The following is a 45,284-nucleotide window of genomic DNA, read 5'->3' on the forward strand; positions in this document are numbered from 1 at the left end:
TCCACTGGAAGAAAACTTCTGGGAAATAGGTGCCGGTCCTTCTGGTCCAGACACAGAGATTTTCTTTGACCGTGGGGAAGCTTTTGATCCTGAAAATATCGGTATCCGTCTGCTTGAAGAAGATTTGGAAAATGACCGTTACATCGAAATCTGGAATATCGTATTGTCACAATTTAATGCAGATCCTGAAATTCCACGTTCTGAGTACAAAGAATTACCAAGCAAAAACATTGATACGGGTGCAGGTTTAGAACGTCTGGCAGCTATTTTCCAAGGAGCAAAAACAAACTTTGAAACAGATCTCTTCATGCCCATCATTAATGAAGTAGAAGCCTTATCAGGTAAAACCTACGATCCAGATGGCGATAACATGAGCTTCAAGGTAATTGCCGACCACATTCGTGCCCTTTCATTTGCTATTGGTGATGGTGCGCTTCCGGGAAATGAAGGACGCGGTTACGTTCTTCGTCGCCTTCTTCGTCGTGCAGTTATGCATGGTCGCCGTTTGGGGATTACTGATGCTTTCCTTTACAAACTTGTACCAACTGTAGCTCGTATCATGGAAAGCTATTATCCAGAAGTTCTTGAAAAACGTGACTTTATTGAAAAAATTGTCAAACGTGAAGAGGAGACTTTTGCTCGTACCATTGATGCTGGTAGTGGTCATTTGGAAGAACTCTTAACGGAGCTTAAAGCAGCTGGCAAAGACACACTTGAAGGTAAAGCTATCTTCAAACTTTATGATACATATGGATTCCCAGTCGAATTGACCGAAGAACTAGCTGAAGACGCTGGCTACAAAATTGACCACGAAGGCTTCAAAGCAGCCATGAAAGAGCAACAAGACCGCGCGCGTGCGGCTGTTGTCAAAGGTGGTTCAATGGGTATGCAAAATGAAACCCTCGCTGGTATTGTAGAACCGTCGGAGTTTGTTTACTACGTCAATAACTTAGAATCAAATCTTTCTGTTATCGTTGTAGATAATGAACGTTCTGAAGTTGTCTCTGAAGGTCAAGCGCTTCTTGTTTTCGATAAAACACCATTCTATGCAGAAATGGGTGGACAAGTAGCAGACCATGGTGTTATCAAAAATGACAAGGGTGATATTGTTGCGAAAGTGACTGATGTTCAAAAAGCTCCTAATGGTCAGGCGCTTCACACGGTTGATGTTCTAGCAAGCCTTTCAACTGGTACAAGTTACTCACTTGAAATCGATACAGATCGTCGTTTCTCAGTAGAAAAAAACCACACAGCAACCCACTTGCTACATGCAGCCCTACACAATATCATTGGCGAACACGCCACTCAGGCAGGTTCTTTGAACGAAGAGAGCTTTCTACGCTTTGACTTCACACACTTTGAAGCTGTAACACCAGAAGAGCTTCGTCAACTGGAGACACAAGTCAACGAACAAATCTGGAATGCTATTGCAGTTAAAACTGTTGAAACAGATGTGGATACTGCCAAAGAAATGGGTGCTATGGCTCTCTTTGGTGAAAAATACGGCAAAGTTGTCCGTGTTGTTACCATTGGTGATTATTCTGTCGAACTTTGTGGTGGTACGCACGTATCAAATACTTCTGAAATTGGACTCTTCAAGATTGTCAAAGAAGAAGGTATCGGATCAGGAACTCGTCGTATCTTAGCTGTTACTGGTAAAGAAGCCTTCCAAGCCTTCCGCGATCAAGAAGACGCTCTAAAAACAATTGCAACAACTCTTAAAGTTCCCCAATTGAAGGAAGTTCCAAATAAGGTAAATAGCCTTAACGAACAAGTTCGTGACCTTCAAAAAGAAAATGCTGAACTCAAAGAAAAAGCAGCAGCAGCACAAGCAGGAGATGTCTTTAAAGATGTCAAGGAAGCTAGTGGCTTGCGCTACATTGCTACACAGGTTGAAGTGGCAGACGCAGGTGCCCTTCGTACCTTTGCTGATAACTGGAAACAAAAAGACTACTCCGATGTTCTTGTTCTTGCAGCAAAGATTGGTGAGAAGGTCAATGTTCTAGTGGCAAGCAAATCTAAAAAAGTTCACGCAGGAAACACCATTAAAGCCCTCGCACCAATCGTAGCCGGTCGTGGTGGTGGTAAACCAGACATGGCTATGGCTGGAGGTTCAGATGCTTCTAAAATTGCTGACTTGTTAGCAGCAGTGCCAGAGCAGTTTTAATAAGACAATGCAACCAAGTTCAAAAAAGAACTTGGTTTTTGTCTCAATTCAAAACAGTCCGTAACTTCTTTAAATAGATGCCTTTTATTTAACTTTTTTATAGTATTTTAGGAAAAAATTATTGTGTTAATAATTTAGGTAAAAACCATGTGCTGATACTTGGTTTTTTGCATATTTCGACGATTTCGATGATTTTTATGATAAAATAGATAAGTTGAGTTTTCTTTTGAAAATCATAAATTTTTATTTATAAAGGGGAAAATAGTGACTATTTTTCGTCAAAAAAATACCAGTCTTGATAAGACTGAGATGAAGCGCCATCTCAAAGTTATTGACCTTGTCTTTCTAGGGCTCGGATCAATGGTAGGAACTGGCATCTTCACTATTACAGGGATTGGAGCAGCACAATATGCTGGACCAGCTCTGATTGTTTCAATTACGCTATCAGCCATTGCTGTAGGGATTTTTGCTCTCTTTTACGCTGAGTTTGCCTCACGCATTCCTGCAAACGGCGGTGCCTATTCTTATATTTATGCCACACTAGGCGAGTTTCCAGCCTGGATAGCCGGCTGGATGATTATTCTAGAGTTTCTCTTTGCGGTCTCTAGTGTAGCTTCTGGATGGAGTTCTTATCTGAAAGGTTTGCTTGCTAATTATGGCATCCAGTTGCCTGCTGCTATTAATGGTACCTTCAATCCTGCCAAAGGTCAGTATATCGACCTCTTACCAGTTTTAGTGATGTTCTTTGTAACAGCCATTGTCCTTATGGATTCTAAGAAAGCAATGCGTTTCAACAGTGCTTTGGTGGTTCTCAAGTTTTCAGCCTTAGCCTTATTTATTCTTTTAGGACTTTTCTTCCTTAAACCTGAAAATTGGACACCTTTTTCACCGTTCGGTTGGGGAAATCCTGTTGGAGGACAGTCAGGGATACTGGCAGGTGCTTCCATCATGTTCTTTGCCTTTCTTGGTTTTGAATCCATTTCCACAGCAGTCGATGAAGTTCATGATCCACAGAAAAAAGTGCCAAAAGGGATCACCCTATCCTTGATTATCGTGACAGCTATTTATATGGTCGTTACCTTGATTCTAACCGGTATGGTTCATTACACTCAACTCAATGTGTCCGATGCCGTTGCTTATGCCCTTCGTTCTGTAGGCTTGAGCTGGGCTGGTAATTATGTGTCAGTTGTTGCTATTTTGACTTTGATAACAGTGTGTATCTCTATGACTTTTGCCTTGTCACGAACCATTTATAGTATCAGTCGAGATGGCTTACTCCCCAAAGCATTGAGTCAAGTTACTAAGAAATCACGCATTCCAAGAAATGCGACGTTAGTGACTGGTCTAGGGGCGATGGTATTTGCTGGTATGGTGCCACTAGCAAGCTTAGCAGAGTTTGTTAACATCACAACACTTGCTTATCTAATGCTTTTAGCCATTGCTATTATTGTTTTACGTAGGCAGCAAGGTCTACCAAAAGATGGCGAGTTCAAAGTGCCATTTGTGCCAGTGTTGCCTATTTTTGCAATTGTGATTTGCTTAGTGTTTATGAGCCAATATCAAGCAGTGACATGGATTGCTTTCTTGGTATCCTTGGTTCTTGGAACCTTAATTTATTTCGGCTATGGTTACAAACATTCAACCATTAATGATGAGAAATAGTAGGTATTTCCATGCTTAAAAAAATCATAGTCATTTCAATTATTTTTATGTCAATTGCAACAATTGCTCATCTGATCATGTCTGCTATGGCTTTTAATAATGGTGCTAGTCTTAGTCAAAATATCTTAAATGGGATTCTATCAATCGTCTTTCTCAGTATTATCAAAACCTTATTTGAACTCAGAAAAACAAAATAACCAAGCAGAGTATACGCTCTACTTGGTTTTTTCATGTCTAAAATGCAAACTCAACAGTTACGAATTCAAAAGAATCTCGTAAATCTTCAAGGAGAAATGGTTTGAGATTAACCGAGTGTGAAATGAGGTCTAAATCAGTCGGATCAAGAATATGTACACGGATACTTATATGAGTACCTTGTTTGTAAATAAAAATATCCAAATCATGGTAGTGCTTATTGAAATGAGTTTGGAAAATATCATGGATGAGTGTTACGATTTGTTTGTTTCGTGTTGGTGATTGTGTGAATTCCTTAAAAGAATCCGTTAAAACAGCTAGGGGCTCTTTGTAGGAAAAAATAACAAGGATTAAGGTGATAAAAAAATCCGCTGTATAGTGGAGGAAGCCAAGGCTACTTTCTATCGGAATGATTTTGAGGAGTAAAATGGAAATACCAACGCCCGCAGAAATAAGCCCATCGATAAAATTTCCTTTGCTTTCAGCCGCAATAATTGTGGATAAATTATTGATTTGATGATTTTTCTGACGATTATAAAAACCTAAACTAAAACACAGGATAACCATCGTAATGGTGTAGGGAAGAACCAGATTTGTCTCAATGAGACTCCCTTTTCCTTGGCTAAAATAGGCGTACGCAGCAGCACTGGTTTCTAAGAGTGTGATGATTAGCAACATAAGCGTAGCGATGGATTTTAAAATACCGTATAGTGGCTCTAAGAAATACATACCATTTGGAAAAGTAGCTGTTTTACGATGACTATTGATAGAGATGAAGACGGCTGCCAAAGTTGATATGAATGCAATTAAGGAGAAAACACCATCTAAAAGAAGGGCGTTTAAATCAGTTACAATATAGATAATCAGCCCAGCAAGCCCAATGATAAAATTTCCAATTGTTGAGACAATGAGTGACTGCCTCTCAACTTGTTTTTGAGTCATACCTGCTCCTTAAAAAAGAATTTCTTAGTTTTTAGTCTTTTGAGTCAACTTTGCTCTATCGTCACTTTCGATTTGCCCTACTCATACTCAATGAAAATCAAAAGCAGACTAGGCGACACGCATGCAGATAGAACTGAAGGTCATCAAATCAAGTTAACAAGGTCAGCTTTTGATTTTCAAAGAGTATCAAGTACTGTCCGCGTCTCAACTCCTTGTCTAAAAGTTAAGTCATTTGACTATAGTATAACAATTTTAAGAGGCTACTTCAAATGTAAATGAAATAGTCAGATAGTTTTTAAAGCAAAAAAACCAAGCAAAGAAGCCTGGTTTTTGGTTGAAATTCAGAAAATCGTTTTAAAGTCCCATGTTATAATCGTCATCTTGCATAGCTTCAACACTACCAAGGAGATAGCCATTACCAACCTGACTGAAGAAGTCATGGTTGGAGGTCCCTGTTGAAATACCATTCATAACAATCGGGTTAACATCATTTGCAGTATCTGGGAAAAGCGGATCTTGCCCCAGATTCATGAGAGCTTTGTTAGCGTTGTAACGAAGGAAAGTCATCACTTCCTCAGTCCAGCCGACATTGTCATAAAGCGTTTTGGTGTATAATTCCTCATTCTCATAGAGACTATAGAGTAAATCATACATCCATTCGCGGAATTCTTCTTGTTTTTCTTCTGGTAATTCATTGAAACCTAATTGGAATTTATAACCGATATAAGTTCCGTGAACAGATTCGTCACGGATAATCAATTTGATAATTTCAGCGACGTTAGCTAGCTTATTATTGCCAAGATAATAAAGTGGGGTAAAGAAACCAGAGTAGAATAAGAAGGTTTCTAGGAAGGTAGAAGCGACTTTCTTTTGAAGAGCATCACCGTTTTTATAAATTTCATTGATAATTTCAGCCTTACGTTGGAGGTAAGGATTGGTATTTGTCCACTCAAAAATATCTTCAATCTCTTTTTTAGTGTTTAGAGTTGAAAAGATAGAAGAGTACGATTTAGCATGGACAGATTCCATAAACTGGATATTGTTGAGAACAGCTTCTTCGTGAGGTGTACGAACATCGGCACGAATAGCTTCGACACCTGTTTCAGATTGAAGAGTATCAAGAAGGGTAAGACCACCGAAAACTTTACCGACAAGATCTTTTTCTTCGGCAGAAAGCTTACGCCAATCATCTAAGTCATTTGATAGGGGGATACGAGTATCAAGCCAGAATTGTTCCGTCAATTTTTCCCAAGTGGACTTATCGATAACATCCTCGATTTCATTCCAGTTGATAGCTTCATAATAAGTAAAATGTGACATGGGGACTCCTTAAAAACAGAAATAGTAAAAAACTTACGCTTATAGTTTAACATGAACAAGCAGCCAACTTCAAAATAAGCTGGCTGAATGTTTACTAAAGTTGCGGACAAGAAAGGGTAGTGTATGTAGAGTGAAGAAGCAACTCTAAGCAGTGCTAGGGGCTAGCAGGGCTTTATTTGACTTATCTATCAATTATAGTCTTTGAAAATCAACTTCAAACGTCCTTGACGTGATTTGATGAACTTTAGTGCTATCTGCATTGGTGTTGTTTCGTCTGATTTTGAGTTTCATTGAACATGAATCATTCATTCTTAATAGCTATAATAAATAGTAAGTTGCTAAGAGGCATTAGTTGCTATCAACCACTTTTCAACCTAGTCTTGTCAGTTAGGAGAAACCTAACACCGTGAGCGACTTGAGTTTTTTATAAATTTAAATTAGTGACAAGACGGAAGAGATTCTTCATCACCCAGAAATGTCACTGTTAGTGAGGGAACTGGGTCATTTACGATAGCAGTTGCTGCCTTTAGATAGTAGGACTTTTGTTAAATCACGCAGCTTTCACATTGGTTAGCACCAACTTCATCACCATCGTCTGTGTAGGTACGAACGTAATAGATGGATTTGACACCTTTGTTGAAGGCATAGTTACGTAGGATAGACAAGTCACGTGTGGTTTGTTTAGTGTCGTTGCCTTTCCATTCGTAAAGTCCTGCAGGAATTTCACTACGCATGAAGAGCGTCAATGACAAACCTTGGTCAACGTGTTCTGTTGCAGCAGCGTAAACGTCGATAACTTTACGCATATCCATATCGTAGGCTGATTTGTAGTATGGGATAGTATCTGTTGAAAGTCCTGCAGCTGGGTAATAGATTTTCCCAATTTTTTTCTCTTGGCGTTCTTCAATGCGTTGGGTAATTGGGTGGATTGAAGCAGAAACGTCATTGATATAAGAGATAGAACCGTTTGGTGCAACTGCTAAGCGGTTTTGGTGGTAAAGCCCATCAGCCATAACTGATTGGCGAAGAGCTTCCCAATCTTCAGCTTGCGGAATAAAGTGGTCTTTGAAGAGGTCTTTAACAAGGTCTGATTTTGGTACAAACTGACCAGAAACATACTTGTCAAAATAGCTACCATCAGCATATTTAGAATTTTCAAAACCAACAAAACTTGTTTGACGTTCACGAGCAATCTCATTAGATGCAACTAGTGTCCAGTAATTAAGCAACATAAAGTAAATATCAGTGAACTCGATTGACTCAGGGCTTCCGTATTCAATGTGTTGCTGAGCAAGGAATGAATGAAGTCCCATAGCTCCAAGACCAAACGTATGGGCTTGTTCGTTACCATTTTTAATAGATGGAACAGCTTCGATACTTGATGAGTCCGTAACAAAAGTAAGCGCGCGTGTCATAGCCTTGATAGAACGACCGAAATCAGGTGAAGTCATCATGTTTACAACGTTGGTTGAGCCAAGGTTACATGAGATGTCAGTTCCCATTGAGAGGTAATTTTGTCCATCATCGATAAGACTTGGTTTTTGCACTTGAAGAATCTCTGAACACAAGTTTGACATGATGATTTTTCCATCAATTGGGTTAGAACGATTGGCAGTATCAACATTGACAATGTATGGATAACCTGATTCTTGTTGTAATTTAGAAATCTCAGTTTCTAAATCACGAGCCTTGATTTTTGTTTTACTAATCTTAGGATTGGCAACCAACTCATCGTATTTTTCAGTTATATCAATGTAGTTGAAAGGAATACCATATTCTTTTTCGACGCTGTATGGGCTGAAGAGGTACATGTCTTCATTTTTGCGAGCTAATTCGTAGAATTTATCAGGAACGGTCACACCAAGTGAGAGGGTTTTAACACGGACTTTTTCATCAGCGTTCTCTTTCTTGGTAGAAAGGAAGGAAATGATGTCTGGATGGAAGACACTGAGATAAACCACACCGGCGCCTTGACGTTGTCCCAATTGATTTGAGTATGAGAAACTGTCTTCGAACAATTTCATCACTGGAACAACACCAGAAGCAGCTCCAGCAAAGCCTTTGATAGGTGCGCCTGCTTCACGAAGGTTTGAAAGAGAAATCCCAACACCACCACCGATACGTGATAATTGCAGCGCTGAGTTGATAGAACGACCGATTGAGTTCATATCATCAGTTACTTGAATCAAGAAACAAGATACCAATTCACCACGACGGCTTCGACCAGCATTTAAGAAGGACGGTGTTGCCGGTTGATAACGTTGGTTGATCATCTCTTTAGCCAAATCACGAGCTAATTCCTCATTGCCATCAGCGAAGTAGAGGGCATTAAACATAACGCGGTCTTCCATACTTTCCAAATAGGATTCGCCATCATTTGTTTTGAGCGCATATTGTTGATGGAATTTATAAGCAGCCATAAATGACTTGAATTGGAAATTTTCGTTTTTTAGCTCTTGCGCTAATGATTCGATAAATTCTTGACTGTATTTTTTGATAAAACCTGTTTCGATGTAGTCGTTTTCAATGAGATAATTGATTTTTTCTGTAATTGAAGTGAAAGGCATCATGTTAGGTTTGACATTTTCTTTAAAGAAAGCAGCGAGAGCTTCCTTGTCCTTATGCAAAGGAATTTGTCCATTAACTGGACGGTTAATTTCATTATTTAAACGGAAATAAGTAACGTTTCCTAAATCTTTAAGACTCATTTGATAACATTCCTTTTACTATGTTAGTGTCTACTGCAGTACCACTAAATTCAAATGTGTAAAGTAGTAGTAGGTGATATTTTTGTGATAATTCCCTAGCTTCTCAACAGAAGTTAGGAGCAAAATTCCTATTGCCATTGCCGATAGTGTCCTGACAATGTGCTAGCTTGTCTTCAATGAAATCTTAGATATTATCAAAGTTATCATTGTGTGTTGGGATGATTAAAACAAGTTTGTCGTGATATTGAGGTGTTTGCCCATGCGTTGTTAATGAATAAGATCATCTTGAGCGAGCAAAAATTTTTGATGAATCTGGTCGTCTGACCAGCTAAGAGTGAAAGGCAACTTTCAATTGGTTTAACTTATTTTAAACGATTTCTTTGAGTTTGGCAGGTTGGAAACCAGAGAAGACAATATCGCCAACTTGGATGACTGGAGCCGCTGCAAACCCTAAACTTTTAACGTATTCGATATGTTCAGGTTCTTCGTCAATATTGATTTCTTTGAAAGCAACGCCTTCTTTTTCTAAGAATTTTTTAGTCATTTTGCATTGCATACAATTGTTTTTTGAAAAAATAGTAATGTTACTCATTTGATAATTCTCCTTTTTAAGTACCACAATAGCATACCCAAAATTGGCTTAAATTGCAATAGATTGTTACTGATAAAACACAAAATATAGTTATATGTTTTTGTTATACCCCAATATATTGTGTTTTGTTGAAAACAGGAAGAAAGCAGATGAAGACAGTATTCTTGCCAATATTTCCCTCAAAATGGATAAGGATTTCTTTTTATTGTCTCTTGAAAATGCCATACTATATTTTTAATTTGATAATGTAAGAAGACAGAAAGTAACCTGTAAATTTTTTCAATATAGATTATAAATCTTGAAAAAAAAAAAGCCTTATGTTATAATTAGAAATTGTAAGGGTTATCATGGATGACTCAAAAATTTAAAAGAGAAAAAAGGAGAACCATCATGGCTTCTAAAGATTTTCACATTGTAGCAGAAACAGGTATTCACGCTCGTCCAGCAACTTTGCTTGTTCAAACAGCTAGCAAATTCGCTTCAGACATCACTCTTGACTACAAAGGTAAAGCAGTTAACCTTAAATCAATCATGGGTGTTATGAGTCTTGGAGTTGGTCAAGGTGCTGACGTTACAATCTCTGCGGAAGGTGCAGATGCTGATGACGCTCTTGCTGCGATCGAAGAAACAATGACAAAAGAAGGATTGGCATAATAAAATGACAGAAATGCTTAAAGGAATTGCAGCGTCTGATGGTGTTGCTGTTGCTAAAGCATACTTATTGGTTCAACCGGATTTGTCATTTGAAACTGTTTCAGTTTCAGATACAGATGCAGAAGAAGCTCGTCTGGATGCAGCTCTAGCGGCGTCTCAAGACGAGCTTTCTGTTATTCGTGAAAAAGCCGTAGGTACGCTTGGTGAAGAAGCAGCAGCCGTTTTTGATGCTCATTTAATGGTTCTTGCTGACCCAGAAATGATTGGTCAGATTAAAGAAACAATTCGTGCGAAACAAGTTAATGCAGAAGCTGGCTTGAAAGAAGTTACTGACATGTTCGTAACACTTTTTGAAGGTATGGAAGATAACCCATACATGCAAGAACGTGCGGCGGATATTCGTGACGTTGCAAAACGTGTCTTGGCTCACCTCCTTGGTGTGAAATTACCAAACCCTGCAACTATCAGTGAAGAGTCAATTGTTATCGCTCACGACTTGACACCGTCAGATACTGCTCAGCTTGACAAAAATTTTGTTAAAGCTTTCGTAACTAATATCGGTGGACGTACAAGTCACTCAGCTATCATGGCTCGTACACTTGAAATTGGTGCGGTTTTGGGTACCAATAACGTGACAAGTCTGGTTAAAGATGGTGACATTTTAGCGGTTAATGGTATTACTGGTGATGTTATCATCAATCCTACTCAAGAGCAGATTGCAGAATTTGTAGAAGCTGGTAAAGCCTACGCTGCACAAAAAGCTGAATGGGCACTTCTTAAAAATGCACAGACAGTGACAGCCGACGGTAAACACTTTGAGTTGGCGGCTAATATCGGTACTCCTAAAGATGTTGAAGGTGTTAACGATAATGGTTCAGAGGCTATCGGTCTTTACCGTACAGAGTTCTTGTATATGGATTCTCAAGATTTCCCTACAGAAGATGAGCAATATGAAGCATACAAGGCTGTACTTGAAGGCATGGACGGCAAACCAGTTGTGGTTCGTACTATGGACATTGGTGGTGATAAGGAACTTCCTTATTTCGATCTCCCAAATGAAATGAACCCATTCCTTGGTTTCCGTGCGCTTCGTATCTCAATTTCTGAAACTGGTGATCAAATGTTCCGTACACAGATTCGTGCTCTTCTTCGCGCATCTGTACACGGTCAATTACGTATCATGTTCCCAATGGTTGCTCTACTTAAAGAATTCCGTGCAGCAAAAGCCATTTTCAATGAAGAAAAAGCTAACTTGCTCTCTGAAGGTGTAGCAGTGGCGGATGATATCCAAGTTGGTATCATGATTGAGATTCCAGCTGCAGCAATGCTTGCTGACCAATTTGCTAAAGAAGTTGATTTCTTCTCAATTGGTACAAACGATCTTATCCAATACACAATGGCAGCAGACCGTATGAATGAACAAGTTTCATACCTCTACCAACCATATAACCCATCAATCCTTCGTTTGATTAACAATGTTATCAAAGCAGCTCATGCTGAAGGCAAATGGGCAGGTATGTGTGGTGAGATGGCTGGTGACCAAAAAGCTGTGCCACTCCTTGTCGGAATGGGGCTAGATGAGTTCTCAATGTCAGCAACATCAGTACTTCGTACACGTAGCTTGATGAAGTCTCTTGATTCAGCAAAAATGGAAGAGTATGCAAACCGCGCTCTTACAGAATGTTCAACGGCTGAAGAAGTTCTTGAGCTTCAAAAAGAATATTTATAAAATAAGTAACTAAGAAGAGGGCAACCTCTTTTTAGTTTGTTTGAAGTATCAAATAAAAATACGAAAATTCTGACATTTTTTGTATTAAATAATTGAATTCCCTAGATAAAGTGCTAGAATAGAAAACATACTAAGTGTAAAGGAGGCAAGGAATTGTCTAAACAATATAAAAACCTTGTCAATGGAGAGTGGAAACTTTCTGACAACGAAATTAAGATCTACGCTCCAGCAACTGGAGAAGAATTAGGTTCAGTCCCAGCTATGAGTCAAGAAGAGGTGGACTACGTGTATGAAACAGCAAAAGCTGCGCAGCCAGCTTGGCGTGCACTTTCATACGTAGAACGTGCTGCTTACCTCCACAAAGTAGCTGATATTCTTGACCGTGATGCTGAGAAGATTGGTGAAGTTCTGTCAAAAGAAATTGCTAAAGGTTACAAAGCAGCGGTTAGTGAAGTAACCCGTACTGCTGATATTATTCGTTATGCAGCTGAAGAAGGTGTTCGCATGCAGGGTGAAGTCCTTGAAGGCGGAAGCTTTGACGCAGCAAGCAAGAAAAAAATCGCTATGGTACGTCGCGAACCTCTTGGTTTAGTGCTTGCTATCTCACCCTTTAACTATCCTGTCAATTTGGCTGGATCGAAGATTGCTCCCGCTTTGATTTCAGGGAACGTTGTTGCCCTTAAACCACCTACGCAAGGTTCAATCTCTGGTCTTGTCTTGGCTGAAGTATTCGCTGAAGCTGGTATTCCAGCAGGTGTCTTTAGTACCATTACAGGTCGTGGATCAGTTATTGGTGACTACATTGTAGAACACGAAGCTGTTAACTTTATCAACTTTACAGGCTCAACTCCAGTTGGTGAACGTATCGGTAAAATGGCCGGTATGCGACCAATCATGCTTGAACTTGGTGGTAAAGACTCAGCTATTGTTCTTGAAGATGCTGACCTTGAAGTCGCTGCTAAAAATATCGTAGATGGTGCCTTTGGCTACTCAGGGCAACGTTGTACAGCGGTTAAACGTGTTCTTGTCATGGATAGTGTAGCTGATGAGTTAGTTGAAATGCTCCGTGAAAAGGTTCTTAAATTGACTGTCGGCAATCCTGAAGATAATGCAGACATCACACCGCTTATCGACACTGCTGCAGCTGACTTCGTCGAAGGTCTTGTCAATGATGCCGTTGAAAAAGGGGCAGATGCCAAAACCGATATTCTTCGTGAAGGCAACCTCATTTATCCAATTCTTTTTGATAACGTTACAACTGATATGAAATTAGCTTGGGAAGAACCATTCGGTCCTGTCCTTCCAGTTATTCGTGTATCATCAGTTGAGGAAGCTATCGAAATTTCAAATAAATCTGAATACGGTCTTCAGGCTTCTGTCTTCACTAATGATTTTCCGCTTGCTTTCTCAATCGCAGAACAGCTTGAAGTTGGTACCGTTCATATCAATAACAAAACACAACGTGGTACAGATAACTTCCCATTCTTGGGAGCTAAAAAATCTGGTGCTGGTACACAAGGAGTTAAATACTCTATTGAAGCCATGACCACTGTTAAATCTGTCGTTTTCGACATTAAATAATATCAAAAAGTCGTTCTAATAATTAGAGCGACTTTTTGAATTCTATTAAAAATTTCCTTGTCTTTTCAACTTCCTCTCTTTATAATGGAATAAAGGAGTTTTAAGATGAAGAAAATAGTGCTAGTAATTGGAATTGTTGCTGCCATGCTTTCTTTGGTGTGGTTTATTGGGAAGCCATTATATGTTAAGCAGCGACAGCAGAAAATCATGACCTTTGTTGAGGGTTTTCAAAAGAAAATCAATCGCGATATTCCTATCTCAAATGGTCATGAAGTATGGTCTGATAAAGATTCATGGATATATTTTAACACTGGTGGTGAGGGAAGCTATGTGCAGAAAACGTTAGAAGAATTCTTGCCAGAAAATAACCAAATGGGACAATATGAAAATCATGAAATTGATCGTCTCCATTTACTCTATCCTAAAAAAGTAGAATCAGATCTAGAAAATGTTTCGGAATTACAATTAAAGGAATCGACTTACAAAATAGACGGGTTTGATATTAAAAAAGAAAAAAAGAAAAACTTAAAGTCAATCTATTTTAAAGACGAGGCTTATAAAGATCCGTTTACGCTAGACGACTTGATTAAAGATAAAAAAGCCTTTCGAAAAGTAATCGAGGCTACAACTAATCAACGGTCATGGTCGCAAGATAAAAAAGCTAGTATTTTAAAAGCTTTTGAGGGAGATGATTGGTCAGAAATTCCATTTTCATATGAAGATGAGCAGTTATACTTAACAAAAGAGCTTAGTTTACCAATCAGTGGCTTTTTAGATTCTGTTCAGGGGAAATATCTTAAGGGTAAAGCTTTAGAAAGTTATCAGGCCTATCTAGCCGAAAAACGAAAAAATCTAAAAAAAGTTGCTCTGACTTTTGATGATGGTCCCAATCCAGCGACAACGCCAAAAGTTTTGGATATTTTACAACAATATGATGCGAAGGCCACCTTTTTCACACTTGGTCAAAAGATAGCAGGGCAGGAAGATTTATTGAAAAAAATGGTTGACCAAGGGAACGAAATTGGCAATCACACCTGGTCTCACCCTAATCTGACAACTTTGTCAAGTGAGGGCATTAAACAGGAAATTAATGCTACAAATGAAGCTATTGAGAAAGCTATTAAGCAGAAACCAACTCTAATGCGCCCCCCATATGGTGCTACGAATACGGCTGTTCAGTCTGCCGCAGGGTTGAAAGAAATTATGTGGACAGTGGATACATTAGACTGGCAAAGTCACTCAACACCAGCTATCATGAAAAAAGTACAAGAGCAGTTAACACCTGGGGGGATTATTTTGATGCATGACATCCATCAAACTTCTGTAGATGCTTTGCCGTCAGTTTTAGAATACCTTAAATCGCAAGGTTATGAAGTTGTTACGGTTAGTGAATTGCATGGCTATTGATTATTGGAAATATAGTCAAATGAATTAACTTTCAGAACAAGGAACAGAAAAGACGCAGAACAATACTTGATTTTCATTGAGTATGAGTAGGGCAAGTCGAAAGTGACCATGTATCAAAGGTAATTCAAAAGACTATAATCTAAAAATAGCAGTTAGGCGTAAAACCTAGCTGCTATTTTTTTAATGTTAGAGATTGGTGCTTGAGTTGCAATTCTTGGACGCAAGCCATTTTTTTGAGTTTCTTTAAATCTTCTTTGTGGGTAACAAGTGAGATAACTTGTCCTTTTTTGCCCATGCGTCCAGTACGTCCAGCTCTGTGGGTGTATATTTCACGATCACGAGGAATATCGAAATTAATCACAGTTTCAAGGTTATCAATATCAATACCTCTGGCTACAAGATCAGTAGCAAGCAATAGACTAAGTTCGTGACTTTTGAATTTCTCCAAAATTACCTTTCGCATTTTAACATTGACATCGCTTGCGAGGGACACTGCAGAAGTCCCGTTAAATTGGAGACGCTCTTCAACAGCTCCTAAATCAGATAAATTGTTGAAAAAAGCAAGCCCTCGGAAATCTGGGATATTGCTTAGCCTACGTAGGAGGTCTAAGCGATCGCGTTTCTCAACGCGGATGTAATAATGCTCAATCGAGGTGTTTTCTTGTTTAGATAGGTCAATAACTTTAGTGTTTTCAGCGAGGCTATCGTTGCTTATTTTTTGCGTTGCTGAGAGATAAACCATCTGATGGTCGCGTGGAACGTGATTGCTGATTTTGGTGACAAATTGAATTTGCGAATCACTCAAAAGTTCATCATATTCATCCAGAACAATGGTATTGACGTTCATCATTTTAATTTTTTTAAGTTTAATCAATTCAAAGACACGACCAGGTGTTCCAATGATAATCTCGGGTCCTTTTTTAAGACGTTCAATCTGCCTTTTCTGACTAGATCCTGAAAGGAGCAGTTGCGGTGTTAATCCGATAGGTTCAGCCCACGTTTTAGCAACGTCAAATAACTGACCAGCCAATTCACTATTTGGAGCGAGGATAAGCAATTGTTGTGCTTTCTTAGGGATTAATTTCAACAGAAGAGGCCACATGTAGGCTAAGGTTTTACCAGTACCTGTTGGGCTAATGCCTAGAATATTTTCACCAGCAGATAATGGTGTAAATAATTCATTTTGGATGGGGGTTGTTTCAATAAATCCAAGACTAGCAAGTTTGTCTTGCCACTCGTTAGGAAGTTGTTCAATCATGGAAGGTTCCTTTATTTTTCTGTAGATTTGCTTTATATTATAGCATGTTTTGTGATATAATAGCTAACAATGTTGAGAAAAATGGAGCGAAAAATGCGTAAAAAACCTATTATTATTGGCGTTACTGGTGGGTCTGGTGGTGGAAAAACCAGTGTTTCTCGAGCAATTTTAGCTAATTTTACAGATGAAAAAATTGCCATGATTGAACATGATTCTTACTACAAGGATCAGGCTCATTTAACCTTTGATGAGCGTGTAAAGACCAATTATGACCATCCGCTTGCTTTTGATACCGATTTGATGATTGAGCAGTTGAATGAACTCATCGAAGGCCGCCCTGTGGATATTCCTGTTTACGATTATACTCAACATACTCGTAGCAGCAAGACCTATCGTCAAGAACCGCAAGATGTTTTTATTGTGGAAGGGATTCTTGTTTTAGAAGATAAGCGGTTGAGAGATTTGATGGACATCAAGTTATTCGTGGATACCGATGATGATATTCGCATTATCCGCCGTATCAAGCGTGATATGGAGGAACGTGGCCGTAGTTTGGATAGTATCATCGATCAGTACACTGGTGTTGTTAAGCCAATGTACCATCAATTTATTGAGCCGACCAAACGTTATGCTGATATTGTCATTCCAGAAGGTGTTTCAAACACTGTTGCGCTTGATTTGATTAATACCAAGGTAGCTAGTATTTTAAGTGATGCTCATTAATTGAAAGAGATTACCAATAGTAAGCAATAAAATCGGTGGATTATCTAACAGTAGTTCACTGATTTTTTAGTGGGGAGAAAAGATGCTAATAATAATAATGGTTATCTTGCTGATTTGGAATTTTTTTGTTTTTTTAGCTTATGGCTACGATAAGCGTCAGGCAATCAAGGGAAATTGGCGAGTAACTGAGCGATTTTTACTGACCGTCACATTACTATTTGGCGGTCTGGGTGCTTTACTTGGTGCAAAAGTATTTCATCATAAAACACAAAAATGGTATTTTATATGGACATGGTGGTTGGGGATATTACTGACGCTTAGTCTATTTTGCCTTTATTTTTATACGACAAGTTTGTGATTTCGCCCTGAAACTTATATCTTTAAAGTTAGGGGAGAATATCAAGATAAATTCTAAATATGATATAATAATGACTATGGATAAAAGTACAAAAAAAGATAATTACGAGATTCTTTTAGCCCAAGCTCAAGGGCTATTTGCGAATGAAACCAATGCTTTAGCTAATCTTTCCAATGCTTCAGCAATGATTAGAACGACACTACCTAACACTGTTTTTTCAGGTTTTTACCTTTTTGATGGTCAGGAGTTGATTTTGGGACCTTTTCAAGGAAATGTTTCCTGTGTCCATATCGCACTTGGTAAGGGCGTTTGTGGTGAATCAGCAGAGAAGAATGAAACGCTTATTGTTGAAGATGTCACAAAGCATGCTAATTATATTTCTTGTGATTCTGCAGCTATGAGTGAGATTGTTGTGCCTATGGTGAAAGAAGGCAAATTGGTGGGTGTTCTTGATTTGGATTCTAGTGTCGTTGGCGATTATGATGCGCTTGATCAAGAATACTTGGAAAAATTTGTCGCTATTTTGCTTGAAAAAACACGTTTTAATTTCCAAATGTTTGGAGTAGAGGATTAATGTATCAAGCCCTTTATCGCAAATACCGTAGCCAACGCTTTGATGATATGGTTGGGCAGACGGTCATTTCGACAACTTTAAAAAAAGCTGTTGCTTCGGGTAAAATTAGCCATGCCTATCTGTTTTCTGGTCCACGTGGAACTGGAAAAACCAGTGCAGCCAAAATTTTTGCCAAAGCCATGAACTGCCCCAATCAGGTTGATGGAGAGCCATGTAACCAGTGCGATATTTGTCGTGATATTACCAAGGGTAGTCTCGACGATGTCATCGAAATTGATGCAGCTTCAAATAATGGTGTTGATGAAATCCGTGACATTCGTGACAAATCAACTTACGCATCAAGTCGAGCAACCTACAAGGTTTACATCATTGATGAGGTTCACATGCTATCCACAGGCGCCTTCAATGCCCTGTTAAAAACTTTAGAAGAACCAACAGAAAATGTGGTTTTTATCTTGGCAACAACGGAACTGCACAAAATTCCAGCGACTATCTTATCACGCGTACAGCGCTTTGAATTTAAAGCCATCAAGTTGGCTGATATTTATCAGCATATGGCTTTTGTTTTAGAAAAAGAGTCCGTTCCCTATGATAAAGATGCTTTGACCCTTATTGCTCGTAGAGCTGAGGGAGGAATGCGGGACGCTTTGTCGATTTTAGATCAGGCTCTATCTTTATCGACTGACCAAGGTGTTTCTCGGGAAATCGCTGAAGAAATCACAGGCTCAATCAGTCTAGCCAGTTTGGATGCCTATGTTGAAAGTTTGATGATTAGCGACACAGCTGCAGCATTAAACCATTTGGAAATTATTTTTGACCAAGGCAAAAGCATGAGTCGTTTCGTGACAGATTTGTTGCAATATTTGAGAGATCTTTTGATTGTCCAATCAGGTGGTGAAAATACGCATACGAGTCCTGTTTTTGAAGCTAATTTAGCTTTGGAAGCACAAACTATTTTTGACATGATTGATGCTGTGACAGACGGTTTGCAACAAATCAAGCAGGGAACCCACCCCAAAATTTACGCTGAAATGTTAACCATTCGTTTATCTGAAAAAGTTGCCAAAGGAACTCAAAAAACCAATTTACCAGATGATGTTTGGCAGCAATTTCAGGAAATGAAAAATGAAATTGCACAGCTAAAAGAAGCCTTGGCTGAAAAAGCAAATCAGCCAGTCATGGTTTCTGAGACTAGACCAGTTAAACGCATGACACGCTTCAAAGTGGATCGTGACAAAATCATGACCATTATGCAGGAAACAGTTGAGGATTCTGAAAAATCGCGCCAGTATTTAGAAGCTTTGAAAACATCTTGGAACGAGATTTTAGATTCCATTACACCGCAGAATCGTGCCTTATTACTGGGTTCTGAGCCAGTTTTGGCTAACAGTGAAAATGCCATCTTAGCTTTTGATGCGGCCTTCAACGCAGAACAAGTCATGAAACGCACTGATTTAAATGATATTTTTGGAAATATCATGAGTAAAGCAGCCGGCTTTTCTCCCAATATTATGGCTGTTCCAAAATCAGATTTCAACAGTATCCGAACAGAATTCGCCAAACGAATGAAGTCTGCTAAAGAAACAAATGAGACCGAGGAGCCGCAAACGACTATTCCAGAAGCATTTAGCTTTTTATCAGACAAAATTTCGACAGTAGAAGATTAAGATGCAACATCGTTTTTCAAACTAAGTTCTCAATTAAAATTAGATCTAAAAATCTATACCATTAATAAGATTTAGTTATATATCAACTGTTTAGGTTGAAACAAAAGCTCATTTTGGGCAATTTTCTTCAACCGTTTTAGCTTCCTTAGGGAAAGAAAAACTCTCAGAAATCTCGCTATAGTCTGAATTAACTTTGGTACATGGTCACTTTTGACTTGCTCTACTCAAAAGTACTGCCTGTGTCTTCCGTGTCTTGTCTGACAGTTCATTTATTTGACTATAATACTCTTCGAAAATCAATTTTAGGCCTTGTTGACTTGATGTGATGAACGTCAGCTCGTCAGTTTTATCTGCATCGGCATTGTTTCGTCTAATTGTGATTTTCATTGGGTATAAATCAGTATTTTTCAGATCTCGTTTATTAAAAATAAAATCTTATATTTTAAATTTCTCTAGCATGTAGAGAGTTTGTCTGGAATTTGTTCTGTTTCCTTATCATTTAAGAAGTTAAACAAAAAGAGAAGAACGGTCATGGCGACTGTTCTTCTCTTTTACTGTTATAAAATGAATTTCTGCGTTTACTTTTTCAATACTTGTTGATAAGAAAAGATTTTTGCCCAGATTTTTTCTTTTTGTTATAATACCACTATGCCGTATTCACAATTTTTCGTAGTTTCACTAATCTGCGCACTTGAAACCTATTTTTTTAATCGAGCCATGATGAGTGGGAACTATCTTCTGGCCTTTTTCTGGGGACTGATGCTTTTAAGAAATCTGCGTCGTGTCCAGTTGGTTTCTCGCTTTACAAAACGTTTGATGGAACAGATTACCAAGAAGAAAGACTAACTTCACCACTAGCTAAAGTCAATTCTTGACCATCATTGGTTTCTAAAACCAAGTGCCCTTGGTCAGTAATATCTAAGACTTTAGCTGTAATTGATTGGCCGTCTTTTTCATAAGTCACTTGTTTGTTTAAAACAAGTGATTTTTCTTTATAAACTTTGATGTGGTCGTACTCTGGGATTTCAAAGAATAATTTCCAAATTTCGCAAATCAAATCATTGCGTGTGATACTTGGATTTTCGGTGAAAAGAGAGGTAGCAATGTCTCTTAACTCGTAAGGGAATTCTGAGATGTGAAAATTAAGCCCAACGCCAATAAAGACATCAGTCACCTGACCTGTTTCAACAGAGGTGACAGCTTCTGAAAGGATGCCAGCAATTTTTTTACCATCTAAGAAAATATCATTAACCCATTTGATGTCTGGAGATTTCTTGGTTAATCTTGAAATGGCTTTGACAATACTAGACGCTACAAGGACCGTATAGGGTGGTAATCTATCGTATGATGTATTGGGTTTGAGGTGGAGAGTCATGTAAATACCACCATTCTTATCCGCGTGGAAATGCCGCCCCAGTCTTCCTCTAGCTGCTGTTTGGTTGGGGGCAAGATAAAGGTGAGGTGCTTGTGCGCCATTTAGTGCAGCCGTTTTAGCATCCTGCTGGGTTGATTCACTAGTTGTTAAGTAAGTCACAGGAATGTTCAATTCATTAGAAATAAGATCTGCAAGGAGTAGATCACCGGAAAGAATGCGGTAACCTTTCTTTTTGACAGCTTCAATATGGATACCATTTTCCTCAAGAGTCTTAATAGCTTTCCAAACAGCTGCTCTAGATATAGTTAGTTCCTGAGCCAGTGTTTCCCCTGTGATAAAATCTTCTTCTAATAAGCGTTGGTAAATACTTTCGTAGGTTTTCATAGTTTTAGTATAGTACATGCCAATCTTCTTGTCAGTAGTTTTCTTGAATTTTGATAAAAAGATTAATAATGTCAATATTTATGGTACAATAATAAGCGTTATTAAGTCCCGATAAGGCAGCTTTTGGTGATTATTCTTCTTTTTTATCTATCCTTGGTTTGGCTCGTCCTACTTGGTAGGGTCTACGCCTTTACTGCCTAGCCTAGAAAAAGGCTATCACACCAAAAGAAGTACAGTTTTACTGTATTTCAAAGCTGGTTCTTTGTAACCTAGTAACATGTCGCAGGACATTTCCTGTAGCAAACATTTTTTAAGGGGGACATTTTTATGTCAGAACGTAAACTTTTTACATCCGAATCAGTTTCGGAGGGACATCCGGATAAGATTGCCGATCAGATTTCAGATGCTATTTTAGATGCTCTGTTAGAGCAAGATCCAGATGCTCATGTAGCGGCAGAAACTGTTGTTTATACAGGTTCCGTTCATGTTTTCGGTGAAATCTCAACTTCGGCTTATGTCGATATTAATCGTGTGGTCCGTGATACTATTGCTGAGATTGGTTATACCAATGCAGAATATGGCTTTGCTGCAGAATCAGTGGGTGTTCATCCGTCACTTGTCGAGCAATCAGCTGATATTGCCCAAGGGGTAAATGAAGCTTTGGAAGTTCGTGAAGGAGATAAGGATGATTTGAACCTTATTGGAGCAGGTGATCAAGGGCTCATGTTTGGTTTTGCTATCGATGAAACGCCTGAGCTGATGCCTTTACCGATTTCTTTATCACATCAATTGGTTCGTAAATTAGCTGAATTACGTAAATCTGGAGCAATAGCTTATCTGCGTCCAGATGCCAAATCACAAGTTACTGTCGAGTATGATGAGAATGACCAACCTGTCCGTGTTGATACCGTTGTTATTTCGACACAGCATGGCCCGGAAGCAACGAATGAGCAGATTCGTGAGGATGTTATTAATCAAGTGATTAAAGCTGTTATTCCAGCTCAATACCTCGATAATGATACGAAATTCTTCATCAACCCAACAGGGCGCTTTGTTATCGGTGGTCCACAAGGGGATTCTGGCTTGACTGGTCGTAAAATTATTGTCGATACCTACGGTGGCTATAGCCGTCACGGTGGTGGAGCATTCTCCGGAAAAGATGCCACAAAGGTTGACCGTTCAGCTTCCTACGCAGCCCGCTATATCGCTAAAAATATTGTCGCAGCTGGCTTAGCTAAGAAAGCAGAAGTACAATTGGCCTATGCTATCGGTGTAGCTCAGCCAGTATCTGTTCGTGTTGATACATTTGGAACATCAACTGTTTCAGAAACAGCATTGGAAAAAGCTGTTCGTGAGATTTTTGATCTTCGTCCTGCAGGTATTATTAAGATGTTAGACTTAAAACGTCCAATCTATAAGCAAACTGCAGCTTATGGTCATATGGGACGTACGGATATTGATCTTCCGTGGGAAAAATTGGATAAAGTTGATGCCTTAAAAGACGCAGTCAAGTAAACGACAAACCGAGATTTTTATAGATTGGAGAGAAGGTTCAAAATGCACTTTTTTCCAATCTTTTTCTTTTTACAGTCATTTGAATTAAGTTTGATATATCGTCACTTTGGACTTGCCCTACTCATACTCAATGAAAATCAAAAGCAGACTAGGCGACACAGATAGCAGATAGAGCTAACGTTCATCACATTAAGTCAGCAAGGTCTGGTTTTGATTTTCGAAGAGTATCAAGTACTGTTCTGCGTTTCAACTCCTTGTTCTGAAAGTTAATTCATTTGACTATATCTGAAAATAAAAAAACACTTAAAAACGTTGCAATACCAGCGCTTTTAAGTGTTTAATTATTATCTGTCTTCTTGAAAGGTTTCAACTTCTCAAATGTTCAGAAGTGATGCCTACCCTTTGAAACTGAGAGTTTTAAAAGATAGGTTTTTGCTGTTGTTATCTCCAACTAATGATAATCTATGAATCAAATGACTTCTTATTCAAAAGAGCATTTTTCTAGCTTATTCTTTTGCATCATCATTATGAAGATTAGCGTTTTGGAAGAGAGTGTTGTAGTTTTCTTCATCCTCTTGGTTATCACGGATGACTTTAGAAACAGTAAAAGATGAAGAGACAAGACCGACAGATCCCATGAGATAGTATCCTTTGACCATGAGCGGTTCTTTCAAGGTGTATAGTCCGATTAACATCAAACCGAGAAAGAAAAGAAATGATCCCCAAGCCATCATGGTAAAGGCTGGCGTGTTTCGATAGATTTTTTTCTTAACTTTATTCATTTATAATCTCCCAATTTTGTTTTAATTTCAAAAATTATATCATATCGCAGCCTAATTTTCAAAAAAAAAATCACAAGAAAATAAGGTACTTAAGAATTCTGAATGTAAGGGATAACTGATTATATGAGTATTCAAATACTAAATCAATCGTTTCCGCTGTCTATCAGCCCATTCTTACCGTTTTTTACCAAGCTCATAATAAGACAAATCGCCACGATGCGTAGCAATTTGTCCTTTTGTAATCTTCAACGCAAAATTCAAACCTTATAAATAGTAGTGCAACACCTCTATTCACCTCTATTAGCGAGATCTCACTATGAAAATGATAATACAACTTAATCTTTTTGAGAATCAAGAAGTTGATGATTTAGAAACAGTCTCACAACACCCAAAACAGATGAACTGATAACACAGCCAACATGCCGTTTGAGAAGGGGAAGACACTCATGGCAACGGGAATGATTCTCAAAATCCTTGAATTTGGCAGCTTCCTAAATTTATGATAGAATGGAGGGGTTGAATTCATGTATTAGTTAAGAAAGTATTAGTTTATGCGTAAAATTGTTATTAATGGAGGGAAACCTCTTCAAGGTGAGGTGGCCGTTTCTGGTGCCAAAAATAGTGTTGTCGCTTTAATTCCAGCTGTTATTTTGGCTGATGATGTGGTGATTTTAGATGGAGTACCTGCTATCTCGGACGTTGATAGTTTGGTTGAAATCATGGAAATCATGGGAGCTAGCGTCAAGCGCTATGATGATACTCTTGAAATTGATCCTCGCGGTGTTAAAAATATCCCAATGCCATATGGGAAAATCAATAGTTTGCGAGCCTCTTATTATTTCTATGGCAGCCTTTTAGGTCGCTTTGATGAGGCTACTGTTGGTTTACCAGGTGGGTGTGACCTCGGACCTCGTCCGATTGATTTACATTTAAAAGCCTTTGAAGCGATGGGCGCAAAAATTTCTTATGAAGGTGAGTCAATGCGCTTGGCAACTGCAAATGGTGAGCGTATCCATGGAACCCATATTTATTTTGACACTGTGACTGTTGGAGCGACCATCAACACCATGCTTGCAGCGGTGAAGGCTCAAGGTCGTACAGTGATTGAGAATGCGGCTCGTGAACCTGAAATTATTGATGTTGCTACATTATTGAATAATATGGGAGCGCGAGTTCGTGGGGCAGGTACTGATGTGATAACGATTGACGGTGTGGATCGTTTAAGTGGTACACGTCATCAAGTTATTCCAGACCGTATTGAAGCTGGCACGTATATTGCTCTAGCAGCAGCAGTAGGTGGTGGTATTAAAATTACTAATGTGTTATATGAACACTTGGAGTCTTTCATTGCTAAACTGGAAGAAATGGGAGTTCGTATGACGGTCGAAGAAGATTCTATCTTTGTCGAAAAACAAGGCACTCTAAAAGCTGTTGCTATTAAAACCTCCCCTTACCCTGGATTTGCAACTGATTTACAGCAACCTTTGACGCCATTATTGTTGAAAACACAAGGGCGTGGTACAATTTTTGATACGATTTATGAAAAGCGTGTTAATCACGTTCCAGAATTAGCTCGTATGGGGGCAAAAATCTCTGTTGTTGGAGATCAGGTTGTCTATGATGGGCCAAATCAACTAACAGGTGCAGAAGTAAAAGCAACTGATTTGCGTGCAGGTGCTGCTCTTGTGATAGCTGGTTTGATGGCGCAGGGCCGTACGGAGATTTCAAATATCGAGTTCATCCTACGTGGTTATTCTAATATCATAGAAAAGCTACGCACTCTAGGTGCTGATATAACATTAATTGAAGAATAAGAGAAGGTTGAGGTTATAAATCTCAGCCTTTTGTGATGGTTAATTGGTACAGAACCAACAGCTTCTTTCAGTCGCTTGTTAGGAGAAAAAGGTCTTAGTATTGTGAAAAATGTTTATTTTAGCGCTAAGTTGACCTTCTGATATAGCAACAGTTCAACTGTTGTGCTATAATTTTAATATGTCAGTAGCATTAAAATTAGCACAATTTGCCACTTTTGAAACAGAACGGCTATTTTTTCGTCCTTTTACCTATCAAGATTTAGATGATTTTTCAGAAATTGTTTTAAACCCTCGTGTGACGACTTTTATACATCCAGGGTATCAAACCAGATGGGAAGTTGCGGAATTGCTGGTAGAATCATTTATTAAGAAACCTTTAGGGAAATGGGCTATTGTTAACAGGAAAAGTAGTAAGGTTATTGGTGGTATCCGTTTAGAAAATAGAGATGACTTGCAAAAGCGTGTAGAGGTAAGTTATTTTTTGTCTGAGGAATTTTGGCATCAAGGTTTTATGTCAGAGAGCCTTAGGACACTGCTTGTTCTTTGCTTTAAGGAATTTGAGATTTGTACTATTGATATTATTGTCCATGAGGAAAATATAGCAAGTCAAGCTTTAGCAGAGGCTTGTGGTTTCAAAATAAAAGAGCGTTTCAAAGGAAGTGATCGCTACACTCATAAAATGAGACGGTATACCCGTTTAGAACTGCAAGGTGAGGATTATCATTATGAGTAAACATCAGGAAATTCTAGACTACTTAGAGAATTTAAGAATTGGCAAACGCGTTAGTGTCCGCAGTATTTCCAATCACTTGAATGTTAGTGATGGAACAGCTTATCGCGCTATTAAAGAGGCTGAAAACAGAGGTATTGTTGAGACTAGACCAAGAAGCGGAACTGTACGTGTTGAGAATAAGAAAAAAATCAGTCTTGAGAAAATCACGTTCGCTGAAATTGCTCGTATTAGCGATTCGGAAGTGGTGGCTGGTCGAGAGGGTTTGTCACAAGAATTCAGTAAGTTTTCAATTGGGGCAATGACCCGAGAAAATATCCTAGATTATTTGGTTTCTGGTGGCCTGCTTATCGTAGGTGACCGTGATGACATTCAATTATTGGCTTTAGAGCATGGTAATGCTATCTTGGTGACAGGTGGTTTTCCAATTTCTGAAAAAGTAAAAGCTGTGGCTGATAAGTTGGCTATCCCTGTCATGGTAACCGCTTATGATACCTTTAGCGTCGCAACTTTAATCAACAAGGCTATTTCAAATGTTAGAATAAAGACGGATATTAAAACAGTTGGGCAGATTTATCTAGACAAAGATGAGTATGGCTATTTACGGGATACGGATTTGGTCTCTGCCTATCATCATCTGGTAAAAAAGACGAACCATATGCGCTTTCCTGTCATTGATAGTAAAAATCGTGTGGTTGGTATTGTTAGCATGCGAGATGTTATTGGGAAATATGAGCAGTTGCAGATGCGAAAAGTGATGGCAAAAACACCAGTGACAACGAGTCCCAACATTAGCTTAGCCACTGTTAGTCAAAAGATGGTTTTTGAGGATTTCGACATGCTTCCTGTTGTCGATAAATCAAAAGATTTTCTAGGTGTTGTGACACGCAGGCATATGATGGAAACTTTGAAAAATCTTTCTAAAACTCACATTCACAGTTACAGTGAGCAGTTTGTTTCAAATCTAGAGACCTTAAAAGATGGTCAATTTCAGTTTGTGGTTGAGCCACATATGATTGATAATACGGATAAATTGGCTTATGGTGTTTTAACAGAAGTTTTGAAAGAAGCGACCATGTCCCTTTTAACTAAGCGCCACCAAAAGAATATCATTATTGAACAAATGATGTTATACTTTTTACAGGCTTTGCAAATTGATGACGTCTTGACGATTACACCTAAAATTATTGCAGAAAGTCGCCGCAGCATGACTCTTGATATTGATGTGATGTCAGAAGGACAGTTGGTTGCTAAAGCACTTATTACAACGAAAATGACTTAAAGATGAAATAGTAGGAGAATTAAAAATGATAACTTTAAAATCAGCGCGTGAAATTGAAGCGATGGATCGTGCAGGAGACTTTTTAGCTAGTATCCATATCGGCTTGAGAGATATTATCAAGCCCGGTGTTGATATGTGGGAAGTTGAAGCGTACGTTCGTCGTCGCTGTAAGGAGGAAAATGTACTTCCCTTACAAATTGGGGTTGATGGGCATCTCATGGACTATCCCTACGCCACTTGTTGTGGTCTTAATGATGAAGTTGCTCACGCCTTTCCACGTCATTATATTTTAAAAGATGGCGATCTTCTAAAAGTAGATATGGTTTTGAGTGAGCCTTTAGATAAGTCAATTGTTGATGTTTCAAAATTGGATTTTGATAATGTTGCTGAGATGAAGAAATACACTGAACCATACGCCGGCGGCTTGGCTGATTCTTGCTGGGCTTATGCAGTGGGTGACGTTTCAGATGAAGTTAAAAACTTGATGGATGTCACCAAAGAAGCTATGTATATTGGTATTGAGAAGGCTGTTGTAGGAAATCGTATCGGTGACATTGGAGCAGCTATCCAAGAATACGCTGAAAGTCATGGTTATGGTGTTGTTCGTGACCTAGTTGGCCACGGGGTAGGTCCAACGATGCACGAAGCGCCAAATGTTCCTCATTATGGAACAGCTGGAAAAGGACTTCGTCTCAAAGAGGGAATGGTTTTGACCATTGAACCAATGATTAATACAGGAACTTGGGAAATTGATACTGACATGAAGACTGGCTGGGCGCACAAGACACTTGATGGGGGACTCTCTTGTCAATACGAACATCAGTTCGTCATTACTAAAGATGGTCCCGTTATTTTGACCAGCCAAGGTGAAGAGAGAACTTACTAGAGAGAGTTTCCGTGAAAAAACTAATTTCAAGACTAAAATCCAGTGATTTTGTTAAATACTTTTTAGAACTGTTTCGAACCTCGGAGATGGATTTGTCCAGTATTGCGGTAGCATACTATCTCCTTTTGACCATATTTCCTTTCTTTGTGCTTTTAGCCAACATCTTTCCTTATATCAATATCAATACTGACCAGATATTGGCCTTCTTGCAAGAGAATATACCAGAAGAATTGTATAAAACCACGGCTAATATTGTCATCAATATTTTCAATGAGCCTAATACGGGCTTGGTGTGGATTTCGATTGCAACTGGTTTGTGGACCATGTCACGTAGTATGACTTTCTTGCAAAAATCAATTAACAAGGCTTACGGCGTTCAGGATCATCGCGATATTGTATTAGGTTATCTTTTTGGCTTCTTATCAAGCCTTGTTGTGATTTTATTTTTAGCAATAGCGATTCTTTTATCAACCTTTGGTAAAGCTGTCTTACACCTGCTTTATTCGAATTATTCATTCGATCCTAAATTATTTGATTTGCTGTTGAATTTAACTCAGCCAGTTACGGCGGTAGTATTTCTTATTGCCTTAGGTATTTTGTATTATATTTTACCGAATGTTCATATTCGAAACATAAGGTATATTGTTCCCGGAACGGTTTTTACGGCTATAGTTTTTATGACCATGACCAGTCTCTTTGGACGTTATGTAACCTCAATGATGAATCGTTTGGACAATCTTAGAATGTTTGGTTCTATTACGATTTTAGCAGTCATGCTCTGGTTTACTGTCTTTGCTAAAGTTATTATTTTTGGTGCTATTTTAAATGCTTCCTATCAGAAGAAATACATGGATGAATTTGAAACGCGTGATGGTAATGTCATCAGCCTCATTAAGAATACTTTAAATAACGACGAAAAAGAAAAACAAGTTGATTAACTCAGCTTGTTTTCTTGTTTTTAAAGACGAAAAATTTACTAATGATGTAGTTAACAATAACAATAATCACTTGTGCAATAAGCGATTCAATCAGGTTAACCTTTTCTAAATCGTGAGCAACGAATTGACCAATAATGCTTGGGAATTTTTCCACTAGGGTGAACGCTAATGCTAAATCGATGAGCAGGGTGAAAAGTCTAGCTCCGACAAATGAAACAAGTCGTTTTTGCCAACCATATTTCTCTTGTTTGAAAACGATGCTATCATTAGTAAAAAAGGCGAAAAGAATGGCGATAGCATTAGCCATAACAGCTGAAAGTGTTGCCTGATGACTGATTGAAAATAAAATGGTTCGAGCAATCAAGTAGACCAGTGTTGTTAAAACTCCGAAAATCAGATAGGAAATGACTTCGTTATTGAGTAGTCTTTTGAAAATGTTCACTTTAATTCTCCTTGTTGCCGATAGCAGAAATCATTTCTTGGAAAATTTGGTTATTTTCTTCTAAACTATAGGAATTTGCCCCGCTAGCTAATGGATGACCGCCTCCATCATGTTTTTGAGCAATCGTGTTAATCACGACGCTTTTACTACGCATACGAACGCGGTAAGATTGCCCATCAGCTTGTTGGACAAAGATTGCCCAAGATTGAACGCTATCAATCTTACCGGGGGTGCCAACAATGGCAGAAGATTCTGCTTCAGTAACATCAAAGGCTTTAAGAATTTCCTGGCTCAAGGTCACGCGAGCAGCCCCGTTATCTGAAATTTCCAAGTTATCAAAGATGTAGCCTTGTAGTCTAGCGATTTTAAAGGGAAATGAGTCCATTTGTCGAGCTATGCTCGCAAAGTCTACATCGAATTCTCTAAGTTCAGCTGCAATTCGCATGGTTTTAGCGGTAGTTGCAGGGTAAAGAAAGCGCCCAGTATCACCAACAATACCGGCATAAAGAAGGCGAGCGGCTTCCTCTGTTAATTGTAGGTGAGTTTCAAGAGCGAATTCTGTAATGATTTCACTGGCACTTGAAGCCTTTGTATCAACATGGGAAATATCACCGTAAATATCTTCATTAGGGTGGTGGTCAATTTTAATGAGAAAATCTCCCTGATGGTATCGCTCATCATCTATACGAGGTTGATTGGCTGTATCCGTGACGATAACTAAAGCTCCTGTGTAGTTGTCATCAGTGACAGTATCCATCTCAGCCATCCAAGAGAGGCTGGGTTCATTAAAGCCAGTGGCTAAAACTGTTTTTTCTGGAAAATTGTGACGAAGAATTTCCCTAAGTCCTAATTGTGAACCAAGAGCATCAGGGTCAGGTCTTTGATGACGATGAATGATAATGGTTTGGTAGTTTTTGATGGTTGATAAAATATCTTGAAACATGATTACTTTTCCTTTAATTTTAATAGCATATCAGTGTGGGGGATATCGTCTTCTAGGTAGGAATCTGAGATTTTTTCAAAGCCAAAGCTCTGGTAAAAAGGACATAGGTGTGTTTGAGCTTGGGCAAAAAGGTTCTTATTTGGAAATCTAGAGTGACAGACTTTAATGGCCTCTGCAACCAATGCACGCCCTAGCTTTTGTTTACGATGTCGTTTAGCAACCAAAACACGACCTAATTTAATAATGTTTTGGTCAGGTATTAGTCGGCAGTAGGCTTTAATTTGACCTAAATCATCCATTTGAAAGAGATGAAGAGCTATCTTGTCTTGCTCATCGATTTCAGAATAGGCACACGTTTGTTCTACCACAAAAATGTCTACACGTGTCTTGTAGATTTGAAATAATTCTTGAGTGTTTAATTGCTCAAAACTTTTTAGTTGCCACATCTATCAGAAAAACCTCCCAGATAATACTACTTCCATTATAACACGAAAAAAGAATTGAGCCTAAACCCAATTCTTTCGAAGCATTCCCCTTGTTAATGTATTGGTTCGTATTTTTTATAAATCATTTCATCCTCTTCGAACATCAAAAGCAGACCTTGTTGATTTGATTTGAGGCACTTCATTACTATCTGCACCGGCGTCGCCTAGTCTGCTTTTGATTTTCATCTAGTATCACTTTGCAGAAATTTGATTTTAAATACTCCAATATAGCCTAAATTGTCATCATCAGAACTTTTTGAGACAAATAAACATGTCATAACTTGGTGGCGATTTTTATTTTTGTGGATTGTAAAGACAGGAGTCGTGCTAGACGATATGGCAACAGGGATGATTTGTTAAAATCTTTTTAAGACAATGCTTTGTATTCGGTATTGAGTCCACGCTGAACAGCTGGACGTTCTGCGATTTTCTTGGTCCATTTGACTAGATTTGGATAAGAAGCAATGTCAAGAAAGACGTCAGAACCATCATAAAGTTTGCCATCAGCTAGGCGACCATACCAAGACCAAATAGCAATGTCAGCAATAGTGTAGTCATCGCCTGAGATGTAAGGTTTGTGAGCAAGTTCTTTATCCAAAAGATCAAGCTGACGTTTTGTTTCCATGGTGTAGCGATCGATGGCATATTTGATTTTTTCCGGCGCATAGTGGAAGAAGTGACCAAAACCGCCTCCAAGAAATGGCGCAGCACCGGTTTGCCAGAAGAGCCAGTTGAGGACTTCAGTACGCTCTTGGTGTGATGAAGGGATTAACTTTTGGAATTTTTCCGCCAAATAAAGCAAGATATTAGCAGATTCGAAAATCTTGATTTCTTGTTTTTCGCTTAAATCCAGCATAGCAGGAATCTTAGAGTTTGGATTGATAGCAACAAAATCAGAGCCAAATTGGTCACCTGAAGAAATATCGATTTTGAACATATCGTAATCTACGTCCACACCAAGCGCTTTCAATTCTTCAAACATGATAGCAACCTTGATGCCGTTTGGTGTACCTAGCGAATAAACTTGGAAAGGTTTTTCACCACGAGGTAGGTTTTGCTCAAAACGGCTACCGGCAGTAGGACGGTTAAGCCCTGAGTACTCTTTGGGTTCTTGCCAGACTTCTGGTAAGTGATAATCAGTCATGTCGGACCTCCTTAAACGTGTTGTCTAAAGCCTAGCAAAAATAAAAAGTGATTTCAAGAAATTACCCTTATGATGAAATAGATTTGCGAGTAAATTAGAAAATATGATACAATAACCAAAGATATAATGACACGGAGGAAAATATGGCCTTAGCAAAAGTGGTTTATGCCAGTATGACAGGTAATAATGAAGAACTAGCAGATATTATTACTAATAAGCTAGAAGAGTTGGGACACACGGTTGAGATGGATGAGTGTACCATGGTTGAAGCCAGCGACTTTGAGGACGCTGACATCTGTATCGTTGTGACCTATACCTATGACGATGGTGAATTGCCGGATGAAATCGTTGATTTTTATGAAGAATTAGCTGATCTTGATTTGTCAGGAAAGGTTTATGGTTGTGCAGGTTCTGGAGATACTTTCTATGATGATTTCTGTACCTGCGTGGATGACTTTGACAAGCAATTCGCCCTAACGGGTGCCACAAAGGGTGCTGAATCTGTCAAGGTTGATTTGGCTGCAGACGATGAGGATATTGAAAACTTAGAACGTTTTGCAGAAGAGCTATCTGCGCGTGTAAGTTAAGTAAAAATTCAGAATGATTGTCTCCCTAGAGGAATTCAAACCGCTGAAATGCTGATGATGTCTACGTTTTTGTCGTAGTCTCATTGGCTTTTTTGTTAGTATTTAGAAAGGAAATTCGATGAAACTACAAGGTCATTATTACCGACATTTGCTCAATTTAGAAATCGCTGCGCTACTGATTGGGGTATTGGCTGGTATACTAGATGCACTTTTTGGTGGAATCTTACTATTTGTCTCCAACATAAGGGTGCAATTCCCTTATTTGACCATTCCATTTTTAGGTTTGGCAGGGCTTTTGATTGTCTTTTTATATCAGCGTTTTGGGGATGACAGTATCAAAGGCATGGGTCTGGTCTTTGAAGTTGAACATGGTCAGCGAAAGAAAATTCCTAAGCGGTTGGTACCACTAGTCATTTTGACCACTTGGTTAACCCACCTTTTTGGAGGTTCAGCAGGTCGCGAAGGTGTGGCTGTCCAGCTTGGAGCGACCATCGCAACGACACTAACAGCCCTTCGTTTTTTGAAAGATTATAGTAAAGAACTTCTAGTGATTGGTATGGCGGCAGGATTCGGTGGGCTTTTTCAGACACCAATGGCAGCGACTTTCTTTGCTTTGGAAATCTTAGTTATTGGAAAAATACGATTTCATCTTTTTTTGCCCGTTTTTACAGCAGCTTTCATAGCTAGTCAGACCAGTTATTCACTAGGGTTGGAGAAATTCAATCATCTGATTCAATCAGATGTGTCACTGGATTTTCTAACAGTTGGAAAGTTACTGCTTGCAGGTCTTTTCTTTGCCTTAGTCGGAAAATTATTCGCCATCAGCTTGCTTTTTCTTAAAGGGAAACTGGCTAAGATAGCACCGAATCCATATCTCAAAATTGCTATCGGAGGATTGATATTATCTCTTATTTTCCTTATCTTGGAACACGGGCGCTATTCTGGACTAGGTACTAACCTTATTGAGGCTAGTTTTTTAGGTAATAAGATTTACGTTTATGATTGGATTTTGAAGTTATTCTTAACGGTTGTGACTATTTCATTAGGTTTTCAAGGAGGAGAAGTAACGCCTTTATTTTCAATTGGCGCTAGTTTTGGAGTAGTTTTAGCACTCACTTTAGGATTGCCGATAGAGTTGTTGGCTGCCCTTGGCTACGTTGCTGTATTTGCCAGTGCCACCAATACTATTTTAGGTCCGCTCTTAATCATGGGAGAAGTTTTTGGTTTTGCTAATACGCCTTATGCTTTCATCGTCTTGGTTATTGTTAGCTGTCTACAATTTTTACCGTCTATTTATCCACTGCAGAAACATTCTATAGCAAAAGATTTATAATCGGCACAACAAACGCATGAAGAAAATGTCAATGTACTTTGCTCGTGAAATTTTGTTATAATATCGGTGAAGCGGTTTCAACTATTCCTAAAGTTGAAACAGACCAAATACTTCGCATCCAATATGCTGATCAATTAAAGTCTACTGTTGGTATAATTTCTCAACCAAATGATGATAATAACTTTTTAACATGGTAGATAGACTGTAGCAAAAGATACTGCTCAACATGGTGGTCGTCGGTGGGAGTTGAAAAAAGATGGCCGTCGAATTGGCTCACTAGACAAAGATGGAAATATTATTGCAGATTAAAAGGAGCTAAAGATGAAAAACATTAAGTTATCAGGTTTCGAATTTGAGTATAATCCGATTATGGATTGTGTCTTTGATGAAAAGCAAAATAGATTAGTTTTTGTATCAGAAAATTACGGCGATGTTCACCTAGCTATCGAATTAAAAGGGTCAACCTTAATATTTCATCCAAGATGGAACATTAAAATAGTGATTGACGAAAAACACCCAAATAAATATATTCTAGATGTTAATTCTACAAATTTTTAGAAGCTATTACTACCGTCAAGAAACACAAATTGCTTATTTTGGGAGGAAAGTGTGTCACTTTATATTTTTTAGAGAGGGGGTAACAAGTTGAAGTATCGATTCGGTTTTTCAAACTGTAATGTTTTAAAAATTACTGTTAGTTATGAAAATTTAAATTGAAATTGTGAGTAGACTCACTAGATAGTGGCGCAAGTATAATTACAAAGAAAGAGAAGATAACATTGAAAACAATTAAATTATCATATTTTGAGTTTGAGTATAATCCGATTATGGACTGTGTTTTTGATGAAAAACAAAATAGATTAGTATTTATATCAGAAAATTACGGCGATATTCATCTAGCTATCGAATTAAAAGGGTCAACCCTAATATTTCATCCAAGATGGAACATTAAAATAGTGACTGACGAAAAGGAAAAAAACAAGTATATTCTAGATGTGAATTGTCCAGATGAGACACTCAACTTGGACGAATTGTCTAAGAAAGATTGATACTTTTCTCATTTTTTTGTGTCTAATCAAAAACACCAAGAGACAGATTATGATTGACTATAACATGATATTATCAAGTGACTTATCTCAGAGAGGTTGTGATTTAAAAGCCTTATACCTTAATGTGCTTGCTTGGGATTATAATGATATTTTAGAAGTTATTGCCAGCGTAAAGAAACACAAATTGCTTATTTTGGGAGGAGATGTTTATCATTTTAGAAAGGGTAAAGTTTCTTGGACCTATGATGGCTGGAGTTATCAAGGAGATGATTGGAAAGCATCCGTTCAGAAGAGTTTACACTATATTAACGATTACCATGAGATGAATGGGTCTAGGTACCTATACTCTCTAGTTATCGCTAGCCCTAGGATGACGTCACTTCGTTTTTCCAAGCACGATGAGATAAGTCGCCGAGATAAAAAACGGTATGGTTTTAGTAGGGACTGGAGTAGTGTGAGAGATATTGGACAGACGTTTTTGGGGCAAGAGCTAACTCAAATAGCCTATGAAAGGGTTGAGGAACGCTATTTGGCTGTTTTTAGAGATGTCGCTAAGATGATGTCCCTTTCGGAGTTTCACATATCTTTTTTGGAAGTCATCAGTAGTGAGGTATTGATGACTTATCCTTTTTTGGAAGAGGGTCATACATTAACGTTGGAAGAAGCTCTTTCCTGCATACAGTTAATGCTTAGAGAGAAAATATGGTGTAAACTTATCAATCCCCATTTGGAATTCCATTTTGGCTACGACTACTACGCTTATCTCTATTTTGATGGGGATAAGGAGAGAGTAAAAGCTATTATTAAAAAACATCAGCTTTTTTGGGAAGACCGAGAATCACCTTATCTTTAGAATGGAGTAACAGTGTGAAATATCGAATACGTTTTTCAAAGTATGATATCAAATACCGTAATGAGCTTGGCCATTACCTGAGAGATGATTGGACGTCTATTTGGGATGTCGGTAAAGTTTGTGAAGGTGTTCTGGTGACGCTTGAGGAGTATGAGCGTGTAGAGAGCCAGTACCTAAAGACTTTGGAAGAAGTTGCTAAATTGTTGGATGTTGACTCTTTTCAAATCGCTCAATTAGATAAGTATGATACTGATTGGACCTATTTAGGTTTTCCGGTGGAAGTTGGTGCTACTGTCACCATTGAACAATTTTTAATATTATCTCGTTTGGCTTTACGGGAAGAAATATGGGTGAGTTTTGAACACCCTGATTTATGGGTTAATTTTGCATTGGATTACTACGCTTATTTGGGGTTTAACCGAAGTTCGGATGCTATTCATCGTATTATTGAAGCCAATTCCTTGTTTTGGGAAAAGGATAAATTCGATTTCTATGACGAAGATGATGAGGAATGATTTTAAGCCTTTAGTATAGATATAGCATGTAATATAACAGATGGCAGATGAGAACAATAGCTTCTTTGTTCTTCCATCTGTTTTTTGTTGAACCTGTCTAAAAACTATTTTCACTCCTGTAAAATAAAGGAGTGAGATTATATTTTGATGAAACAGCTTTTGTCCATGAGATGGATCGTGCTCGTAAAGAGTGTTTTTTAGAGAGAATAGCCACCTATGATGAGAAAAACTCTGCGACGATGTGCCAACCCTGATAACCAATTCGAACAATGACAAAAAGGACACGAGGCGAGCTTTTAAGGCGATTCAAACGCATAACAAGTTATTGGTGTAACTGTTATGGACAGTGTTGAATCACTGATTGCTTCTGAAGAAGAGATGGCTGTATCAGTAAACTGCTTAGAAATTTTAAAGATACAAAGCCACCAATATTACGTGGGTTATCGTCGAGATGGATTGGAGTGGTTGAGAGCCAGCATCGAAAAGTGACGTACAGAATGAAATATCAATGGATGTACTGGTCGTTAAAAGGTATATATGCCATGGCTCGCATGATTTTATGAACGCATTGACCAAGTTAGAGGAGTTCTTCTCCGGGGAATGGCGCAAGCGGTATGCCCTATACGAGAGGAATCGGTTTAGTGCGGGTCATGCGAAGTATCGTCGCACGAAGCCCCTTTATTTGTGCCCATAACTCAGGTCAGAAAAATGGGAAATGACGAAGGTTAAGTAAACCTAAGTAGACAAATAGGCGATTGCCACTAAAAATCGTTATTTTTAGGATCTTTATTCGGGTAAAGGACCTAACGTTCTCCTAGGCGACAAGGGCTCCTTGATTTTTCCAAAAAATTCAGATACATACAATTTGCTATGATACTTTACAAATGGTTTAAGAAATGATATGATATCTTTTGTGTGTAATGGACGCACGAAATACGGCTAATCCGCTGAGACAAGCACTTATGATTGGTAAGATAAGGAGAATAAGAAATGAATCCATTAATCCAAAGTTTGACTGAAAGTCAACTTCGTACTGATATTCCTGAATTCCGCGCTGGTGACACTGTTCGCGTACACGCGAAAGTTGTCGAAGGTAACCGTGAACGTGTTCAGATTTTTGAAGGTGTTGTTATTTCACGCAAAGGTCAAGGGATTTCAGAAATGTATACTGTTCGTAAAATCTCTGGTGGTATCGGGGTTGAACGTACTTTCCCAATCCACACACCACGTGTTGAAAAAATCGAAGTGACTCGTCACGGTCGCGTTCGTCGTGCTAAACTTTACTACCTACGCGCATTGCAAGGTAAAGCTGCACGTATTAAAGAAATCCGTCGTTAATCTAAGCTACAAGGGTCTTAAAATGACGGTAGAGAGTAATGGATTGATACTATGTTTTTAGACATAGACAATTTGTTCTTTTCTAAAAGTGATTTAGACCAAGTACTATTCAGGTCATAAGGTAACTGGAAATAGGAGTTCTTTGAAGTATGTTTGCATACAAGGAGAGAATACTTTTTCAATTCTTTTGACCGAATGCCATTAGCACGAATTTCTACTCTTCCTTTTAGGAAGGGTTTTTTTATCTTAGGATTAGAAAGAGTTGACAAATGAAACAAATCGTCCCTTCCGTCAAATCTGAGTTGCGACAAGAAATCGTTGAAATACCTTCAGTTATTAATCAGTGTTCAGGGATTGAGATTTATGGTCGTAACATAAAATCAGTTATTTTTACCACAGATATTGCGATTATTGCCAATAATAATGCAGATGCGGTTTTAGCGGTTTACCCATTCACCCCAAGTACAGCAGTTTTGAAAGGGATTATGCTAGTATCACAAGTCCCTGTTTTTGCAGGTGTTGGTGGTGGATTAACCACTGGTCAACGTTCAGCTAATATGAGTCTGTTTTCAGAAGCAGAAGGGGCTATGTCAGTCGTTGTTAATGGTCCAACAAGCCCAGAAACCATTCGAAAAATTAATAGGGTAGTAGACGTCCCAATTGTTTACACTGTTGTGACTGAAACAGCAGATATTGCTTCACGATTGGCAGCAGGTGTGGATATTTTAAATGTCAGTGGAGGTTTGAAGACCGTCGAAATCGTTCAAAAAATTCGAAAAGCCTATCCAGATATTCCTATCATGGCAACAGGAGGCCCAACTGATCAAACGATTTTAGAAGTGATAGCTGCGGGAGCAAATGCGGTGACTTATACCCCGCCTAGTAACGGTGAAATTTTCAAAAAGAAAATGGAAAAATATCGAGAAGAGGTCAAAAAATAAGGTCACAAAAACTTGCAACAAGATGAGGACTAAGGTAAAATAGACTTACTTGGTCTCCTTAGTTAAATGGATATAACAACTCCCTCCTAAGGAGTCGTTGCTGGTTCGATTCCGGCAGGGGACATGGTCTCTTACTCTAGTAAGTGGAAAGAAAGGAAGTTTTATGTCAAAAAAAGTTACCTTAAAAACAAAAGAGAAACATCAAACATTTAAAATTACAGATGTTATAAAACTAATCGCCTTACTCATTCCAGTTGTTCAATTATTACGTCAAATGAAAAACGGACGAAAGTAATGTAACGGTATAAAACCGACAGATTCCTGTCGGTTTTTTGAGTACGACGGACATGTCGTACATCTGAGGAAAACGTCACTGGTGAACCTATTAACGACTCCAAACCTTGACTATCGTGAGGTAGCGGGGAGCGGAAGGGGAAACAAAACCAGTCCTCGTTTGATGGGGACTGGTTGGCTGTTTAGATTTCTACTTAGAAAGACATGTGTTAACAGTTAATTGAACCGCTGTGTGCCAAACAGCATGAACGTTGGTGTGAGAGGGGGTAAAGATTAGCTCCTACTCGATTATAAATTTTTAGAAGAATTCGCTGCCTTTAGATTAACGGGCTATTGTGATTTTAGGAGGCGAATATTCTTATAATTCTTTAAAGTGAATTCACTCCAAAAACAAGAATTCGTGGTATAATTAAAAGCACTTTAAGCAAGAAGAGGTTTAGTAAAACTTGAAACACGCAATTAATAAACGGATTGATTTTGCCTTAATCATACCTGTTATTTTATTATTAGTAGTTGGCTTTGTTTCTATCTACATCGCAACATTCAATGATTATCCTAACAAAGTCATTCAAGTCATGTTGCAGCAGGGAGCTTGGGTTATTATTGGTCTAACACTTGCTTTTGTTGTCATGCTGTTTAATACGGAGTTCCTATGGAAGATTAGTCCGTATTTATATTTGCTTGGATTAGGGTTGATGGTTTTACCATTGCTTTTTTATAGCCCCTTATTAGTAGAATCAACCGGAGCTAAAAACTGGATTACAATTGGCAACACTACCTTATTTCAACCTTCAGAGTTTATGAAAATAGCTTATATATTGATACTGGCAGAATCAGCCTTGTGGTTTCATGGACGTTATCCAGAACAAACCATTAAAAATGATTTGAAACTACTAGCGGTCTTTTCAGTGCTTACCCTTCCAGTCCTAGTTCTGCTAGGTTTGCAAAAAGATTTGGGAACAGCGATGGTCTTTTTAGCCATTTTTGTTGGGATGAGTTTTTTATCAGGTATTAGCTGGAAAATTGTTTTAAGCGTCTTTCTTATTAGCATGATGTCATTGGTCATCTTTCTCTTAGTCTTTCTGTGGGAACCCGGACGTGAGTTTTTATATCATATGGGCATGGATACCTATCAAATTAACCGAATATCTGCCTGGCTAAAACCATTTGATTTTGCGACAAGTATTGCTTACCAACAAACTCAAGGCATGTTATCTATCGGAAGCGGTGGCGTCTTTGGCAAGGGATTTGGAGTTGTCGAATTATCAGTACCTGTTAGAGAGAGCGATATGATTTTCACTGTTATTGCAGAAGATTTTGGTTTCTTTGGCGCAGCGGTGACATTAGCACTTTATCTCCTACTCATTTATCGTATGATTATTATCACATTAGAATCCAACAATCAATTTTATACCTACATTTCTGCTGGTTTTATCATGATGATTCTCTTTCATATTTTTGAAAATATTGGAGCAGCAATTGGCATCCTGCCACTCACAGGGATTCCCTTACCGTTTATTTCACAGGGAGGAAGTTCCCTTATTTCTAACTTAATCGGCGTTGGTCTTGTCTTATCCATGGCTTATCAAAATCAAATTCACAGAGAAGAAGCAAGAGAAAAACGTTATAGCAGGTTGGTGGATTAATAGTTTCTGACTTCATTTCAAAAGATTTCAGAACCTGTAACCTTAAGTCATAAATACATGAGATACTTTTGAGAGGCTGACAGAATATCAGCTTCTTTTTTCTTGCTAAAAATACAGTAAAATAGCAAGAATTATGATATAATGTAGCTTATGGTCGCTTGTCTATTGTTATTTGTAATAACATGACTAGGATGAGCGAAAACACATCGTAAAACAAGCAATTTTATTTAATCCATAATGACAGAAAAGAGTAGCAAATGACAGAAGAATTAAAAGACTTGCAAAATAAAGCCAGTGAATATGATGCTAGTCAGATCCAAGTTTTAGAAGGATTAGAAGCTGTCCGTATGCGTCCAGGGATGTATATTGGTTCAACTTCAAAAGAAGGACTTCATCACCTTGTTTGGGAAATTGTGGATAATTCTATTGACGAAGCTTTGGCAGGATTTGCTAGTCACATCGAAGTTTTTATTGAACCAGATAACTCTATCACCGTTGTAGATGACGGTCGTGGTATTCCGGTTGATATTCAAGAAAAAACAGGTCGTCCAGCTGTCGAAACAGTCTTTACGGTCCTTCATGCTGGAGGAAAATTTGGCGGTGGTGGCTATAAAGTTTCTGGTGGTCTCCATGGTGTTGGTTCGTCTGTTGTTAATGCTTTGTCTAAACAACTCGATGTTAAAGTTCATAAAAATGGTCAAATTTACTATCAAGAATACCGTCGTGGAGTCGTGGTTGATGATTTAGCTATTATTGGTGAAACCGATTTACAAGGAACGACTGTTCATTTTACACCAGATCCAAAAATTTTCACCGAAACAATTGAGTTCGATTATGCTAAATTAGCGAAGCGTGTCCAAGAGTTAGCCTTTTTGAACAAAGGTTTGCGTATTTCCATCACAGATAAACGTGAAGGCATGGAAACGAGTAAGGAATACCATTATGAAGGCGGTATTGCTAGCTATGTAGAGTATATCAACGAGAACAAAGATACCATTTTTGATACCCCAATCTTTACTGATGGTGAAATGGATGGTATTACTGTTGAAGTGGCTATGCAGTACACAACGACATACCACGAAACAATCATGAGCTTTGCCAACAACATTCATACTCATGAAGGTGGAACTCATGAGCAAGGTTTTCGAACCGCTTTGACGCGTGTTATTAACGATTATGCACGCCATAATAATATTCTTAAAGAAAAAGACGATAACTTAACTGGAGATGATGTTCGAGAAGGGTTGACAGCTGTTATTTCTGTTAAACATCCAAATCCTCAGTTTGAAGGTCAAACCAAGACAAAACTTGGAAATTCTGAAGTTGTTAAAATTACAAATCGTCTCTTTAGTGAAGCCTTCAATCGTTTCTTATTAGAGAATCCCCAAGTTGCTCGTAAGATTGTAGAAAAAGGGATTTTAGCATCTAAAGCTCGTATTGCAGCAAAACGTGCGCGTGAAGTGACTCGTAAGAAATCTGGTTTGGAAATTTCTAACTTACCAGGTAAATTAGCAGACTGTTCTTCAAATGATGCTAGTCAAAACGAACTCTTTATTGTTGAGGGGGACTCTGCTGGAGGGTCTGCTAAATCTGGTCGAAATCGTGAATTCCAAGCCATCTTACCAATTCGTGGTAAAATTCTTAATGTTGAAAAAGCGACTATGGATAAGATTTTAGCCAACGAAGAAATTCGAAGTCTCTTTACAGCTATGGGAACTGGTTTTGGTGCAGAATTTGATGTTTCAAAAGCTCGTTACCAAAAATTGGTAATCATGACTGATGCGGATGTTGATGGAGCACATATTCGTACCTTACTATTAACCTTGATATATCGCTTTATGCGTCCAGTACTGGAAGCAGGATATGTGTATATTGCTCAACCACCAATTTACGGTGTAAAAGTTGGCAGTGATATTAAAGCTTACATCCAACCAGGTGTTAATCAGGAAGAAGAATTGAAAAAGGCACTTGCGCAGTACAGTCAAGGGCGCTCAAAACCTTCTATCCAACGTTATAAAGGTCTTGGTGAGATGGATGACCATCAACTTTGGGAAACAACAATGGACCCTGAAAATCGTCTAATGGCACAAGTTTCAGTTGATGATGCTGCAGAAGCAGACAAAATTTTTGATATGCTAATGGGCGATCGTGTTGAGCCCCGTCGTGAGTTTATCGAAGAAAACGCTGTTTACAGTACGCTTGATATCTAGGTCATAGCCTAGTAAAAAAGAGGTGCAGAGAGCTTTTAAGTATGATATAATCGTTATGCTAAAATGCTTACAAAAGGAAGATTACTAAGGAGAAATACATGTCGAGCGGAATAGTACTAGTGATAGTAGCAGTCGTTGTGTTAGTGATTGTTGCTTATCTTATCGCCGTGTTAATACGAAAAAGGAACGATTCACTAATCGCAAAACTCGTTCAAGAAAAAACAGAAATTGAAAAATTACCAGTTGTTACTGAAATTGAAGAAGTAAAATCACTTCATCTGATTGGTCAAAGTCAGGCAAATTTTAGAGAGTGGCAGCAAAAATGGGATGACATCGCATCAAATTCTTTAAAAGAAATTGAGAAACAATTATTTGATGCCGAAAATCTTAATGATACCTTCCATTTCTTTAAAGCAAAATCAGAAATTGATAAAGTTGAAAGTCAATTAGCGTTAATTCGTGAAGATATTGCAGCTATTCGAGAAGCTCTTGATATTTTAAAAGCACAAGAGGAAAAAAACAGTGCGCGTGTCAAGCATGCACTGGACTTGTACGAAGAGTTACAACATTCCATTAATGAAAACAGTGACAACTACGGTACAACCATGCCTGAGATTGAAAAGCAACTTAAGAATATTGAGAAAGAATTTTCACAATTTGTGACACTTAATTCTTCAGGTGATCCTGTGGAAGCGGCAGCACTTTTAGATAAAGCAGAAGAACATACGATTGCTTTGGGGCAAATTTCTGAAAAAATTCCTGCCATCGTTACTAAACTTGAAGATGATTTTCCTGATCAGTTGGACGATTTAGAAAGTGGTTATGCGAGACTTCTTGAAGAGAATTATCACTTTAAAGAAAAAAATATCGAAATTCGTTTCCAAAATATCCGTGATTCTATTCGCTCAACGTCGAATGGTTTGATTAGCTTAGATCTTGATCAAGCTAACGAAGATAATGAGAATATCCAAGAGCGTATCAATCAACTTTATGATATTTTTGAACGTGAGATTGAAGCTCATGGAAAAGTTGTAAAAAATAGCAAGATTATTCCTGATTATCTAGCTCATGCAAAAGCCAACAATGTGCAGCTTAATAATGAGTTGAATCGTCTGTCTAAAAAATACATCTTAAATGATGGTCAAGGCGTTAATATTCGCCATTTTTCTGAAGAGCTTGATATTATCGAAGAGAAAGTTTTGCCAGATGTTATCAATCTTGAAGAGCAAGAACAACCATTTTCATTGCTTGAAGGACGTTTGGAAGAAGCCTTGAAAACATTGGCACGAATCGAAAATTCTCAATTAGAAGTGGCTGAAGAATTGGAGTCAGTGGAACGTATAGAAGCAACAGCACGTGAAAAGTTAGATTACTATATTAATAAACTTCATATGATTAAACGTTATATGGAAAAACGTCATTTGCCAGGTATTCCTCAAGAATTTTTAAGTGTTTTCTTTACGGCAAGTGCTCAGTTAGAAGCCTTGATGGAAGAGCTGAGTCGTGGTCGTATTCATGTTGAAACCGTTGCACGTATGACTGAGTCTGCAACATCTTCATTGGATATGCTAGAAGATACAACTTATCGTGTCGTTCAAAATGCAGCCTTAACAGAGCAGTTGCTCCAGTATTCAAATCGTTATCGTAGTTTCGAACCAGGTGTTCAAAGTAGTTTTGAACATTCATTGAAACTCTTCGAACAGGATTATGATTACCAAGGCTCATTTGAAGAAATCTCTTATGCCTTAGAGACGGTTGAACCAGGCGTTACAGACCGATTTGTAAATTCTTACGAAAAAACACGTGAAGAAATTTTACTATAACCAAAAAAACGAAGTAATCAATACTTCGTTTCAGATTGAAGACAAAGTCCTTAGAATTTTATTTCTAAGGGCTTTTTGCCAATTTTAGGAGTATAATAAAAGAAAACGCTTGTGAGGGGTTGCTATGTTTCACAAAGAAAAACCAGATTATAACCGTAATCAATATGGCTTTTACACGCTTGACCAGCTCGTCCCAGAAGATCACTTTCTTCGTCAAGTGGATGCCATGATTGACTTTGACTTCATCTATGATTTAGTGGAAGACACCTATAGTTCTGATAATGGTCGTCCCAGTCTTGACCCTGTAATGCTCATCAAANTCCCTCTTATCCAATGTTTCTATGGGATCCGTTCCATGCGCCAAACTATTAAAGAGATTGAAGTCAATACGGCTTATCGCTGGTTTATTGGCTTAACTTTGGATGATAAGGTGCCTCA

The 45,284-nt window shown here is 38.4% G+C and carries 42 protein-coding genes, 1 tRNA gene and 1 pseudogene (1 of these 44 cut by a window edge); 33 read left to right on the forward strand and 11 right to left on the reverse strand.

Features of this window, described 5'->3' with window-relative positions; genetic code table 11:
- The 3 genes from alaS to A3IA_RS0108665 form a co-directional block, all read left to right on the forward strand.
- On the forward strand, nt 1–2,167 hold the 3' portion of the coding sequence (alaS, locus tag A3IA_RS0108655) for an alanine--tRNA ligase (RefSeq protein WP_018380930.1). The gene continues 452 nt to the left of window position 1, outside the view; 2,167 of the gene's 2,619 nt are visible here — the last part of the coding sequence; its start codon lies beyond the left edge, outside the window; it ends in the stop codon at nt 2,165–2,167.
- A 261-nt stretch (nt 2,168–2,428) separates the two neighbouring features.
- Nucleotides 2,429–3,829, forward strand: coding sequence for an APC family permease (locus A3IA_RS0108660; RefSeq protein WP_026217647.1), 1,401 nt, complete (start codon nt 2,429–2,431; stop codon nt 3,827–3,829).
- A gap of 11 nt (nt 3,830–3,840) precedes the next feature.
- Complete coding sequence (locus A3IA_RS0108665) at nt 3,841–4,026, forward strand: hypothetical protein (protein WP_018380932.1); 186 nt, start codon at nt 3,841–3,843, stop codon at nt 4,024–4,026.
- Between the two features lie 37 nt (nt 4,027–4,063).
- On the opposite strand, the gene A3IA_RS0108670 is transcribed toward A3IA_RS0108665, so the two are convergent.
- The 4 genes from A3IA_RS0108670 to nrdH all read right to left on the reverse strand — a co-directional run bounded on the left by A3IA_RS0108670 (nt 4,064) and on the right by nrdH (nt 9,586).
- Complete coding sequence (locus A3IA_RS0108670) at nt 4,064–4,966, reverse strand: cation transporter (protein ID WP_018380933.1); 903 nt, start codon at nt 4,964–4,966, stop codon at nt 4,064–4,066.
- Nucleotides 4,967–5,320: 354 nt separating this feature from the next.
- Nucleotides 5,321–6,286: a class 1b ribonucleoside-diphosphate reductase subunit beta gene (nrdF, locus tag A3IA_RS0108675; protein WP_018380934.1), complete on the reverse strand. Its 966-nt coding sequence runs from the start codon at nt 6,284–6,286 to the stop codon at nt 5,321–5,323.
- A 545-nt stretch (nt 6,287–6,831) separates the two neighbouring features.
- Nucleotides 6,832–8,994: a class 1b ribonucleoside-diphosphate reductase subunit alpha gene (gene nrdE / locus A3IA_RS12030; protein WP_018380935.1), complete on the reverse strand. Its 2,163-nt coding sequence runs from the start codon at nt 8,992–8,994 to the stop codon at nt 6,832–6,834.
- Nucleotides 8,995–9,361: 367 nt separating this feature from the next.
- Nucleotides 9,362–9,586: a glutaredoxin-like protein NrdH gene (nrdH, locus tag A3IA_RS0108690; protein WP_018380936.1), complete on the reverse strand. Its 225-nt coding sequence runs from the start codon at nt 9,584–9,586 to the stop codon at nt 9,362–9,364.
- A gap of 390 nt (nt 9,587–9,976) precedes the next feature.
- Here nrdH and A3IA_RS0108695 point away from each other — a divergent pair, with 390 nt between their 5' ends.
- The 4 genes from A3IA_RS0108695 (at nt 9,977) to A3IA_RS0108710 (ending at nt 14,957) form a co-directional block, all read left to right on the forward strand.
- Nucleotides 9,977–10,240, forward strand: coding sequence for a phosphocarrier protein HPr (locus A3IA_RS0108695; protein WP_003064009.1), 264 nt, complete (start codon nt 9,977–9,979; stop codon nt 10,238–10,240).
- 4 nt (nt 10,241–10,244) lie between these two features.
- A complete protein-coding gene (gene ptsP / locus A3IA_RS0108700; protein WP_018380937.1) occupies nt 10,245–11,969 on the forward strand; it encodes a phosphoenolpyruvate--protein phosphotransferase in 1,725 nt (574 codons plus the stop codon).
- 153 nt (nt 11,970–12,122) lie between these two features.
- Nucleotides 12,123–13,550, forward strand: coding sequence for an NADP-dependent glyceraldehyde-3-phosphate dehydrogenase (locus tag A3IA_RS0108705; protein ID WP_018380938.1), 1,428 nt, complete (start codon nt 12,123–12,125; stop codon nt 13,548–13,550).
- Between the two features lie 105 nt (nt 13,551–13,655).
- A complete protein-coding gene (locus tag A3IA_RS0108710; protein ID WP_018380939.1) occupies nt 13,656–14,957 on the forward strand; it encodes a polysaccharide deacetylase family protein in 1,302 nt (433 codons plus the stop codon).
- Between the two features lie 172 nt (nt 14,958–15,129).
- Here A3IA_RS0108710 and A3IA_RS0108715 read toward each other — a convergent pair whose 3' ends face one another.
- Nucleotides 15,130–16,215, reverse strand: coding sequence for a DEAD/DEAH box helicase (locus A3IA_RS0108715; protein ID WP_018380940.1), 1,086 nt, complete (start codon nt 16,213–16,215; stop codon nt 15,130–15,132).
- Nucleotides 16,216–16,308: 93 nt separating this feature from the next.
- Between A3IA_RS0108715 and udk the strand changes: the two genes are divergently transcribed.
- The 5 genes from udk (at nt 16,309) to A3IA_RS12745 (ending at nt 20,383) form a co-directional block, all read left to right on the forward strand.
- Nucleotides 16,309–16,938: a uridine kinase gene (gene udk, locus A3IA_RS0108720; protein WP_018380941.1), complete on the forward strand. Its 630-nt coding sequence runs from the start codon at nt 16,309–16,311 to the stop codon at nt 16,936–16,938.
- Between the two features lie 82 nt (nt 16,939–17,020).
- Nucleotides 17,021–17,296 carry a DUF1294 domain-containing protein gene (locus A3IA_RS0108725; protein WP_018380942.1) on the forward strand — a complete coding sequence of 92 codons (276 nt, stop codon included), beginning with the start codon at nt 17,021–17,023 and terminating at the stop codon, nt 17,294–17,296.
- Nucleotides 17,297–17,372: 76 nt separating this feature from the next.
- Complete coding sequence (locus A3IA_RS0108730; protein WP_026217648.1) at nt 17,373–17,870, forward strand: GAF domain-containing protein; 498 nt, start codon at nt 17,373–17,375, stop codon at nt 17,868–17,870.
- The gene (dnaX, locus tag A3IA_RS0108735; RefSeq protein ID WP_018380944.1) at nt 17,870–19,537 is read left to right on the forward strand and encodes a DNA polymerase III subunit gamma/tau; all 1,668 of its coding nucleotides are present in this window, start codon (nt 17,870–17,872) and stop codon (nt 19,535–19,537) included. Before A3IA_RS0108730 ends, dnaX begins: the two co-directional genes overlap by 1 nt.
- A gap of 717 nt (nt 19,538–20,254) precedes the next feature.
- Nucleotides 20,255–20,383, forward strand: a complete 129-nt coding sequence (locus A3IA_RS12745) for a DUF3272 family protein (protein ID WP_242258507.1) — start codon at nt 20,255–20,257, stop codon at nt 20,381–20,383.
- Here the strand turns inward: A3IA_RS12745 and birA are convergent.
- Nucleotides 20,364–21,296: a bifunctional biotin--[acetyl-CoA-carboxylase] ligase/biotin operon repressor BirA gene (birA, locus tag A3IA_RS0108745; RefSeq protein WP_026217649.1), complete on the reverse strand. Its 933-nt coding sequence runs from the start codon at nt 21,294–21,296 to the stop codon at nt 20,364–20,366. The two genes, A3IA_RS12745 and birA, sit on opposite strands and share 20 nt — an antisense overlap.
- Nucleotides 21,297–21,623: 327 nt before the next feature.
- Between birA and metK the strand changes: the two genes are divergently transcribed.
- Nucleotides 21,624–22,811 carry a methionine adenosyltransferase gene (gene metK, locus A3IA_RS0108750; protein WP_018380947.1) on the forward strand — a complete coding sequence of 396 codons (1,188 nt, stop codon included), beginning with the start codon at nt 21,624–21,626 and terminating at the stop codon, nt 22,809–22,811.
- A gap of 506 nt (nt 22,812–23,317) precedes the next feature.
- Here metK and A3IA_RS0108755 read toward each other — a convergent pair.
- On the reverse strand, nt 23,318–23,593 hold the full coding sequence (locus A3IA_RS0108755) for a YiaA/YiaB family inner membrane protein (protein ID WP_018380948.1): 276 nt from the start codon (nt 23,591–23,593) through the stop codon (nt 23,318–23,320).
- A gap of 551 nt (nt 23,594–24,144) precedes the next feature.
- Between A3IA_RS0108755 and A3IA_RS0108760 the strand changes: the two genes are divergently transcribed.
- From A3IA_RS0108760 to A3IA_RS0108780, 5 genes are all read left to right on the forward strand, one after another.
- Entirely contained in the window at nt 24,145–25,407 is a 1,263-nt protein-coding gene (locus A3IA_RS0108760) for a UDP-N-acetylglucosamine 1-carboxyvinyltransferase (RefSeq protein WP_018380949.1), read from the forward strand.
- 178 nt (nt 25,408–25,585) lie between these two features.
- The gene (locus tag A3IA_RS0108765; RefSeq protein WP_018380950.1) at nt 25,586–26,140 is read left to right on the forward strand and encodes a GNAT family N-acetyltransferase; all 555 of its coding nucleotides are present in this window, start codon (nt 25,586–25,588) and stop codon (nt 26,138–26,140) included.
- Nucleotides 26,133–27,419: a CBS-HotDog domain-containing transcription factor SpxR gene (spxR, locus tag A3IA_RS0108770; RefSeq protein ID WP_018380951.1), complete on the forward strand. Its 1,287-nt coding sequence runs from the start codon at nt 26,133–26,135 to the stop codon at nt 27,417–27,419. The genes A3IA_RS0108765 and spxR overlap by 8 nt, the downstream gene beginning before the upstream one ends.
- A gap of 25 nt (nt 27,420–27,444) precedes the next feature.
- Entirely contained in the window at nt 27,445–28,305 is an 861-nt protein-coding gene (locus A3IA_RS0108775) for a methionyl aminopeptidase (RefSeq protein WP_018380952.1), read from the forward strand.
- An 11-nt stretch (nt 28,306–28,316) separates the two neighbouring features.
- On the forward strand, nt 28,317–29,243 hold the full coding sequence (locus tag A3IA_RS0108780) for a YihY/virulence factor BrkB family protein (RefSeq protein ID WP_018380953.1): 927 nt from the start codon (nt 28,317–28,319) through the stop codon (nt 29,241–29,243).
- 1 nt (nt 29,244) lies between these two features.
- On the opposite strand, the gene A3IA_RS0108785 is transcribed toward A3IA_RS0108780, so the two are convergent.
- From A3IA_RS0108785 to yghU, 4 genes are all read right to left on the reverse strand, one after another.
- Complete coding sequence (locus A3IA_RS0108785) at nt 29,245–29,685, reverse strand: GtrA family protein (RefSeq protein WP_018380954.1); 441 nt, start codon at nt 29,683–29,685, stop codon at nt 29,245–29,247.
- Between the two features lies 1 nt (nt 29,686).
- Nucleotides 29,687–30,628, reverse strand: a complete 942-nt coding sequence (locus A3IA_RS0108790) for a DHH family phosphoesterase (RefSeq protein ID WP_018380955.1) — start codon at nt 30,626–30,628, stop codon at nt 29,687–29,689.
- A 2-nt stretch (nt 30,629–30,630) separates the two neighbouring features.
- Nucleotides 30,631–31,074, reverse strand: a complete 444-nt coding sequence (locus A3IA_RS0108795) for a GNAT family N-acetyltransferase (protein ID WP_018380956.1) — start codon at nt 31,072–31,074, stop codon at nt 30,631–30,633.
- Between the two features lie 406 nt (nt 31,075–31,480).
- Nucleotides 31,481–32,257 carry a glutathione-dependent disulfide-bond oxidoreductase gene (gene yghU, locus A3IA_RS0108805; RefSeq protein WP_018380957.1) on the reverse strand — a complete coding sequence of 259 codons (777 nt, stop codon included), beginning with the start codon at nt 32,255–32,257 and terminating at the stop codon, nt 31,481–31,483.
- Between the two features lie 143 nt (nt 32,258–32,400).
- On the opposite strand from yghU, the gene A3IA_RS0108810 reads away from it, so the two are divergent.
- The 15 genes and pseudogenes from A3IA_RS0108810 to A3IA_RS0108880 form a co-directional block, all read left to right on the forward strand.
- Nucleotides 32,401–32,844, forward strand: a complete 444-nt coding sequence (locus A3IA_RS0108810; protein ID WP_018380958.1) for a flavodoxin — start codon at nt 32,401–32,403, stop codon at nt 32,842–32,844.
- Between the two features lie 118 nt (nt 32,845–32,962).
- Complete coding sequence (locus A3IA_RS0108815) at nt 32,963–34,177, forward strand: chloride channel protein (protein ID WP_018380959.1); 1,215 nt, start codon at nt 32,963–32,965, stop codon at nt 34,175–34,177.
- Between the two features lie 321 nt (nt 34,178–34,498).
- Nucleotides 34,499–34,735 carry a KH domain-containing protein gene (locus A3IA_RS0108820; RefSeq protein ID WP_018380960.1) on the forward strand — a complete coding sequence of 79 codons (237 nt, stop codon included), beginning with the start codon at nt 34,499–34,501 and terminating at the stop codon, nt 34,733–34,735.
- 221 nt (nt 34,736–34,956) lie between these two features.
- A complete protein-coding gene (locus tag A3IA_RS0108825; protein ID WP_018380961.1) occupies nt 34,957–35,226 on the forward strand; it encodes a hypothetical protein in 270 nt (89 codons plus the stop codon).
- Nucleotides 35,227–35,275: 49 nt separating this feature from the next.
- On the forward strand, nt 35,276–36,079 hold the full coding sequence (gene imm40 / locus A3IA_RS0108830; RefSeq protein ID WP_018380962.1) for an Imm40 family immunity protein: 804 nt from the start codon (nt 35,276–35,278) through the stop codon (nt 36,077–36,079).
- A 14-nt stretch (nt 36,080–36,093) separates the two neighbouring features.
- Entirely contained in the window at nt 36,094–36,594 is a 501-nt protein-coding gene (locus tag A3IA_RS0108835) for a hypothetical protein (protein ID WP_018380963.1), read from the forward strand.
- 295 nt (nt 36,595–36,889) lie between these two features.
- Nucleotides 36,890–37,288 (forward strand): annotated as a pseudogene (locus A3IA_RS13700) (ISLre2 family transposase); the annotation flags it as partial.
- Nucleotides 37,289–37,584: 296 nt separating this feature from the next.
- Nucleotides 37,585–37,932, forward strand: coding sequence for a 50S ribosomal protein L19 (gene rplS, locus A3IA_RS0108845; RefSeq protein ID WP_018380965.1), 348 nt, complete (start codon nt 37,585–37,587; stop codon nt 37,930–37,932).
- 269 nt (nt 37,933–38,201) lie between these two features.
- Nucleotides 38,202–38,873 carry a beta/alpha barrel domain-containing protein gene (locus tag A3IA_RS0108850; protein WP_018380966.1) on the forward strand — a complete coding sequence of 224 codons (672 nt, stop codon included), beginning with the start codon at nt 38,202–38,204 and terminating at the stop codon, nt 38,871–38,873.
- Between the two features lie 52 nt (nt 38,874–38,925).
- Nucleotides 38,926–38,997 (forward strand) — tRNA-Arg (locus A3IA_RS0108855).
- 39 nt (nt 38,998–39,036) lie between these two features.
- Nucleotides 39,037–39,168, forward strand: coding sequence for a hypothetical protein (locus tag A3IA_RS13565; RefSeq protein WP_018380967.1), 132 nt, complete (start codon nt 39,037–39,039; stop codon nt 39,166–39,168).
- Between the two features lie 445 nt (nt 39,169–39,613).
- Nucleotides 39,614–40,813 carry an FtsW/RodA/SpoVE family cell cycle protein gene (locus A3IA_RS0108865; RefSeq protein WP_018380968.1) on the forward strand — a complete coding sequence of 400 codons (1,200 nt, stop codon included), beginning with the start codon at nt 39,614–39,616 and terminating at the stop codon, nt 40,811–40,813.
- A gap of 257 nt (nt 40,814–41,070) precedes the next feature.
- Nucleotides 41,071–43,023, forward strand: a complete 1,953-nt coding sequence (gyrB, locus tag A3IA_RS0108870) for a DNA topoisomerase (ATP-hydrolyzing) subunit B (RefSeq protein ID WP_018380969.1) — start codon at nt 41,071–41,073, stop codon at nt 43,021–43,023.
- 98 nt (nt 43,024–43,121) lie between these two features.
- Nucleotides 43,122–44,846, forward strand: a complete 1,725-nt coding sequence (ezrA, locus tag A3IA_RS0108875; RefSeq protein ID WP_018380970.1) for a septation ring formation regulator EzrA — start codon at nt 43,122–43,124, stop codon at nt 44,844–44,846.
- Nucleotides 44,847–44,970: 124 nt separating this feature from the next.
- A partial coding sequence (locus A3IA_RS0108880; protein WP_018380971.1) for an IS1182 family transposase occupies nt 44,971–45,284 on the forward strand: 314 nt, incomplete at its 3' end.

The organism is Streptococcus thoraltensis DSM 12221 (genome assembly GCF_000380145.1).
In the GTDB taxonomy this organism is placed as follows: domain Bacteria; phylum Bacillota; class Bacilli; order Lactobacillales; family Streptococcaceae; genus Streptococcus; species Streptococcus thoraltensis.

Bases quoted from the DNA above. Each gene is read 5' to 3' on its own strand.
- rplS (WP_018380965.1), top strand. From the start codon at position 37,585: ATGAATCCATTAATCCAAAGTTTGACTGAAAGTCAACTTCGTACTGAT.
- A3IA_RS0108695 (WP_003064009.1), top strand. From the start codon at position 9,977: ATGGCTTCTAAAGATTTTCACATTGTAGCAGAAACAGGTATTCACGCT.
- nrdH (WP_018380936.1), bottom strand. From the start codon at position 9,586: ATGAGTAACATTACTATTTTTTCAAAAAACAATTGTATGCAATGCAAA.
- udk (WP_018380941.1), top strand. From the start codon at position 16,309: ATGCGTAAAAAACCTATTATTATTGGCGTTACTGGTGGGTCTGGTGGT.
- A3IA_RS0108760 (WP_018380949.1), top strand. From the start codon at position 24,145: ATGCGTAAAATTGTTATTAATGGAGGGAAACCTCTTCAAGGTGAGGTG.
- A3IA_RS12745 (WP_242258507.1), top strand. From the start codon at position 20,255: ATGATGAGTGGGAACTATCTTCTGGCCTTTTTCTGGGGACTGATGCTT.
- A3IA_RS0108715 (WP_018380940.1), bottom strand. From the start codon at position 16,215: ATGATTGAACAACTTCCTAACGAGTGGCAAGACAAACTTGCTAGTCTT.
- ezrA (WP_018380970.1), top strand. From the start codon at position 43,122: ATGTCGAGCGGAATAGTACTAGTGATAGTAGCAGTCGTTGTGTTAGTG.
- nrdF (WP_018380934.1), bottom strand. From the start codon at position 6,286: ATGTCACATTTTACTTATTATGAAGCTATCAACTGGAATGAAATCGAG.
- yghU (WP_018380957.1), bottom strand. From the start codon at position 32,257: ATGACTGATTATCACTTACCAGAAGTCTGGCAAGAACCCAAAGAGTAC.
- A3IA_RS0108795 (WP_018380956.1), bottom strand. From the start codon at position 31,074: ATGTGGCAACTAAAAAGTTTTGAGCAATTAAACACTCAAGAATTATTT.
- A3IA_RS0108725 (WP_018380942.1), top strand. From the start codon at position 17,021: ATGCTAATAATAATAATGGTTATCTTGCTGATTTGGAATTTTTTTGTT.
- imm40 (WP_018380962.1), top strand. From the start codon at position 35,276: ATGATTGACTATAACATGATATTATCAAGTGACTTATCTCAGAGAGGT.
- A3IA_RS0108820 (WP_018380960.1), top strand. From the start codon at position 34,499: ATGAAAAACATTAAGTTATCAGGTTTCGAATTTGAGTATAATCCGATT.
- A3IA_RS0108670 (WP_018380933.1), bottom strand. From the start codon at position 4,966: ATGACTCAAAAACAAGTTGAGAGGCAGTCACTCATTGTCTCAACAATT.
- A3IA_RS0108815 (WP_018380959.1), top strand. From the start codon at position 32,963: ATGAAACTACAAGGTCATTATTACCGACATTTGCTCAATTTAGAAATC.
- A3IA_RS0108810 (WP_018380958.1), top strand. From the start codon at position 32,401: ATGGCCTTAGCAAAAGTGGTTTATGCCAGTATGACAGGTAATAATGAA.
- dnaX (WP_018380944.1), top strand. From the start codon at position 17,870: ATGTATCAAGCCCTTTATCGCAAATACCGTAGCCAACGCTTTGATGAT.
- A3IA_RS0108665 (WP_018380932.1), top strand. From the start codon at position 3,841: ATGCTTAAAAAAATCATAGTCATTTCAATTATTTTTATGTCAATTGCA.
- ptsP (WP_018380937.1), top strand. From the start codon at position 10,245: ATGACAGAAATGCTTAAAGGAATTGCAGCGTCTGATGGTGTTGCTGTT.
- birA (WP_026217649.1), bottom strand. From the start codon at position 21,296: ATGAAAACCTACGAAAGTATTTACCAACGCTTATTAGAAGAAGATTTT.
- A3IA_RS0108775 (WP_018380952.1), top strand. From the start codon at position 27,445: ATGATAACTTTAAAATCAGCGCGTGAAATTGAAGCGATGGATCGTGCA.
- A3IA_RS0108850 (WP_018380966.1), top strand. From the start codon at position 38,202: ATGAAACAAATCGTCCCTTCCGTCAAATCTGAGTTGCGACAAGAAATC.
- A3IA_RS0108755 (WP_018380948.1), bottom strand. From the start codon at position 23,593: ATGAATAAAGTTAAGAAAAAAATCTATCGAAACACGCCAGCCTTTACC.
- nrdE (WP_018380935.1), bottom strand. From the start codon at position 8,994: ATGAGTCTTAAAGATTTAGGAAACGTTACTTATTTCCGTTTAAATAAT.
- A3IA_RS0108765 (WP_018380950.1), top strand. From the start codon at position 25,586: ATGTCAGTAGCATTAAAATTAGCACAATTTGCCACTTTTGAAACAGAA.
- A3IA_RS0108730 (WP_026217648.1), top strand. From the start codon at position 17,373: ATGGATAAAAGTACAAAAAAAGATAATTACGAGATTCTTTTAGCCCAA.
- gyrB (WP_018380969.1), top strand. From the start codon at position 41,071: ATGACAGAAGAATTAAAAGACTTGCAAAATAAAGCCAGTGAATATGAT.
- metK (WP_018380947.1), top strand. From the start codon at position 21,624: ATGTCAGAACGTAAACTTTTTACATCCGAATCAGTTTCGGAGGGACAT.
- A3IA_RS0108710 (WP_018380939.1), top strand. From the start codon at position 13,656: ATGAAGAAAATAGTGCTAGTAATTGGAATTGTTGCTGCCATGCTTTCT.
- A3IA_RS13565 (WP_018380967.1), top strand. From the start codon at position 39,037: ATGTCAAAAAAAGTTACCTTAAAAACAAAAGAGAAACATCAAACATTT.
- spxR (WP_018380951.1), top strand. From the start codon at position 26,133: ATGAGTAAACATCAGGAAATTCTAGACTACTTAGAGAATTTAAGAATT.
- A3IA_RS0108790 (WP_018380955.1), bottom strand. From the start codon at position 30,628: ATGTTTCAAGATATTTTATCAACCATCAAAAACTACCAAACCATTATC.